Below are 57671 nucleotides of genomic sequence, written 5' to 3'. Positions count from 1 at the left end.
CGTCCTGTTCGGAGTGGAAGGACGTCAGGGCCATCCAGGCGATCGGCAGGAAGAAGATGATGCCGGCCAGCCAGGCGACCAGGCCCAGGCCCCTGCCCTTGGGACGGCGGGGGCCGGGTCGGCCGGACTCGGTGCTGCTGGGGCGTACACGTACGGCGGTGGCACTCATGCGCGGGACGCCTCCTCGCGGAACAGTGACGAGACCACGCGCAGCGCGAAGGTCGCGATGATGATCGAGCCGATGACGACCAGGACACCGGCCGCGGAGGCGAGGCCGTTCTCGTGGGCCTGGTAGAAGCTCTGGTAGACGGTGTAGGGCAGGTTCGCGGTGCCCAGTCCGCCGGACGTGATCGTGAAGACCGCGTCGAAGTTCTGCACGATGTAGATCGAGCCGAGCAGGGCGCCCAGTTCGAGGTAGCGGCGCAGGTGGGGGAGCGTGAGGTAGCGGAAGACCTGCCAGGCGCTCGCGCCGTCGACCTCCGCCGCCTCTATCTGCTGGTGGTCCCGGCTCTGCAGGCCCGCCAGCAGGATCAGCATCATGAACGGCGTCCACTGCCAGACGAGGGACATCTCGACGGCGAGCAGCGGGGTGTTGGAGATCCAGTCCGGCTCCGGTCCGCCGACGTAGTGCAGCAGACCGTTGAGCAGGCCGTACTCGGGGTTGTAGAGCACGTGCTTCCAGAGCAGGGCCGCCGCTACGGGGACCACGAGGAAGGGCGCGATCAGGAGCGTACGGACCAGGCCGCGGCCCCGGAACTTGCGGTCCAGGAGCAGGGCGAGACCGAGGCCCAGGACCAGGCTGGCCACCACCACGGCGACGGTGAGCAGGATGGTCGTCCAGACCGACTTGCGCAGGGCGGCGTCGCTGAGGACCTCGGTGTAGTTGCCGAAGCCCGTGAAGCTGCGGGCGTCCGGATAGAGGGAGTTCCAGTCGAAGAAGGAGATCACCAGCGTGGCCACGAACGGGAGCTGGGTCACGGCGATCATGAAGATCAGGGCGGGCAGCAGCGGGGCCCGGGTCGCCCAGGCGCGCATGCGGCCGGAGGGGCGCTTCACGGTGTGTACGGGTGGTGCGGCCACTGGGGCTGTCGTTGTCGCGGTCATCGTCCCTCGTACTCCTCGGCGATCTCCTCGGCCAGCTTCTGGGACTTCTTCAGGGCCGACTCGACGGACTGGCGTCCGGCGATGGCCGCGCTGATCTCCTGCGAGACCTTCGTGCCGAGATCGGTGAACTCGGGAATGCCGACGAACTGGATGCCGGGCGCGGGCCGCGGCTGCACGCCGGGATCGGTGGGCCGGGCGCCCTCGATGGCCTCCTTGGTCCGCTCCTGGAAGGCGCCGGCCTCCTTGCGGTAGTCGGCGTTCGTGTATGTGGAGGCGCGCTTGCCGGCCGGCACGTTGGACCAGCCGATCTCGTCGCCCACCAGCTGCTCGTACTCCTTGCTCGACGCCCAGGAGACGAACTTCCAGGCCTTGTCGGGGTTGCGGGACGCGTCCTGGATGCCCCACGCCCAGGTGTAGAGCCAGCCGGACGACTTGGTCTCCTCGACCGGCGCCGGCACGTAGCCGATCTTGCCCTTGACCGGGGACTTCGCCGCCTCCAGGGAACCGGCCGCGGAGGTGGCGTCGTACCACATGGCGACCTTGCCCTGAGTGAGGTTGTTCAGGCACTCGGCGAAGCCGGACTGGGCCGCACCCGACTCGCCGTGCTCGCGGACGAGGTCCACGTAGAACTTGGTCGCCTTGGTGAACTCGGGGGAGTCGAGCTGCGCCTTCCAGTTCTTGTCGAACCAGGTGCCGCCGAAGGTGTTCACCACCGTGGTGAGCGGCGCCATGATCTCGCCCCAGCCGGGCAGGCCCCGCAGACAGATGCCCTTCATGCCCGACTCGGCGCCGTCGGCCTTGGCGGCGAGGTCGGCCACCTCGGTCCAGGTCGGGTTGTCGGGCATCGTCAGGCCCTTCTTCGCGAACACGTCCTTGCGGTACATCAGGAAGGACGACTCGCCGTAGAAGGGCTGTCCGTAGAGCTTGCCGTCGTCCGCGGTGAGGGACTGGCGCATGGGCTTGAGGACGTCCTGCTCGTCGTACGCCGGGTCCTTCGCGACGTACGAGTCCATCTCGTGCAGCCAGTCGTTCTTGGCGTAGATCGGTATCTCGTAGTTGCTCAGCGTGGCGACGTCGTACTGGCCCGCCTGGTTCGCGAAGTCCTGGCTGATCTTGTCGCGGACGTCGTTCTCCGGCAGGACGGTGAAGTTGACCTTGATGCCGGTCTCTTTGGTGAAGTGGGCGGCGGTGAGTTTCTGCAGCTCCACCATCTGGGGGTTGTTGACCATGAGGACGTTGATGGAGTTGCCACCGGAGCCCGCCCCACCGGCCCCGGCCCAGCAGCCGGAGAGCAGCGGGGCGAGCAGCGTCCCTGCGGCGGCCGCGGCGAACATCGCGCGCGGCCTCCGTCGGCTCTGGGTTCGCATGGATCACTCCTGGATGTATCAGTGCAAATGGGATGGCTTGAGGGAGTGCGGTGCCTCTGTAGTGGGAGCGGGGTAAGGGGAGTGGGGAAGGGGAGTGGGTCGGCTGCGGTTTCGGACTCTTTCGTCAGACTCGGATGACCTGGGGGCCCTGCATCGAGTAGCGGTGGGCCTCGGAGGCGGGCAGGAACGTGCTGGTGACGATCGCCTCCAGGGCGCTGATCTCCGCGAACCGGCAGAAGCTGACAGCGCCGAACTTGGTGTGCACGCCCGCGAACACGGTGCGCCGCGCGGCCCGGATCGCCTGTGACTTGACCTCACTGACGGCTGGATCGGGCGTGGTGAGGCCGTGTTCGCGGGAGATGCCGTTGGCGCCGATGAACGCCAGGTCGATGACGAAGCCCGCGAGCATCTTCGTCGTCCAGTGGTCGACCGTGGCCAGCGTGCCGGGCCTGACCCGGCCGCCGAGCAGCAGCACCGTCTTGTTGTCGGCCTCGGCGAGCGCGCCCGCGGTGGCCAGGGACGCGGTGACCACGGTCAGCGGCCGGTCCCGGGGCAGTGACTCGGCGATGAGCTGGGGGGTGAAGCCCTCGTCGACGAAGACCGTCTCCGCGTCCCCGAGCAGCTCGGCCGCGGCTGCCGCGATCCGCCGCTTCTCGGGTACGTGGCTGGTGGCGCGGAAGGCGAGCGTCGTCTCGAAGCCGGCGCTCTCCACGGGATAGGCGCCGCCGTGGGTGCGGCGGACGAGGCCGTGGTCCTCCAGGGCGCGCAGATCGCGGCGCACGGTCTCCCTGGCGACGCCCAGTTCGGCCGCGAGTTCGTTCACGTCGACGGCGCCGGTGCGGCGGGCGGTCTTCACGATTTCCCGCTGTCGTTCTTCCGCGCTCATGCCCGACACCCGCTTCCGCTCCCTTGCGTACTGCCCGTTCGGGCCCGTGCGACCCATGGGGGAAGTTCTACAGCCGGCACGCGCCACTGACCAGGTCTGTTGCGGGCCCGATGACGCCCGTATGCGCCCGTTCGACGCCGTGGCTGCCCGCGTCGGACCTGCGGCGAAGCGGAATTCGGGCATCAGGCATGCCCGAATGGTGAGACGGACGGGCCCGTTCGGTGCCCGTCCGTCCTGTGAGACCGTTCGTGTGGCGTGGCCGGAAGCGCCGGCGGGGTCCGGTGCGGTCGGCCGGCAGCGTCAGTGGGGGCGTCGGTGGGGGCGTCAGCGGGGCGTCAGTAGAGCCACATCGGCGGGCTGGTCACGAAGGGGCCGCCCAGGTGGGCGTGGTCCGGGTTCCGCGGGTCCAACTCGCCCTGATCCGCGATCAGTTTCTCCGCGTACTGCTCCGAGTCGTCCTGCGGCTCGTAGCCCAGTGCGCGGGCGGTCGAGAGGTCCCACCACAGGCGGCTGTTGGCCGAGGAGCCGTAGACGACGCTGTGCCCGACGTGCTCGGCGGTCAGGGCCGCGTGGAAGAGGCGGGCGCCGTCACCGGGGCTCATCCAGACCGACAGCATGCGCACGCTGGTCGGCTCCAGGAAGCAGGAGCCGATGCGTACGGAGACGGTCTCCAGGCCGTGCTTGTCCCAGTAGAACTGCGCCAGGTCCTCGCCGAACGCCTTCGAGAGACCGTAGAAGGTGTCCGGGCGGTGCGGGGTGTCGATGGGGATGAGGGCGCCCGGTCCGTGGGGTGCCTCGCCCTCGGGGCGCGGGGTGAAGCCGACCGCGTGGTTGGAGGACGCGAAGACGACACGTCCGATGCCCTCCTCGCGCGCGGCCTCGTACAGGTTGTACGTGCCTTCGATGTTCGCCTTGAGGATCTTCTCGAAGGTGGACTCCAGGGAGATGCCCGCGAGGTGGATGACGGCGTCCACGCCTCGGACGGCCTCGCGCAGGGCGTCCCTGTCGCCGAGGTCCGCGGTGATCGCGTCCGGCTCGCCCTCGATCGGGCGCACGTCGAGCAGGCGCAGCGTGTAGCCGTAGGCGGGGAGCAGCCCCCGCATCAGGGTGCCGAGGCCGCCGGCGGCACCGGTGAGCAGAACGGTGCGGGGAGCGGTGCGGGGAGCGGTGCCGGGAGCGGGCATCCTCTGGTCTCCTAGAATCAGCAGCCGTCTGCGCAGCCGTATCCGAGTACGTCGTTCACACTTGTGGACACGCTAAGGAGCGTCCGCCGGTCGCGTCAAGTGTCGCGCGGAGTGGCGAGAACCGCTGCCCCTTCCGTGCGTTTCCGGCCGTCTGTTGCGCCAGGAATTGCTAGGGGAATGCGGGTTTGCCCGCTTGACCGGCCCAAGAGGGCGCTTTAGCGTGGAAGTGTTCAGAGATATGGACACCAATCAGAAACGTGCACGGGTGGCGTGTGCGTGATGCTCTAGGGAGAGCCCGTGTCGTCAGCCCCCCTCGCCGCTCGACTCAGTGTCCCCAGCGGGCCGCTGTTCTTCCCCGTCACGGCGTACGACCGTGCCGGAGCCGTGAACCTGGACGTCTACCGCGAGCACGTCCGGCGGGGCGTCGAGGCAGGCGCCGCCGCCGTCTTCGCCTGCTGCGGCACCGGGGAGTTCCACGCGCTCACGCCCGAGGAGTTCCAGGACTGTGTGCGGGCGGCCGTCGAGGAGACCGCGGGCCGGGTGCCCGTCGTCGCGGGCGCCGGATACGGGACCGCGCTCGCGGTGCGGTACGCGCGGCTCGCCGAGGAGGCCGGCGCGGACGGGCTGCTCGCCATGCCGCCGTACCTCGTGGTCGCCGGGCAGGAGGGGCTGCTGCGGCACTACACGGAACTGGCCGCCGCCACCTCGCTCGACATCGTCGTGTACCAGCGGGACAACGCCGTGTTCACCCCGGAGACCGTGGTGGCGCTGGCCCGCACCGAGGGGGTCATCGGCTTCAAGGACGGCACCGGCGACCTCGACCTCATGCAGCGCGTCGTCAGCGCCGTACGGTCGGAGGTCCCGGGGGACTTCCTGTACTTCAACGGGCTGCCGACCGCCGAACTCACCGGCCTCGCCTACCGCGGCATCGGCATCACGCTCTACTCCTCCGCCGTCTTCTGCTTCGCCCCCGAGATCGCGCTCGCCTACCACCGGGCGTTCGGCTCCGGCGACGACGCCACCGTGAACCGGCTGCTCGACGGCTTCTACCGGCCCCTCGTCGAACTGCGCGCCAAGGGCCGCGGGTACGCCGTCTCGCTGGTCAAGGCGGGTGTACGGCTGCGGGGGCTCGACGTGGGCGAGGTACGGCCGCCGCTGCACGAGCCGGCCGAGGAGCACATCAAGCAGCTCGGCCGCCTCATCGAGCGGGGCCACGCGCTCGTTGCGGAGGGCCCCGCGCTCGTGGAGGAGGGCAAGTGAGGGCGTCGGCGTTCGTCTATCCGTGGGACGTCAACGGCGATCCCGACGCGGCGGAGCGCATCGCCGGGCTCGGTGTGCGGCAGGCGACGCTCGCGTCCGCATACCACTCCACGCGCGCCCTTACTCCCCGACACCCCCGGCACCGCATCGTCACCGCGCCGCACGCGGCCGTGCTCTACCCGATGGACGCCGGGCGCTGGCAGGGGCGCGGGCTGCGGCCGTACGCCGCCGGGGACTGGGCGCCGGGCGACGCGTACGGGCAGGCCGCCGGGGCGCTCGCGGAGGCGGGGCTCGACGTGCACACCTGGGTGGTCCTCGCGCACAACTCCCGGATGGGCGAGGAGTTCCCGGCCACCTCCGTGGTCAACGCCTACGGGGACCGCTATCCCTGGGCGCCCTGCGTCGCGCAGCCCGGCACGCGCGCGTACCTGACCGACCTGGCCGTGGAGGCGGCGCTGCGGCCCGGGGCGGCGGGCACGGAACTGGAGTCCCTCGGCTGGTACGGGCTCCCGCATCTGCACGCCCACGACAAGACGGCGGGCGTGGCGCTCGGGGACGCCGGGACGTACCTGATGTCGCTGTGCTTCTGCCCCTCGTGCCGCGACGGTTATACGCAACTGGGGCTGGTCCCCGATCAGTTGGCGGGCGCGGTCCGGCGCGCCCTGGAACCCGTGTGGCGCGGCGAGACCCCAGCCGGGGGCTGGGAGGCCGTGGAGGAGCTGCTGGGCGGCGAGCTCGCGACGGCCACGCGCGCGTGGCGGGACTCCGTCGCCCGCTCCCTCCAGACGGACGTCGTCGGCGCCGTACGCGCGGCGGCACCCGAGGGCTTCCGTATCCTGCTGCACGCCGACCCGGACTCCTCCCACGTGGGTGCGAACGCCGGAGTGGATCCCGGGCACATCCTGACGGTCGCCGACGGCGTGGTCGTACCATGCGGCGCGGGGCCCGGCCTGCTGACACCCTTCGCCGGGCATGCCACCGGGAGGACCGTGCTGGCGGCCAACTTCCCGGTGGTGCGCGGCATGGGAGGCAGCCCCGCGACGCTCTTCGAGGACGCGACGCGGGCGGCCGGAGCCGGCGCCACCGAACTACGGCTCTATCACGCGGGGTTGGCGTCGGACGAGGACCTGTCGCTCGTGGCGGACGCGCTGGCGCGGCTGGGCTGACGCCGCAGCAGCGGCAGGACGGTCACCAGCCGGGTGACGCCGAGCGTCACCAACAGCGGCTGGTACGGCAGGAGTTCGACCAGTCCCGCGCCGAGCGCGAGTCCCACCGCGTTCGGCGCGAACAGCAGCGTGCCCGCGGTCGCCGCCGTACGGCCCAGGAGGGCGTCCGGGGTCTCCCGCTGGACCGCGGTGAGGGCCGCGACCAGGACGCAGGGGAGCCCGACGCCGACCGCCGCGGCCGAGGCGAGGGCCACCGCGTCGTACGGCAGCGCGCGAGCCGCCACGGCTACGGCGGTCAGCGCGATGCCGTACCCGGCGAAACGGAGTTCGCCGAGGCGGCGCAGGAGCGGTCCCGCGACCAGGCCGATCGCCACCGAACCGGCGCCCTGCGCGACGTACAGGAGCCCCACGTAGGCGGGGGAGTGCCCGAGGCCCTCCGCGACCGCGTAGATCGTCGCGCCGTTGAGCCCGGCGAAGAGCATCGTCGTGCCACCGGCGAGGACGAGCGGACGCAGGGCGGCGTGGCTCCACAAGTAGCGGGCGCCTTCGGCGGTTCGAGCGCGCCAGTCGGCAGAGGACCCTGCCTGACGTGGCTCCGGCTCGTGCACACGCAGGAGCATGTAGAGGCCTGCGGCAAGGACGAAGGTGAGCGTGTCCAGGAGTGCGACGCGGGCGCCGCCGTACGCCGCGTACAGGCCGGCTCCGGCAAGCGGGGCGACCAGTTTCATGCCCTCGTTGGCGGTCATGCGCAGGCCGTTGAAATCACCGAGCAGCTGCCGGTCGACGGCTGAGGCCACCAGCGCCGACTCAGCCGCGTCATGGACGACGCCCGCCGCCCCGTAGACGAGAAGCACGGCGAACAGGACCCACAGGGTGCCCGGCGAATCGACGGCGAGGAGGGGGAGGAGGAGCAGGCCCAGGCCCAGGTTCGTCCACACCAGCAGAGGTCTGCGGCGGGTGCGGTCCGCGAGGGCGCCGAGGGCGGGGCCGACGAGTGTGGGCGCCCAGAGGGCGAAGACACAGAGAGCGGCCAGGCCGTCCGAGCCGGTCAGGTCCTTCACCCAGATCCCGGCCACCAGCCACATCGCCGACGAACCGAATCCGGAGACGACGACTCCGCCGAGGTAGAGGGCGGCGTTGCGGTCGCGCAGGACGCGGACCACGGCCCAGGCCGGCCATGCGGGCCGTGTCGGCCGGGCCGCCCGTGTTCTTCGTGCTGGTTGTTCTGTCATGCCTGGTCATGGTGGGGCTAAGGCCCCGGGGCGGGGATCGGGCAAGTGCCCTAGAGAGCGTGCCGTCCGTGTCAGTTGTTGCTGAGGGCCCGTACGACGGCGGAGCGGCTGGGGCGCCGCAGCCGGTCGGCCAGCCAGGTGCTCGTGTCGACGAGCTTGTCCAGGTCGACGCCGGTGTGGATGCCCAGTCCGTTGAGCTGCCACACCAGGTCCTCGGTGGCGAGGTTGCCGGTGGCGCTCTTGGCGAAGGGGCACCCGCCGAGACCGCCCGCGGAGGTGTCGACGGTGGTGACCCCGTACCGCAGAGCGGTCAAGGTGTTGGCGAGTCCCTGGCCGTAGGTGTCGTGGAAGTGCACGGCGAGGGCGCCGATCGGGAGGCCGGCAGCCGTCAGTGCGTCGAGGAGGGCGTGGACCTGTCCGGCGGTGGCGACGCCGATCGTGTCGCCGAGGCTGAGTTCCGTGCAGCCGAGTGCGATCAGCCTGGTGGCGACCGCGACGACCTGTGCCGGTGCCACGTAGCCCTCCCAGGGGTCTCCCCAGCACATGGAGAGGTAGCCGCGCACTCCCATCCCCGCCTCGCGGGCCCGGCCGACGACGGGGGCGAACATCTCCAGCGACTCGGCGACGGTGCGGTTGAGGTTGGCCTTGGCGAAGCTCTCGGTCGCCGAGGCGAAGACAGCGATGTCGGTGACCCCGAGGTCCAGGGCTCGCCGAAGCCCTCGCTGGTTGGGCACGAGCACGGGGTGGCGCACCCCGGGCCGGGGCCCGATACGGCGCAACACCTCCTCGGCATCGGCGAGTTGGGGGACCCACTTGGGGTGGACCACGCTGGTTGCTTCGATGAGCGTGAGCCCGGCGTCGGCCAGTCGGTCGATGAATTCGACCTTCACGCCGGTTTCCACCTGGGCGGATTCGTTCTGGAGGCCGTCGCGCGGCCCGACCTCGCAGATGGTGACGGCCCGCGGGAGGCCGGGCAGCGGCTGGGTCCCGTACTCGGTCATCGGCCGGACCGCAGTGCGGCGAGGACCGTCTCCGCATGGTCGGCCCGGACCTTCTTGTCCTCGATCAGCCGGGCCACGACAGCGGGGACTTCCTCGGCTGTGGCACCCACGCCTGACGCGATGGTGCGGGCGTGCAGGGACATGTGTCCGCGCTGGATGCCCTCGGTGGCCAGGGCGCGCAGTGCGGCGAAGTTCTGCGCCAGACCGGCGGCGGTGATGATCTCCGCGAGTTCGGCCGCCGTGCGGACCCCCAGCAGCGAGAGCGCGGCCCGTGCGGCCGGATGGACCTTGGTCGCACCGCCGACGAGACCGACGGGCATGGGCAGTTCGAGGGTGCCGGTGAGGTTGCCCCGCGCATCCTTCTCGAAGCGGGACAGCGAGGTGTAGTGCCCGGCGGGCGAGACGGCGTGGGAGTGGGCGCCCGCCTCGACGGCGCGGGTGTCGTTGCCCGTCGCGAGGACGACGGCGCTGATGCCGTTCATGATGCCCTTGTTGTGCGTGGCGGCCCGGTAGGGATCGGCCTCGGCGAGGGCGGCGGCATGGACGATGTCGTCGACCACGTCCGGGCCTCCGAGCGTGGCCGCGTCGAACACGGCGCGGGCGCGCGAGAGGCGCAGATCGGCCTTGTTCGTGAGGATCCGCAGCAGGCTGCGCCCTCCGGCGATCTCCGCCGCACGGGCGGCCACGGCCTCGGCCATGGTGTTCACGGCGTTGGCGCCCATGGCGTCACGCACGTCGACCTGAAGGTGCGCGACGACGTAGGTGCCGGCGCGAGAGGGGACCAGGCGGATGGTGATGTCACGTACGCCACCGCCGAATTCGAGGAGTACGGGGTCCTGCGCGTCGGCGAGAGCGATCAGTTCGTCGCGTGCCTCCAGCAACCGCACGCGGCCGGCCTCCGGGTCGGCGACGCCGACGATCTGGACCTGGGCCTGCATCACCGGAGTGGTCGAGGAGGTCGTGAACCCGCCGTGGACACGTGCGATCTTCGCCGCGTTGCTCGCGGCGGCCACGACGGACGCTTCTTCGGTGGCCATCGGCACCAGCACGTCGACGTCGTTGACCACGAAGTTCGTCGCGATCCCGAGCGGGACCCCCAGGATCCCCACCACGTTCTCGATCATCTGGTCGGCCACCTTGGTGGTGAGGCCGTGAGCGGGGTCGAACGCGGCGATCGTCCCCGCGTCGATGCCGGCAGCCTCGGCGACCGTTGTGCGTCGGGCTTCGACGGACAGATCCCGCAGGCCCTTGATCCGGCTGTTTCGTGGCATGACGCCTCTTCCACCTCGACGTGGTTGCGGTACGACACAGGACGTTAGTCAGCACCGAACCCGGCGGGAATGGACCGATCATCCACTGCGGGGCACTTCTTTATGGGCCTTTGGTCAGGTTGACGAGGCGGATCGCGACCGTGATCCGGAAAAGGCGGTCCGGCTCCTGCCAGCCGGGACCGAGAAGATCCGCCGCTCGTTCGAGGCGCTGGAGCACGGTGTTCTTGTGCAGGTGCAGCGCGCGGGCGGTGGCGACCGGACTGAGACGGCTGTCCAGGTAGGCGGCCAGCGTCGGCAGGATCTTGCCGGCGTGCTCGGCGTCCCAGGCCAGGACAGGCCCGATGACCCGCTGTACGTAGGCGGCCACCCGTGCCTCGCCGGGGCCGAACAGCGCGGTGTAGGGAAGGTACTCGTCGACGGTGACGGCGGCGTCGTCCATGCCGAGCGCTGGCAGGATCGACACGCAGGCCGCCGCCGCGTCGGCCTGGGCCCGCAGATCGATCGCGGAGTCCGCGAAGGCCGCGCCGACGCTCAGCAGGGGCGCGCGGACCGCGCGGGCGACGGTGGCGTGGACGGACGCGCTCGCGTCACCCGGGTCGGGGTCGGTGGTCAGCGCCATGACATGGCCCGCGTGCTCGCCGACCAGCGCACTGGCCCGGCGCAGTGCGCGCACGGCCTCCCGGCGCAGTTCGGCGGGGAGTGAGACCACCACCACGCAGTTCAGCCCGTCGAGCCGCACTCCCCGGGCCTGGGCCCGCGTCGCGATGTCGGCACGCCGTTCGGGATCATCGGAGAGCAGGTCCGCCAGCAGGTCGCTGCGCACTCGTTGCTCAGCCTCGGCCATGGCGTCCTGCTTGAGGTTGAGCAGAGCGGTGATCTGGGCGCCCCGTTCGGCGGTGCGCAGCTCCACGGGGCCGAACTCGACCTCTCCCGGTCGCAGCAGGAGCGCACCCAGCAGGGCGGGGCCGGCGAGTACGGCGACGGCGTACACACCGTCCCCGACCGGAGCGCACCGGCCACTGCCGCGGCTGCGGTCGACCGCGTCGGCGACCGGCCCGTCGAGGTGGTCGATGTCCAGGAGGACGACCTGGCAGCGCAGGGCGCGGCCGAGAGCCGTGGCGACGTCGTGGGCCTCACCGCCCTGGAGCACCAGGCTGGTGAGCTGACTGTGCACCTCGCTCGCACGGTCTCTGGCTTCGAGATGTCCGACCAGTTCGCTGTAGGCGCGCTGGGTCTCCTCGGCGGCCTGCCGGGACCGGGCGAGCAGCCTGGCGGTCTGCAGTACCACCGCGGCATGGTCGGCGAACGCGGAGAGGAGAGAGATCTCGTCCGGGGAGAACCCGTGCTCGACCCGGTTCGCCGCGAACAGCACGCCGATCACGTCGTCCCCCGCGAGCAGCGGGACGCCGAGCAGCGACACCAGGCCCTCCGCCGCCACGGCGACGTCGATCTCGGAGTCGTGCGGCGCTTGGGTCATCGCGGCGTACTTCGAGGTCCAGCAGGCCCGGCGGCCTTCGACCACCTGGCTTGCCAGCCCCATCCCCGGAGGGACACGCAGGCCGATGAAGGAGGGTTCGACGGTGCCCAGGGTGGTGCGGACGAAGAGCTCACGGCTGTCCTGGTCGTATTCGGACAGGTAGGTGACGTCCGTTCCCATGAGATCGTGAGCGCGTTCGACGAGACGTCCCAGCAGTTCGTCCACGTCACGCAGCTGCGCGAGCTCGCGGGCCGAGGAGAACAGGGCGGCGAGCTCCTGGCCACGCCGGCGCCACCGGTCCGAGCCGGCCCGCAGGGAACGCAGTTCGTGACTGATGCGCATCCTGTCGCCGCGCGACACCGGCACGTTCGCGACCAGGTCCTCCAGGTCGACCTCCTGCTCGGCGGACGCCGCTCGCAGCAGGCTCACCACGACGTCGACGGGGATCTTCTCCGGCATGGTCGCCCCTCACAGCTATGGGCCGATTGCCTATCATCGACCCATCAATAGTGGACCAACCATACATAGCCGCCGTGATCTGGCGCACGTAGCGTCCACCACAGCGCCGAGGAAACGAGAACCGCCCGGAACCGGACAAGGTTCCACGAAGGTTCCACGGACCGCAGCTCCGCAGCCGGCGCGTCCCGCACCGACGCAGTCAAAGGAGACAGCGAGCATGACGCTTCATGTAGGCATCGACGTCGGTGGGACGTTCACCGACGCCGTGGCGACCGTCGGCGGCCGGGCCATCCGCGGCAAGGCCTTCTCGACGAAGGATGTGACCACCGGCATCCTCGGAGCACTGAGCGTGCTCCAGGAACGCGCGGGGATGTCCGAAGCGGAGTTCTTCGCCGCCGTGGACCGCTTCGTGCTCGGCAACACCATCGTCACCAATGCCGTGGACGAGCAGAAGTACGCTCCCGTGGCGCTGCTGACGACCCAGGGCTTTCGCGACACGCTGCGGATCGCCCGCTCGGCGCGTACCGACGAGCGCGATCCGCACCGGATGTCCGCGCCGGTGGACATCGTGGAGCGCCGCCGCATCATCGAGGTCGCGGAGCGCGTGGACGCGCAGGGCACCGTGCTCGCGCCGCTCACGGAACGGGCCATCGGTACCGCCGTGGACACGGCGCTGGCCACCGGCGCGGAGGCCCTGGCCGTCTGCCTGCTGTGGTCGTTCCGCAACCCGGCACACGAGAAGGCCATCGGCGCGTACCTGGACAAGCGTCACCCGGATCTCCCGTACACGCTCTCCAGCAGCCTGACCCCTGTCTACCGCGAGTACGAGCGCATGGTGACCACCGCCCTCGACGCGGCCGTGAAGCCGCTGGTGGCCTCCCACTTCGAGCACCTGGCGAACGAACTGCGCAGCCGCGGGCTCCGGGCGCGGGTGCAGATCATGCAGGTCCACGGCGGATTCCTGTCCGTGGAGGAGACCAGCAAGGCTCCGATCTCCATGTTCAACTCCGGTCCGGTCGGTGGCGTCACCGGCGCCAGACTGCTGGGCAAGCAGCTCGGCCGTCGCCGCGTGCTGACCGCGGACATGGGCGGCACCAGCCTGGACGCGGCAGCCATCCTCGACGACGAGTTCCGTCTCCTTCCCCGCGCCGAGATCGGCGGACTGCCCACCAGCCTGACCGCCGTCGACATCGAGACCATCGGAGCGGGCGGCGGCAGTCTGGCCTGGGTCGACGGACGCAAGCTGCTGCGCGTCGGCCCGCACAGCGCCGGTTCCACCCCCGGCCCGGCCTGCTACGGAAAGGGTGGCACACGCCCGGCCGTCACCGACGCGGCCCTCGTCCTCGGTCTGATCAACGCGGACTACTACCTCGGCGGCGCCGTGCCGCTCTACGAGGACCAGGCCCGCGCCGCCCTGCGCAAGCACGTCGGCGAGCCGCTCGGCCTCACCGAGGACGCGGCGGCGCAGGGCGTGTACCGGCTGGCCAGCTCCCAGATGTCCAACGCGCTGCGCAAGATCACCGTGAACCGGGGCCACGACCCGCGCGAGTTCACCCTCATCGGCTTCGGTGGCGCCTGCGGTCTGTTCGCCGCCAGCATCGCCGCCGAGGCGGGCGTGCACGAGGTCGTGATCCCCCGCAACGCCGCGGTGTTCTCCGCCTACGGCCTCATGCACGCCGACTCCGTGTTCTCAGCGGTGCAGACGAGCCCGTGGACCATGGACAGGCCCGCGGCGGACCTGGACAAGGACTTCGTCGCCCTGGAGCAGCGCGCACAGGCGTGGTTCGAGGCCGAGGACATCCCGCAGGAGCGGCGCGAGCTGTACCGCGAAGCCGACATGAAGTTCGTCGGCCAGATCTTCGAGGTCACCACCCGCCTCCCGGCCGGCACCTTCGGCGAGGAGGACAAGGACACACTGCGCGCCCGGTTCGTCGCCGACTACGAGGAGGAGTTCGGCGCCGGCACCGCCTGGACAGAGGCCGGGATCCTGCTGGTGAACACCCGGATCCGGGCCATCGGCCGCAGTGACGTCCAGGCGGTCGACGCGGTCGCCGCAGCGCAGGAGGACCACCGGCTCTCCCGCCGTGAGGTGCTGGAACCCCTCACCGGCGAGCGGGTGGAGATCGACGTGCACCGCGGCTTCGCGGCCCAGGGACGCACCGCCGGCCCGTGTCTGCTGGAAGAGCCGGACACCACGGTGTACGTCCCCAGCGGCGCCACCGTCGAACTCACCCCCGGCGGTGACTTCCTGCTGCGCCTCGCCGGCCGCTGACCGCCGCCACCTCGTCACTCGCCACTCGTCAAAGGAGACGACCATGACCAGCAGCTCCCACACGTTGCCCGAGGGGTACGATCCGGTCACCCTGGAAGTCATCCGGATGCGCCTGGACTCCATCGTGGAGGAGATGGGCATCGCGATGATCCGCTCTTCCGGCTCCCCGGTCATCACCGAGGCAGGCGACTTCAACACCGCCCTCTTCGACCCGACCGGCCGCATCTACGCCTACTCGGACTACGTCCAGTTCCACATCGGTTCGGGAAGCGTCGCCGTACAGAACCTGGTGAAGGTCATCGAGGGCGAACAGCTCTCCCCCGGGGACGCGTTCATCAGCAACGACCCGCACACGGCCGGCGCCAGCCATCCGCCCGACACCAACATCATCTCTCCGATCTTCCACGGGGACGAGCTGATCGGCTGGGCCCAGTCGCAGGCCCACCTCGTCGACGTCGGCGGGATGACGCCGGGTGGCTTCGCTCCCGGCGCCCACGACTGCTACGCCGAGGCCCTGCGGCTCCCGCCCGGCGTCAAGATCTTCGAAAAGGGCGAGCCGGTGGAGTGGGTGCGCCGCATCCTCCTCAACAATGTCCGGGTGCCCGTGCTCTTCTGGAACGACGTGCGCAGCCTGGTCGCCTCCAACAACACTGGAATCCGCCGTCTTTTGGGCACCGTCGAGGAATTCGGGCTCGAACAGTTCCACGGATACACCCGCTTGTCCTTCCAGCTGGCCGAGCAGGTCGTGCGCGACCGCATCCGGCAGATCCCCGACGGCGTCTACACCGCCGAGGAATGGACCGAGCACAACGGACACGTCGACGAGCTGTACCGCGTGGCGTGCAGCATGACCAAGCGGGACGACCAGATCACCTTCGACTTCACCGGCTCGGCGGAGCAGACCGACGGATTCGTCAACTGCAGTTACGGCGCGCTCGTCGGCAGCGTCGCCACGGCCGTCGTACCCATCCTCGCCTGGGACGTCCCCTTCAACGAAGGCGTCATGACGGCCTTCGACATCATCGCCGAGCCGGGCTCCATCGTGAACCCCCGACCGCCGGCGCCGATCAGCAACGGGCACCTCACCACGGGGGCCCGCGTCAGCCGCGTGGTCACCAAACTGTTCAACGACGCATGCCGGGCGAGCGACGACGCCACCATCCGGGAACGCACGCAGGGCACCTGGGCGGACTCGTGGACGGGCGGAATCTCCGCGGGAAACACCGACGACGGCGACTACTTCGTCCTGTTCAACATGGACGGGGGCGGAATGGGCGCGGGCGCCCAGCCCGACGGCGACGGTCTGGACTGCGGCGGGATGATGACGCAGGTCAACAACATGCTGCCGGACGTCGAGATGAACGAAATGCTCTACCCCGTGCTCTACCTGTGGAAGCAGCTCAACGTCGAGAGCGCCGGGCACGGCGCGAACCGCGGCGGTCTCGGACTGCGTTTCGCCTGGACCCTGCACGGCGCCCAGGAGGTCACCCAGACCGTGTTCGCGCCCAGCGCCCAGGTGGTGGCGGACGGATTCGGCGGCGGTCTGCCCGGCGGCGGCAGTGGCCACGAGGTCTGGCGGCAGACCGATGTGGCACAGGCCTTCGCGGACGGCCGGGTGCCCACCCGTGACTCGCTCGGCGCCGCCGAGCGGGAGCTGCTGGCCAACAACCAGGCGTCGGTGACCATCCGCTCCGGTGACGTGCTGGTGCAGTGGATCGCCGGCGGAGGCGGCTACGGAGATCCGCTGCTGCGTGAGCCGGACCTCGTCGCCGCCGACGTCCGCAACGAGTACGTGACCGACGCCACGGCCCGGTCCGTGTACGGCGTGGTGGTCCTCGACGGCACGGTGGACGAGACCGCCACCCACCGCACCCGCGCCACCCTGCGCGAACAGCGCCTGGGCAGCGCTCCCTCCGTGGAGGTCTCCGCCACAGCCGGCGCCGGCTCCTCCGCACCCCGCCGCGATCCGGGCGGCTGGTACGTCCCGGCCAGCGGCGCCCGCCTCGGCGACGGCGACGACTGGCACGAGCACGCGCACAAGGTCACCCACGTGGCCTCGGACCGCCTCGCCGAGCACGGCGTACGTGTCCGCCCGCGCGCCCACGGCCACCGTGTGCTGATCGACGAGTTCTACAGTCCCTCCTGCGGAACCCTCCTGGAGGCGTGCATCCGGGTGGACACAGACGGGGAATGAGACCGGCCGAGCGACCAGAGGCGGAACATGACGATCAATAACGATGTACTCGCGGGAATGCTGCCCGGCGGACTGTCCGAGGGGGCGTTGCGCGGTGTCGTCGTCCTCGACATCACGCGCGTCGTCGCGGGGCCCTTCTGTTCCATGCTCCTGGCGGACCTCGGTGCCACCGTCATCAAGATCGAGAATCCGAAGGACCCGGACTACGCCAGGGACTTTCCGCCCAAGCTGCGGTCCGAGTCCGGCGAGGAGTTCAGCGGATTCTTCGCCCAGTTCAACCGGAACAAGTTCGGGCTGACCCTCGACCTGGCCACCCCGGAGGGGACAGCCCTGCTCAAGAAGCTGGTCCGCCGCGCCGACGTGCTGGTGGAGAACTTCCGGCCCGGAACCATGGACAAGCTCGGCGTCGGCCACGAGGTGCTGCGCCAGGAGAACCCGAGCCTGGTGTATGCGGCGATCTCCGGCTACGGGCAGACCGGCCCGTACCGGCGACGGCCCGCCTACGACAACAGCGCCCAGGCGACCGGCGGCCTGTGGTCGATGAACGGCTTCGCCGACCGGCCCCCCGTGCGCGTGGGAACCATCATCGGCGACCTGTCCGCGACGCTGTACTCCGTGATCGGCATCCTGGCCGCTCTGCGGCACGCCGAGAAGACCGGCGAAGGACAGCTGGTCGACGTGTCGCAGCAGGACTCGGTACTGAGCCTCACCGAGAACGCCGTGGTCTCCTACACGGTCGACGGCAAGGTACCCGGGCCGCTGGGCAACGAACACCCCTTCGTCAAGCCGTACGAGCTCTATCCGTGCAAGGACGGCTACGTGTTCTTCGGCGGCTACACCGACAAGTTCTGGCGGCTTTCCTGTCAGCTCTTCGGGGAGCCCACGCTCGCCGACGACCCCGAGATCGACACGATGGCCAAACGCTTCACGCCGGAGGTCTACGAGGGGCGGGTCCGGCCGCTCCTGCACGAGTGGTTCAAGGACAAGACGAAGACGGAACTGGAGGAGATCGTCGGAGACGCGGTCCCGCTGTGTGCGATCAAGGACATCGGCGAGGTCGTCGAGGACCCGCAGATCGCGGCACGGGACATGGTGGTCGACGTGGAGTATCCCGAGTTCGGGGAGCTGCGCATGTTCGGTTCGCCCATCAAACTCGGCAGCACGCCCACTCAGCCGCGCGGGCTCGCGCCGAAGGTGGGCGAACACGCCGGCGCCGTCCTGCGGGCGCTCGCCGACCTGGACGAGGACGGCATCACCGAGCTTCGCCGCAAAGGAGTCATCTGATGACCGGCATCACCCTCGACCGCGACGGCGATGTGGCGATCATCCGGTTCGACCGCGCGGACAAGCTCAACGCGCTCACCCTGGCCATGTACGACGAACTCGGCGAAGCCTTCGCCGAGGTCCGTGACGACGACGCGTACGCCGTCGCGGTCCTCACCGGCAGCGGAGAGCGTGCGTTCTGCGTCGGTGCGGACCTCACGGAGTCGATCCCCGCCCTGGCCGAGGGCCGCTTCGACATCTCTCACTGGGACGCCGCTCACCAGAAGCACACCCGGCTGTTCAAACCCGTGATCGCCGCGGTCAACGGCCTCTGTCTCGGCGGCGGCTTCGAGATCATGCTGTCCACCGACATCCGGATCGCCACCGAATCAGCCGAGTTCGCACTGCCTGAGAGCGGTGTCGGCGTGGTGCCGGCCGGGGGCACGCTGACACGCCTGACCCGCCAGATCCCTTACGCGTGGGCCATGGAACTCATGCTCCAAGGGGACCGGATCTCCGCGACACAGGCCTTGCGCTACGGGCTCCTCAACGAAGTGGTCCCCGCCCACGACCTCATGGAGGCCGCGCTCGAACGAGCCCACCGACTCGCCGGACGCAGCGGCTCGGCCCTGGCCACCATCAAGGAAGCCGTTCTGAGGCTCGGAGACCTTCCCCAGGACCAGGCTTTCCACAGCGAAGCGCTCTACGGGCAGAAGGCGTTCACCTCTTCCGACGCCCGCGAGGGCCTGTCCGCGTTCGCCGAACGCCGGCCACCGGACTTCCCCTCCCGGCGCGGCGCGGCCCGCGTCGTCAGACCGTGATGACGAGTTTGCCCCGAGGGTGGCCCCTCTCCAGGTGGCGGACGGCCTCGGCCGTTTCCGCGAGGGGGTATGTCCGGTCGACAGGTGGGACGAGTTTGCCGTTCTCGGTGAGGTCCTTGAGGGCCAGGAGGTCCTCGCGGCGGGCCGTGGAGACGAGGTTGCGGAGGTTCTGGCCGACGAACGGGGAGAGCAGGGCGGCTCTCAGGCCGCGGGTCAGGCCGCCGAAGAACGCGGTGCCGCCCTCGCCGCCGACGATCACCAGGGTGCCGCGCGGGGCCAGGACGCGGCGCAGCACCGGCAGCGGGCGCTGCCCCGCGTTGTCGACGATGACGTCGTAGCGGCGCGGGCTGTCGTGCGGGCCGCCGGTGATGTCCCCGGCCGTGTAGTCGATGACGTGCGCGGCGCCCTGGGAGCGTACGAAGTCCGCGCCACCGGGCCCGCAGACGCCGGTGACCTCGGCGCCGTACATCGTGGCGAGCTGGACGGCGTAGCAGCCGACACCGCCGGAGGCGCCGATGACGAGGACCTGCTGGCCCGGGCGGGGGCGGGCCGTGCCGCTCAGGGCCTGGAGCGCGGTCATGGCCGACACGGGGAGGGCGGCGGCCTGTTCGAAGGTGAGGTTGACCGGTTTGTGGGCGAGCTTCGAGGCCTTGGCGCGCGCGTACTCGGCGAACGAGCCCTCGCAGTTGCCGAAGACCTCGTCGCCCGGCTTGAAGTCGGTCACCTTCGACCCGACGGACTCGACCCGCCCGGCGCCGTCCCAGCCCCGTACCGGGTTCTTGGGCTTACGGAGTCCCAGGGCGACGCGCGCCATCAGGGGTCGGCCCGTCATGAGGTGCCACACCTCGGGGCCGAGACCGGCCGCGCGGATCTCGACCAGCACCTCGTCGTCGCGCGGCACGGGACGGTCGATGTCCCGCAGTTCCAGCCGGTCCGCTGATCCGTAGGCATCCTGAACGATCGCCTTCATGGCGTGGCTCCCCTTCGCGCGCCGCGACACCGGGTATCCCGGTTGCCCCGAGCATTCCGGTGGCTCGAACGTCTGACCAGATTCCTGAGCACGATGCGGAGCGCGGGGGCGATGAGTTTCCGTACGGAGAGTGGTCTACCCGGCGAAGACCCACTGACGAGAGGAGCCGAGCATGAGCGACGGCGGTAGCACCCCGACGACCCTTGACCTGGGGCCGCAGACCCTGATCGTGGCGCGCATCGCGGGGGAGGTGCGAGAGGACCAGCTGGACGCCGCGACACCGTGTCCGGAGTACGCCGTGCGCCATCTGGTCGGGCACCTGGTCGGGCTGTCCGCCGCCTTCCGGGACGCCGGGCGCAAGGATCTCGGGGCCACGACGGACACGGACCCCTCCTCCCGGCTGCCCGAGCTGACGCCCGGATGGCGTGCCCGACTGCCCGAACTACTCGGTGAGTTGGCCGAGGCCTGGCGTGCGCCGACCGCGTGGACGGGGGCGACCCGGGCCGGTGGCGTGGAGCTCCCCGGTGAGGTCGCGGGCCTCGTCGTCGCCGACGAACTCGTCGTGCACGGCTGGGATCTGGCCCGGGCGACGGGGCAGGAGTACGCCCCCGACACGGCGGCCCTCCAGGCGGCGTACCAGATGCTCGCCCCGTCCGCCGACGACCCGGCACGCGGTGCCGTCTTCGGCCCGGTGGTGCCCGTCGCGGCGGACGCGCCGCTGCTGGACCGGGTGATCGGACTGAGCGGGCGGGACCCGAGGTGGGGAGCCGTCGCCGGCTGAGCCCTGCGGTGACCCGGTGACCCGGTGACCCGGTGACCCGGTGGCCCGGTGGCCCGGTGACCGAGCTGCCCACCCGGCCACCGGGGCACCCGGTCGCTCGGCCGGCTCGATCACCGCCCGATCACCGCCTGATCACCGCGCCGATGATCACCGCGCCGATTTGTTTTGTCGGAAGCATTGACGAAACACAGAGGTCCTTCTAGCTTCATCGCGTCGTACTTCGTACGTCATATATGAGACGCGATACGCGAGATCAGATACGCGAGCCCCCGATCCCCTGGGGGCTCCGCGACACCGAGAGGCGCGCATGACCTCTGTGCCCACGCCGATCCCCTCCCGCACGCAGTTCGTGCTGGAAGGGATCAAACACCGCATCCTCACCGGGCAGTTGACTCCCGGACAGGCCCTGGTCGAGACCGAGATCGCCGCACAGTTCGGGGTGTCCAAGACCCCGGTGCGCGAGGCACTCAAGACCCTGGCCGGCACCGGGCTCGTCGTGATGAACCAGTACAAGGGCGTCACGGTGCGCATGGTGGACGCGGACATGGCGCGCGAGGTGTACGACGTACGGCTGCTGCTTGAGCCGGAGGCGCTGCGGCGCTCCGTCCGGCGCGGCTCCTCCCTCGACACGGCGCGTGACGCCCTCGAACGCGCCGACGCCGCCACCGACACCGCCCAACGCTCCCTCGCCAACCGCGAGTTCCACCGCTCCCTGTACGTCCGCTGCGGCAACCCGCTGCTCGGCCGGATGCTCGACGAGGTCCGCGACCAGGCCGCCCTGGTCTCCGCGGTCGCCTGGGCCGCCAACCCGTCCTGGGAGCGCGAGGCCGCCGAGCACCGGGAGATCCTGCGGCTCGCCCTCGGAGGCGACTCGGACGGCGCGGCGCGCGCCCTGCACGCGCACATCGCCTCATTCGTGCAACGGGCCTTCCCCGAGGCCCAGGGAAAGGATGAGCAGGAATGACCGCGGCCACGACCACCACCACCATGACCACCACGACCATGTTCGAGGCCCAACGGGCCGCCCTCGCCGACGTGGTGGCGATCCCCGTGACCCCCTTCGCGGCGGACGGCTCCATCGACCAGGGCGTGCACCGCGCACTGCTGCGCCGGCTGCTCGACGGCGGCGTGCGCATCCTCACGCCGAACGGCAACACCGGCGAGTTCTACGCCCTCAGCCCCGAAGAGCGGCGTCTGGTCACCGAGTTGACCATCGACGAGGCGGGGGACCGGGCCACCATCCTGGTCGGCGTCGGGCACGACGTGCCGACCGCCGTCGCCTCCGCCCGCCATGCCCGTGGGCTCGGGGCACAGATGGTGATGGTCCACCAGCCCGTGCACCCGTACGTCTCCGAGGGCGGCTGGGTCGACTACCACCGGGCGATCGCGGCGTCCGTCCCCGAGCTGGGCGTCGTCCCCTACATCCGCAACCCGGTGCTCGCGGGCGCCCGGCTCGCCGAGCTGGCCGACGCCTGCCCGAACGTCATCGGCGTGAAGTACGCCGTGCCGGACGCGTCCCGCTTCGCCGCGTTCTCCCGGGACGCCGGACTCGAACGCTTCGTGTGGGTGGCCGGCCTCGCGGAGCCGTACGCGCCCTCGTACTTCTCGGCGGGCGCGACGGGCTTCACCTCCGGGCTCGTGAACGTCGCCCCTGCCGTCTCGCTGAACATGATCGAAGCGCTTCGGTCCGGCGACTACGCGGGCGCCATGAAGGTCTGGGAGCAGATCCGCCGCTTCGAGGAACTGCGCGCGGCGGGCGGCTCCGCCAACAACGTGACCGTCGTGAAGGAGGCGCTGGCCTCGCTGGGCCTGTGCCGCCGGGACGTCCGCCCGCCGAGCAGGCAGCTTCCCGAGTCCGAACGCGCCGAGGTCGCCGCCATCGCCGCGGGGTGGTCCATATGACCGACGTCGACCCGATGACCGACACGACCGACACGACCGACACGACCGACACCGACCCGATGGCCGACGGCAGCCCGTTGGCGCCGGGGGAGCAGCAAGCCCCGGACGCGCCCCGTCCGTTGCGCAGTCACCAGTGGTACGGCAGCGGCGTCTCGTCGGGCCTGCGCTCCTTCAGCCACCGCGCCCGCACCCGTCAGCTCGGCTACCTCCCCGAGGAGCACCTCGGCAAGCCGGTCATCGCGATCCTCAACACCTGGTCCGACATCAACCCCTGCCACGTCCACCTGCGGGACCGTGCCCAGGCGGTCAAGCGGGGTGTGTGGCAGGCCGGTGGCTTCCCGCTGGAGTTCCCGGTGTCGACGCTGAGCGAGACCTTCCAGAAACCGACCCCGATGCTCTACCGCAACATGCTCGCGATGGAGACCGAGGAGCTGCTGAGGTCGTACCCCGTGGACGGGGCCGTCCTCATGGGCGGCTGCGACAAGTCCACGCCCGCGCTGCTCATGGGCGCCGCGTCCGTCGACCTGCCCACCGTGTTCGTGCCGGCCGGGCCCATGCTGCCCGGTCACTGGCGGGGCGAGGTGCTCGGTTCCGGCACCGACATGTGGAAGTACTGGGACGACAAGCGCGCCGGCCTCATCGGTGACTGCGAGATGACCGAGCTGGAGAGTGGCCTCGCGCGCTCGCCGGGCCACTGCATGACCATGGGTACGGCGTCCACGCTCACCGCGGCCGCCGAGGTGCTCGGGGTCACCGTGCCCGGCGCCTCCAGCATCCCCGCCGTGGACTCCGGGCACGACCGGATGGCCGCCGCGTCGGGACTGCGGATCGTCGAACTCGTCGCCAGGGACCGGAAGTTGTCCGACATCCTCACCCAGGAGGCCTTCGAGGACGCCGTGACGACCGTCCTCGGGCTCGGCGGCTCCACCAACGCCGTGATCCATCTCATCGCCATGGCCGGACGCGCCGGAGCCCGGCTCACCCTCGACGACTTCGACCGGATCGCCCGTACGGTGCCGGTCCTGGCGAACGTACGGCCCGGCGGCCGGACATACCTCATGGAGGACTTCCACTTCGCCGGCGGACTGCCCGGGTTCCTGTCGCGGATCACCGACCTGCTGCACCTGGACCGGCCGACCGTCTCCCACGACAGCCTGCGCGAACAGCTCGCCCCCGCTCAGGTGCACAACGACGAGGTCATCCGCACCCGGGACAACCCCGTAGCCGCCGAGGGAGGCGTCGCCGTCCTGCGCGGCAACCTCTGCCCCGACGGCGCGGTCATCAAGCACATCTCCGCCGAGCCGCACCTGCTCAAGCACACCGGCCCCGCGGTCGTCTTCGACGACTACCGGACCATGCAACGCACCATCGACGACCCGGAGTTGGGCATCACCGCCGATACGGTGCTGGTGTTGCGCAACGCCGGGCCCAAGGGTGGCCCGGGCATGCCCGAGTACGGCATGCTGCCGATCCCCGACCATCTGCTGAAGCAGGGCGTACGGGACATGGTGCGGATCTCCGACGCCCGGATGAGCGGCACGAGTTACGGCGCCTGCGTGCTGCACGTGGCGCCGGAGTCGTACGTCGGCGGGCCGCTCGCCCTGGTCCGCACCGGCGACACCATCACGCTCGACGTCGAAGCGCGGGCTCTCCAACTCAACGTGGACGACGAGGAGTTGGCGCGGCGCCGGGCGCTGTGGACCGCGCCGCCCGAGCGCTACGAGCGTGGCTACGGCGCGCTCTACAACGACCAGATCACCCAGGCCGACACCGGCTGCGACTTCGAGTTCCTGGCTCGGCCCGGCAAGGTGCCGGACCCGTACGCGGGCTGACCCGAACCGCCCGTACTCCGTACCGCCGTACTTCTGTCCCGCCCGTACTTCCGTACCGCCCCGGAGCCGCGCACCTCGCGGTCCGGCTCCCGCACACCGTACGTGCAAGCGCTTGCTATCAAGATCGCTCGCCGTCAGGATCGCTCGCCCTCAGAACAGCGCGCCCGTCCCACCGGCTCCACCCGCACACCCGAGAACGGAGAAAGTCATGGCCCAAGCCGCAGCCGTGGCGAAGCAGCCCGCGCCACCACCACGGCGCCGCGGCTCGGCGACGCCCCGCAGGCTCCCGTATCTGCTGATCGCCCCGGCGGGACTGCTGATGCTGGGCTTCATCGCCTACCCGGTGCTGAGCGTCTTCTACTACAGCCTCCAGGACTACAACCCCACCAAACCGTGGCGCAACGGCTTCGCGGGCTTCGACAACTTCGTGCACGCCTTCACCGAGGACCCGCAGTTCTGGGACACGCTGGTCTTCAGCGCCAAGTGGGTCGTCGTCGAGGTGGGACTCCAGCTGCTGCTCGGCCTGGCGCTCGCACTGATCGTCAACCAGTCCTTCGTGGGCCGCTCGCTCGGCCGCGCCATGGTCTTCTCGCCCTGGGCCGTCTCCGGTGTGCTCACCTCCGCGATCTGGGTACTGCTCTACAACTCCCAGACCGGCATCACCCGTTACCTCGCCGACATGGGCATCGGGGAGTACGGCACGAGCTGGCTCTCCGACACCTCGACCGTCTTCCCGGCGACGGTGGTCGCGGACCTCTGGCGCGGAGTCCCCTTCTTCGCGATCCTCATCCTCGCCGACCTCCAGTCCGTTTCGAAGGACCTCTACGAGGCCGCCGAGGTCGACGGCGCCAGCCGCTTCCAGCAGTTCCTCAACATCACGCTGCCGCACCTCAAGGACGCGATCATCCTCTCCACGCTGCTGCGCGCGGTGTGGGAGTTCAACAACGTCGACCTGCTCTACACACTCACCGGCGGCGGACCGGCGGGGGAGACGACGACACTCCCGCTCTACATCGCCAACACCAGCGTCGACGCGCACAACTTCGGCTACGCCTCGGCCCTGACCACCGTCGCGTTCATGATCCTGCTCTTCTTCTCGATGGTCTATCTGCGGCTGAGCAAGTTCGGAGGCGGGGACAAGTGATCACCAAGGACATCGACACCGTCGCGCCGGCCGCGCCCGCACCGGTGGCCGACGAGCCGCCGCGGCGCCCGAGGAAGGGCAGGCGCGCCTGGGACGAGGCCCCGCGCTGGCAGATCTACCTGCCCCTGGGCATCTACCTGCTCTTCACCCTCGTCCCCTTCTACTGGATCCTGCTCTTCGCCCTGCGCGAGCCCGGCTCGTCCTCGCTCGTGCCGTGGCCCATCACCTTCGAGCACTTCGACAAGGTGTGGAACGAGCGAAGCTTCGGCACGTACTTCGAGAACAGCGTCTACGTCGGTCTCGCCACGCTCGTGATGACCACGATCGTCGCGCTGGCCGGCGGCTACGCCCTCGCCCGCTTCGACTTCAAGGTCAAGCGCGTCTTCATGCTGGCGCTGCTCTGCTCACAGTTCGTGCCGGGCGCGCTGCTCCTGGTGCCGCTGTTCCAGATCTTCGCCAACCTGCAGCTGATCAACTCGCTGGTCAGCGTCATCATCGCCGAGACCGTCTTCCAGCTGCCGCTGTCGATCATCCTGATCAGCGGCTTCATCCGGAACGTGCCGTACTCCCTCGAAGAGGCCGCCTGGGTCGACGGCTGCAACCGCTTCACCGGGTTCCGGGTCGTCGTACTGCCGTTGCTGCGGCCCGGACTGATCGCGGTGGGCTCCTTCGCCTTCGTGCACTCCTGGAACCACTTCCTGTTCGCCCTGATGTTCCTCAGCAACCAGGAGAAGCAGACGATCCCCGTCGGCCTCAACAGCCTGATGAGCGCCGACAGCGTCGACCTGGGCGCACTCGCCGCCGGCGGCATCATCGCGGCCGTGCCCGTCGTGATCGTCTTCGCCTTCATCCAGAAGTGGCTGATCACGGGCTTCAGCGCCGGGGCGGTGAAGGGGTGAGCGCCACCACCGGGTCCGGAACCGGGACCGAGGCAGGGGCCGAGACAGGGGCCGGGACCGCTTCCGGGTCCGCTTTCATGAAGCCCATGAAGCCCATTCATCACCTGAACTCCTCCATGGCCCCGGCCTCCCCCGAAGCCCTCCTTCCCGTCGTCCTCGCGGGCGCCCGCGGTCACGGCCGCTGGCACCTGGACAACCTCCGCCGTCTCCAGGACAAGGGCCTGGTCCGGCTCGCGGGAATCTGCGAGCTGACCCCGCTGACCGAGGACGAGCTGGGCGGCTTCCGTGCGGCGGCCGACCTGCCGGAGCAGTCCGCCGACTTCGGCGCCCTGCTGGACTCCACCGGCGCCGCGATCGCCGTGATCTGCACGCCGATTCCGACCCACACCGACCTGGCGCTCACGGCCGCCGCCAGGGGCGTACACCTGCTCCTTGAGAAGCCGCCGGCTCCGTCGTACGCCGAGTTCCGCCGCATCGCCGACGGGGTCGCGGCGGCCGGGGTGGTCTGCCAGATCGGCTTCCAGTCGATGGGCTCGCACGCCGTGCCCGCGATCCGCGAGCTGATCGCGCGGGGCACCATCGGCCGGGTGTACGGCGTCGGCGGCGCCGGGGCCTGGAGCCGCGCCGAGTCGTACTACCGCCGCGCGCCCTGGGCCGGACGGCGCCGGCTGCACGGGGCCGACGTCGTCGACGGCGTCCTGACCAACCCCCTCGCCCACGCCGTGGCCACCGCCCTCGTGCTCGACGGCGCCACCCGCGCCGAGGACGTCGCCGGCATCGAGACCGAGTTGCTGCGCGCCAACGACATCGAGTCCGACGACACCTCCTGCGTCCGCGTCACCACCGTGGACGGCGGGCGGATCACCGTCGCCGCGACCCTGTGCGCCGAACACCCCGGCGAGCCGTACGTCCTCGTGCACGGCACGACCGGCCGGATCACCTTCTGGTACAAGCAGGACCGCGTCCTCGTACAGCGCTCGGGACACGGCCCGCAGGAGTTCACGTACGGCAGGACCGACCTGCTGGAGAACCTGGTCGAGCACCTCGAAGGCCGGGCCGAGCTGCTGGTCGCGCCCGACGCGACCGGTGCCTTCATGAAGGTCGTCGAAGCGATCCGTCAGGCACCGGACCCCCTCGCGCTGCCCGACGACGCCTGGTACCTCGAAGCCGACGAGAACCGCCGGGTCGTGCGCGGAGTCGACGGGCTCGTCGCCGCCGCCGCCGACACCCTCGCCCTCTACTCCGAGCTGGGCGTCTCGTGGGCACTCCCGAAAGAGGTGAGCAGCTGATGAACGACGAGTCGCTGGTCCTGCGCGTCGCGGGCCGCCCGGTCGGCCGCTACCTCACCCGGCCCGAACTGGCGCCGAGGCTGTCACCGCGTCCGTACCTCCACCCCGTCACCACCCTGGCCGGCACGGCAGTCACCGAGCTCAGCCCCGCCGACCACCTCCATCACCTCGGCGTCGGTGTCGCCGTTCCCGACGTCGAGGGCCACAACTTCTGGGGCGGCCGCACCTACGTACGCGACCGGGGGCCGACCGAGCTGGACAACCACGGCACCCAGCGGCACGCCGCGTTCCAGCTGCGCGACCCGGACGGCTTCGTGGAGGAGTTGCGCTGGATCGCCGCGGGGGCCGAGCTGCTGCGGGAACGGCGTACCGTCGCCGCGACCGAACTCACCGACACCGCCTGGGCGTTGGACTTCACCTTCTCGCTCACCAACACCACCTCCGGGCCCCTGTCGATCGGCAGCCCGGCGACCAACGGCCGGCCCCGCGCGGCCTACGGCGGCTTCTTCTGGCGGGCCCGCAAGGAGGCCGAGCCGCCCGTCGTGTTCACGGCGGACACCGAGGGCGAGGACGCGGTGCACGGCGCGCGCGCCCGCTGGGTGGCGCTCGCGGGCGCCACCTGGACGCTGGTGTTCGCCGGAGCCACGGACCGGACGCGCCGCGACCCCTGGTTCGTCCGCACCACCGAGTATCCGGGCGTCGGCTCGTCGCTCGCCCACGAGGAGCGGCTGCCGGTCCCGGCCGGGGAGACCGTCGTACGCCGGGTCGTCACCGTGGTGGCCGACGGCAGCCTCGACCGGGGCGAGGCGGCGGCGCTCGTCCGCAAGGCGGTGAGCGCATGAACGGCCAGGGCGCCTCCGCCCCCGCACCCGCATCCGCACCCGCATCCGCATCCGCATCCGCACCCGGCTTCACCTCCGACCTCGGCGACGGCACGTACCGCAACCCGGTCCTCGACGCCGACTGGTCCGACCCCGACCTGCTGCGCGTCGGCGACGACTACTACCTGACCGCCTCCAGCTTCGGCCGGGCTCCGGGCCTGCCGCTGCTGCACTCCCGCGACCTGGTCAACTGGACCCTCGTCGGCCACGCGCTCGAACGCCTCGAACCCGCGGAAGAGTTCGCGACACCGCGGCACGACTGCGGTGTCTGGGCACCCGCGCTGCGGCATCACGACGACCGGTTCTGGATCTTCTGGGGCGACCCCGACCACGGCATCTACCAGGTCAACGCGCCCGAAATACGCGGCCCTTGGACCCGCCCGCACCTCGTCAAGGAGGGCAAGGGGCTCATCGACGCCTGCCCCCTGTGGGACGAGGAGAGCGGCGAGGCGTATCTCGTGCACGGCTGGTCCAAGTCCCGCGCCGGCATCAAGAACCGGCTCACCGGCCACCGGATGCGGCCCGACGCCACCGGCCTGCTCGACGAAGGCGAGCTGATCGTCGACGGCGACCGCATCCCCGGCTGGTTCACGCTGGAGGGGCCGAAGCTGTACCGGCACGACGGCTGGTTCTGGATCTTCGCCCCCGCGGGCAGCGTGGAGACCGGCTGGCAGGGCGCCTTCCGCTCGCGCGGGTTCTTCGGACCGTACGAGGAGAGGGTCGTCCTGGAGCAGGGCGACACCGACGTCAACGGCCCCCACCAGGGCGGCTGGGTGACCACCCCGTCCGGCGAGCACTGGTTCGCGCACTTCCAGCAGAAGGGCGCGTACGGGAGGGTGGTCCACCTCCAGCCGATGCGCTGGGGCAAGGACGGCTGGCCGGTCATCGGCGACGAGGGCACCCCCGTCGCCGTACACCGCAAGCCCGGTCTGCCGCGGCAGCCGCTCTCCGCGCCCGCCACCGACGACGACTTCCCCGGCGGGCGGTTCGGGCGGCAGTGGCAGTGGACCGCCAACCCGCAGGAGGGCTGGGCCACCCAGCACTCCGGCGACGGACTGCGGCTGACCTGCCTGCGGTCGGCGGACGCGCACGATCTGCGCAAGCTGCCGAGCGTGCTCACCCAGCGGCTGCCCGGGACCCCCTGCGTCGTCGAGGCCGAGCTGCGGCTCGACGCCCAGGAGCCGGGCGCACGGGCCGGACTCACCGTGCTGGGCGACGCGTTCAGCTGGATCGGGCTCGAACGGGGGGCCGACGGGACGGTCCACCTCGTGCACCGGTTCGGTGAGTCCGTCGCCGAGCGGGAACGGGACGCCGCACATCCGCGGACGGCACCCGAGGGACGGGTCCGGCTGCGGATCGAGGCCGGCGCGGGGGCGCGCTGCCGCTTCTCCTACGACCTGGGGGCCGGCTGGGAGCCCTCGGGGCAGGTCTTCGCGGCCACTCCCTGGCGCTGGGTCGGCGCCCTGCTCGGCCTGTTCGGGGTCGCACCCGCCGGCGCGGGACACGCCGGGGCGGCCACGTTCACGCGGTTCCGCATCACCGCACAGCCGCACGACTCGACTGCGACACAACCCTCGTTCGATCCAGGAGAAGAGAGCCGATCATGAAGCCGATCATGAAGAGCAGCATGCGCAGGAGCAGCAGCAGAGGAGCGCGCCACTCCGTCGCCGCCGTCGCCGTGGGCGCCGTACTCGCGCTGACCGCCACCGCCTGCGGTGACGACGGCAGCGGTGCGACGGGTGACAAGGGCGCGGACGGCAGCGGCAAGGGCGAGATCACCTTCTGGGACAACAACGGCGGTGTGCGCACCGACGTGTGGAAGGAGATCGTCGCCGACTTCGAGAAGGCGAACCCGGACATCGACGTCAAGTACGTCCCGATCGCCGCCACCGAGTACCAGTCCAAGGTCGACACCTCCATCCAGGCCGAAGGGCTGCCGGACGTCGGCGGTGTCGGCGCGGCGATGCTCGCGGGCTTCGCCGCGCAGAACGCGCTGGAGCCGCTGGACGAGCGCCTCGCCAAGTCCTCCCTGAACGGCAAGCTCAACGAGGACATGGTCAAGTCGCTGAAGGCGGCCGGCGGCGGTGACGGCACGCTGTACTCGGTCCCGACCTCCGCCAACAACGGCGTCCTCTACTACCGCACCGACCTGTTCAAGAAGGCGGGCCTGGACGCGCCGACCACCTGGGACACGTTCTACGAGGCCGCCGACAAGCTCACCGACAAGGACAAGAACGCCTTCGGTTACACCATCCGCGGTGGCGCCGGCTCCATCGCGCAGGCGCTGGACGCGATGTACGGGCAGTCCGGCATCACGTCCTTCTGGGACGCCGGCAACGAGAAGACCACGGTCAATGACCCGAAGAACGTGGCGGCGCTGGAGAAGTACGCGGGCCTCTTCAAGAAGGTCACCCCGGCCGCCGACCTCAACAACGACTTCACCAAGATGGTCGCCCAGTGGGACTCCGGCACGATCGGGATGCTCAACCACAACCTGGGCTCCTACCAGGACCACGTGAAGGCGTTCGGCGCCGACAGGTTCCGCGGCATTCCGCAGCCGGCCGGCACCGGCGGCAAGCGGGTCCAGGTCTCCAACCCCGTCGACGGACTGGGGATCTTCAAGAGCTCCAAGAACAAGGCCGCCGCCTGGAAGTTCATCGAGTTCGTCACCGGGAAGGCGCAGAACTCCAAGTTCAACGAGTCGGCCGGCCAGGTGCCGTCGAACAACGACGCAGGGAAGGACGCGTGGGTCTCCGAGGCCGAGCCGACCAAGCTCGCCGCCGAGGCGCTGACCGACGGTTCCACCACGATCGTCCAGCTGCCGTACTACCTGCCGGACTGGAACACCATCTCGAAGACGGACAACGAGCCGGCCTTCCAGAAGGTCCTGAACGGCTCGCTGAGCGCGAAGGACTTCCTGGACACCCTGGCCGACCAGCTCAACGAGGCGCAGGCGGAGTGGAACGAGCAGAAGGGCTAGTACGGAGCCGAGCCGTCGTACGGCTGGTACGAGCCGCCGTACGGCTGGTCCGTTGTGGCTGGTCGCGCCCCGCGGCGTAGCCGCACATGTCACAGCCCCGCGCCCCTGAAAGATTGCGCCGTTCCCCGCGCCCCTGAAAAGGACCCGGACCGAGCCCTTCGCCTGAAAGGCACACCGACGTGACCCTCACCCGCAGACAGGTCACCACCGTGGCGCTCGCCGCCGTTCCCCTCGCCGTCGCGGCGACGGGGCCCGCCGTCGCCGCCTCGCAGGGGCGGCCCCGTGAACGCACGCTCTACATCGCCGGTGATTCCACCGCCGCCCAGAAGTACGCCGACGCCGCGCCCGAGACCGGCTGGGGCATGGCGCTCCCGTTCTTCCTGCACGACCGGCCGGCCGTGTCCAACCATGCCGTGAACGGGCGCAGTTCGAAGAGCTTCATCGACGAGGGGCGTCTCGACGTCGTTCTCGCCGCTCTCCGGCCCGGCGACCTGCTGCTCGTCCAGTTCGGGCACAACGACTCCAAGATCGCCGATCCCACGCGGTACACCGAGCCGTGGACGACGTACCAGGACTGTCTCCGTCAGTACGTCGACGGGGCGCGGGCGCGCGGGGCGCGGCCCGTGCTCGCCACGTCGGTGGAGCGGCGGAAGTTCGACGCCGACGGGAATGCCGTGGGGACCCACGGCGACTATCCGCCCGCGGTGCGGGCTCTCGCCGAGGAGGAGGGGGTGGCGTTGCTCGACATCCAGGCCCTGTCGATCGCGTTGTGGCAGGAACTCGGTGTCGAGGAGACGAAGAAGTACTTCAACTGGACCGATGCCGAGCAGGACAACACGCATTTCAATCCGCCGGGGGCCATCGCGGTGGCCCGGATGGTGGCGGGGGAGTTGTTGCGGCGTCGGGTGGTCGGGCCGCGGGATGTTCGGCGGCTCGACGAAGTGATTCCTGAGTCGTGGATCAGGTGGCCCGAGTCGTAGTGCCGCCGCGTCGGGAAGGTCGTGCGTCCGTGCGGGTCCGTTGTGGCTGATCGCGCAGTTCCCCGCGCCCCTAGAAGCCAAAAGATTGCGCAGTTCCCCGCGCCCCCAAAAGCAGCAGTTGACCTGCTCACCGCTTGGAAGGAATCGCACCTATGCGTACTCGTATATGGCATGCCCATGTCAGGACATCCGTCGTTGGTTGCACCGTTCTCGTTCTTGGCCTCACCGGGGCCGTTGCCCAGGCTCAGCCCCATGTCCGTGATCTCGGGCGGGAGACCCTTGCCGTCGGTGACGGGTGGGGGTCGGAGGGGGCCGGTACCACGGGTGGTGCCGCCGCCACCGCCGGGCAGGTCCGCACCGTCGCCACCTGGGCCGAGTTCAAGGCCGCGTTGCAGGCCGGCGGCGACGCGCCGAAGATCATCAAGGTCAAGGGCGTCATCGATCCGGTCGCCGAGGGGTGTGCGTCCTTCGCGGCGCCGGGGTACGACTTCGACGCCTACCTGGAGAAGTACTCGCCGGAGAACTGGGGCCTGGACACGGACCTGTCCGGTGAGCCCGCCGACAGTCCCGAGGGGCTGCGTGCCGTCTCCGCCGCCAGTCAGGACAAGGCCATCAAGGTGGAGGTCCCCGCCAACACCACCATCGTCGGCGTCGGCAAGGGCGCCGGGATCAGAGGCGGCAGCCTGCAGATCAAGGGCGTCGACAACGTCATCCTGCGCAACCTCACCATCGAGGCCCCGCTGGACTGCTTCCCGCAGTGGGACCCGACCGACACGGACACCGGCGCCTGGAACTCCGAGTACGACGCGGTCGTGGTGTACGGCTCCACCCATGTGTGGGTCGACCACAACACCCTGACCGACGGCCGCTACCCGGACAGCACCCTGCCCACGTACTTCGGCCGGACCTACCAGCAGCACGACGGCCTGCTCGACATCGTGCGCGGCGCCAACCACGTGACGGTGTCCTGGAACTCGGTCGAGGACCACGACAAGACCATGTTGATCGGCAACAGCGACAGCGCCGGAGCGACCGACACCGGCAAGCTCAAGGTCACGCTCCACCACAACAGGTTCGAGGGCATCGTCGAGCGGGCGCCGCGGGTCCGCTTCGGGCAGGTCGACGCGTACAACAACCACTTCGTGGTGACCGAGGGACAGCCGTACGGCTACACGTTCGGCGTCGGCGCCTCCTCGCAGCTGTACGCGTCGGACAACGCGTTCTCGCTGCCGGCCGGTGTCAGCGCCGCCAAGACCCTGAAGAAGTGGAGCGAGGCACCGCTCACCGCGGAGAACAACTACGTCAACGGCAGGCGGACCGACCTCATCGCCGTCCACAACGCGGAGATCCCCGCGGAGACCCTCCAGTCGGGCGCGGGGTGGACGCCCACCCTGCGGACGAAGGTCGACCCCCCGCGTGCCGTGCCGGGCATCGTCGACGGCCGCGCGGGCGCCGGAAAGGTCCGCTGACCATGACCCTTCCGACAACGACCCTTCCGACAACGACCAGCAGGCGGTCCTTCGTGGTCGCGAGCATCGGGGCCGCGCTCGCACTCGGGGCAGGCGGCACCGCCCACGCGCGCGGGCGCTCCCCCTTCGGACGGTACGGTTCGCCGGCCGCCCGGCTCGACGGGCGGACCCTGTACGTCCACCCCGGCGGCCTCGGCGACCACACCACGATCCAGGCCGCCGTGAACGCCGTGAACGAGGGCGGATACAGCGGGTACACGCTGGTCATCGCCGCCGGCACCTACCGCGAGACGGTCGCCGTCGGCCCCGCCCTCACGGAGATGACCTGGCTCGGCGCCTCCGAGGACGCGCGTGACGTCGTGATCGTGTACGACAACGCCAACGGCACCCCGAAACCCGGTGGCGGCACCTACGGCACGACCGGCTCGGCCACCACGACCGTGCAGGCCGACGGGTTCACCGCCCGCGACCTCACCTTCTCCAACGACTGGCTGCGCGCCGACCACCCCGAGATCACCGGCACCCAGGCCGTCGCCCTCAAGGTGCAGGGCGACCGGTCGGCGTTCCTTCACTGCCGGTTCCTCGGCCACCAGGACACGCTGTACGCCGACTCCATGGCGCTCGGCGTCTTCGCCCGGCAGTACTTCGCGCACTGCTACGCCGAGGGGGACGTGGACTTCGTGTTCGGACGGGCCACCGCCGTGTTCGAGCACTGCCACTTCCGCACCCTGAACCGCACGGACCGCACCGCGGCCCCGTACGGCTTCGTCTTCGCCCCCTCGACCGCGGTCGCCAATCCGCGCGGATACCTGGTCACGGACAGCCGGGTGACGAGCGAGGCCCCGGACGCCTTCTACAAGGTGGCCCGGCCCTGGGTGCCGAGTTCCGACACCACCGCGCGGCCCATGCTGACCGTGCGCGAGACCCGCCTCGGTGCCGGGATCGACGCGGTGGAGCCGTACACCAACATGTCGGACACCTATCCGTGGCAGAGCCAGCGCTTCGCCGAGTACCGCAACAGCGGCCCGGGCGCCGAGATCACCGACCCCGCGAACCGGCCCCAACTGACCCGCGCCGAGGCCGCGGCGCACACCCGCAAGGCGTATCTCGGGGACTGGAGGCCGTATGAGCGGCGGATCTGAGCCGTCGCCCCCGGGACCTCCGAATCCCCCAGGCCTCCTGGACCGAAGGAGGTTCGTGGCGGGTGCGAGCGTGGGCGCGGGGGCGACGGTGGCGGCGCTGTTCGGCGCGGTGGGAGCCGGAGCGTCCACGGCCCATGCCGCCGCGCCCGCGGCGCAGACCACGGGCATCGTGGAGGGCAACCTCCCCGACTTCCACCCGCTCCTCAAGGAGGAGTTGCGCTTCCCGCTCGCCTGGGGCACCTCCCCGGTCCGGGACTTCCGCATGTGGCGGCGGACGGCGCGTTCGAAGGTCGAGGAGCACCTGTTCGTCGAGCGGGACAACACCCCGTACGACCCCTCGTACGACCGGGAGTCCGGTGATCGTCCCGAAGCCGGTGGATACACGCGCGAGTCGGTGACCCTCTCCCTCACCCGGTACGAGCGGGTTCGCGGCGCCCTGCTCACCCCGCACGGCACCGGCCCCTTCCCCGCCGTCCTCCTGCTCCACGACCACGGCGCCAAGTTCGACATAGGGAAGGAGAAACTGGTCCGGCCCCGGGACGACGACACGCGCCTGGCCTCCGCGCAGGCCTGGGCGGACCGCTACTTCAGCGGACGGTTCGTCGGTGACGAACTGGCCCGGCGCGGATACGTGGTCCTCGCCCTGGACGCGCTCGGCTGGGGAGACCGCGGGCCGGTCACCTACGAGCAACAGCAGGCCCTGGCAAGCAACTTCCTCAACCTGGGTTCGTCGCTCGCCGGACTCATGGCCCGCGAGGACGTGCGCGCCGCACGCTTCCTGGCCGGCCTCGACCGCGTGGACCGGCGCCGGGTCGCGGCCGTCGGATTCTCCCTGGGTGCCTTCCGCGCCTGGCAGACGGCCGCCCTCAGCGACGACATCGCGGCCGCGGCGAGTGTGTGCTGGATGGCCGGGCTGAAGGAGGTCATGGTGCCCGGCAACAACATCCTGCGCGGCCAGTCCTCCTACTGCATGCTCCACCCGGGGCTCGCCCGGCACCTCGACTTCCCCGACGTGGCGAGCATCGCCGCACCCAGGCCGATGCTGTTCTTCCACGGCGCCCAGGACTCGCTGTTCCCCGCGGAGGGGGTGCGGGTCGCGTACGACAAGCTGCGCGCCGTCTGGCGCTCACAGCACGCCGGGGACCACCTGCGCACCAAGGTCTGGCCCGAACTGGGCCACGTGTTCACCGCGCCCCAGCAGGACGAGGTCTTCGCCTGGCTCGACTCGGTCCTGTAACCGCCGCTCTCCCCACGCCGTGCCCTCCCCCACGTCCCCGCTCCCCACGTCACCACCCGCACCACGTCACCACCCACACCAATCTCCGCACCGTTCGACGAAAGGGCCCGCACCCATGTCCCGTCGCACCGCTCTGTCCTTGGGCGCAGTTCTCGCTCTCGGCGCCGGACTCGCCGTGATCCCCACCCAGGCACAGGCCGCCACCGTGGTCGTCAGCAACACCACCGACCTGTCCGACGCCATCAAGAACGCCGCCGCCGGCACGGTCATCCAGGTGCGCGCCGGCACCTACTACCCGACGGCGACCCTCCAGTCGACCGCCAACGGCACGTCGTCCAGCCGCGTACACCTCCAGCCCTACGGTTCCGAGACGGTGAAGATCGACGGCTCGAACCTCCCCGACGGCGACTGGATCTTCAAGCTCACCGCCGACTACTGGACTGTCTCGGGCATCACCTTCCAGAACTCGCCGGACAGCGCGGTCGTCTGCCAGTCGTGCGCCTCGACGGTCTGGGAGAACATCAAGACGATCAACGGCGGCGACTCCGGTTTCACGCTCACCGGTGACAGCACCACCAACAACACCGTCCGGAACATCGACTCCTACGGCAACTACGACGCCGCCACCCACGGGGAGAACGCGGACGGCGTCGCCATCAAGTTCGGCTCCGGCAGCGGCAACCTGGTCACCGGGGCCCGCCTCTACAACAACTCCGATGACGGGCTCGACTTCTGGTCGTTCTCGTCCCCGGTCACCATCGAGCACACCTGGGCGATGGGCAACGGCAAGAACCGCTGGTCCGACTCGGCGTTCGCGGGCGACGGCAACGGCTACAAACTCGGCGGCGACGGCGAGGTGGTGGCCCACGTCATCAACAACTCGGCGGCCTGGGACAACGCGGGCAACGGCTTCACCGAGAACAGCAACAAGGGCGCCATCGTCATCAACCGCACCACCGCCTACGCCAACGCCAAGTGGGGCTACTACTTCGCGACCGGCGCGGCCAGGCTCGGCAAGAACCTGGCCGTGAGCAACGGCTCAGGAACGGTCAGCAAGGGCAGTTCGGTCGTCTCGGCCGGCAACAACTGGGACTCCGGAATCTCGACGCCCGCGTTCCTCTCCACGAGCGCCACGACGACGTACAACGCCCGCCAGTCGAACGGCTCACTGCCCGTGACCACGTTCCTGACCACGGGAAGCACCACGATCGGCGCGACGATGGACTGACCGGGGACGCGAACGCGAACGCCCCCTGGAATCCGCCCCGGTCGTCACCGGCGAGGGGGCGTTCGTCCGGAGTCCAGCCGCCGCTGCAACTCCGCCATGCCCTTCGAGGTCTGGCTCTTCACGGTGCCGACCGAGACGCCGAGGGCGAGCGCGGTGTCCTTCTCCGAGAGGTCGAAGGCGTGGCGCAGAACCACGCACGCCCGCTTGCGGAACGGCAGTTCGCGCAGGGCCTCCTGGGCGTCCACCATGCCGGGCACGTCGGGGTTCTCGGTCCTGTCCTCGCCCTGCGACCAGCACAGCGTGATCCGTCTGCGTTCGCGCACCACGCTGCGAATCCGGCTGCGGGCCAGGTTGGCGACCACACCGCGCGCGTACGCCACCGGGTGGTCCGCCGCGCGCACCCGGTCCCAGCGGTGCCACAGTGCGAGCAGGGCGTCCGCCGCGAGGTCGTCGGCCGTGTCCGACTCGCCCGTCAACCGGTGGGCAAGGCGAGCCAGTTCGGCGTAGTGCCGCTCGAAGAAGTCGTGGAACTCCACGGCGGCGGAGGCCTCGTCGACGACCGTGCCCACGGGCGACCTCTCCCTGTCGATTCCTGTGCGGTGGCCGAACCTCATTCCGTAACACGATGAAAACCTGAAACGGGTTCCGCGTGGGCACAATCCAGCCAGCATCCGCACACCCGGCACGCAGGTGACGAGGAGTATCCGCCATGTCCGAAACGCAGAAGGTGGAGGACCGGCCCGGCGCCGGCCCGCCCCCGGCAAACAGCGCCGACCGGTTCTTCAAGATCTCCGCCCGGGGCTCCACCTTCGGCCGGGAAGTACGAGGCGGCTTCGCCACGTTCTTCACGATGGCCTACATCCTTGTCCTGAACCCCATCATCCTCAGCAGCGCCAAGGACAAGTTCGGCGAGCAGCTCGACAGCGTCCAACTGGTCACCGCCACCGCCCTGGTGGCCGCGGTGATGACGATCGTCATGGGTGTCGGCGGCAACCTCCCGCTCGCGCTCGCCGCCGGACTCGGCCTCAACGCGGTCGTCGCCTTCCAGATCGCCCCGCTGATGAGCTGGGACGACGCGATGGGCCTCATCGTCCTCGAAGGCCTGCTGATCTGCGTCCTGGTGGTGACAGGCCTGCGCGAGGCCGTCATGCGTGCGATCCCGCAGCCGCTCAAGCAGGCGATCAGCGTCGGCATCGGTCTGTTCATCGCGTTCATCGGCTTCGTCGACGCCGGCTTCGTCAGCCGCATACCGGACGCCGCCAACACCACCGTGCCGGTGCAGCTCGGCGGTACGGGCGCGCTGACCGGCTGGCCGATCCTGGTGTTCTGCCTCGGTGTGCTGCTGACCATCGGGCTGCTCGCCCGCAAGGTCAAGGGCGCGATCCTGATCAGCATCGTGGCCATGACGATCGTCGCGGTCGTCATCAACGAGATCGCGGACATCAAGAGCTGGGGCCTGACCACCCCGAAGGTGCCCGACGACGTGGTGGCCTCGCCCGACTTCGGACTGCTCGGCGACTTCAGCCTGTTCGGCGCGTTCGGCGAGGTCAGTGTGATCACCGTGGTGCTGCTGGTCTTCACGCTGATCCTGTCGGACTTCTTCGACACCATGGGCACCGTCGTGGGTGTCACCGCCGAGGCCGGGCTGCTGGACGCGGAGGGCAGGGTGCCCGGCCTGGGCCGCGTCCTGCTCATCGACGGCGCCGCGGCGGCCGTGGGCGGCGCCTCGTCCGCCTCCTCGGCCACCACGTACATCGAGTCGGCGGCCGGCGTCGGCGAGGGCGCCCGTACGGGCTTCGCGAACCTGGTCACGGGCGGGCTGTTCGCCTGCGCGCTCTTCCTGACCCCGCTGCTGACCATCGTCCCGATGCAGGCGGCCGCGCCGGCCCTCGTCGCGGTCGGCTTCCTGATGATGACCCAGGTCAAACACATCGACTGGGACAGGTACGAGATCGCCATCCCCGCGTTCCTGACGATCGCCGTGATGCCGTTCACCTACTCGATCACCAACGGCATCGGCGCGGGGTTCGTGTCCTACGTCGTCATCAAGACGGTCCTGGGAAGGGCGAGGCAGGTCCACTGGCTGCTGTGGGCAACGTCGGCGCTGTTCCTGATCTACTTCGCCATAGACCCGATCGAACAGCTCCTGAACGTGAAGTAGCCCCTTCCCCGCGCCGCCAACAGGGGCGCGGGGAACTGCGCGACCAGCCCCCACCGGCCGGCAGCGAGCCGACAACCTCAATCCTCCAGCGCGGCCCGCATCATCGCCGCCGCAACCGGCGCAGCCAACCCGTTCCCGCTCACTTCCGACCGCGCCGCATCCGACTGCTCCACCAGCACGGCCACAGCCACCTCCTTGCCCGAGGAGTCGTCCTTCGCATACGACGTGAACCAGGCGTACGGCGTCTTGCTGTTGTTCTCCCCGTGCTGGGCGGTACCGGTCTTGCCGCCCACGGTCGCCCCGGAGATCCGCGCGTTCGTCCCCGTGCCGTCCTCGACGACCGTCCGCATCGCCGACTGAAGCTGCTCGGCCGTGGACGAACTGACGATCTCCTTGCTCTCCGTCTCGTCGTCGTAGTCCTCCAGCGTGTTGCCGTCCGCGTCGCTGATCTTCGACACCATGTGCGGCGTAACCAGCTTCCCGCCGTTGGCTATGGCCGCCGACACCATGGCCATCTGCAACGGCGTCGCGGTCACGTCGAACTGCCCGATACCCGTCAGCGCCGTGGACGACTTGTCCATGTCCGACGGGTACACGCTGGTGTACGCCCGCACGGGCACGTCCTGCGACGTGTCGTTGAAGCCGAACTTTTCGGCCATCGCCTTCAGCTTGTCCTGGCCCAGGTCGACGGCCATCTTCCCGAAGACGTTGTTGCACGAGTACTGGAGCGCGACACGGATCGTCGCGTTCTCACAGGGCGCCGACTTGCTCTCGTTCGCCAGGGGCGTGGTCGTGCCCGGCAGCGTGTACGGGTTCTCGCTGTCCGTCTTCTCGTCCACCGACGAGTACAGCCCGTCCTCCAGCGCGGCGGCCGCGACGACGAGCTTGAACGTCGAGCCCGGCGGCAGCGGCTGCCGCAGCGCCCGGTTCGTCATCGGCTTGTCGGCGTCCTTGGTCAGCTTCTCCCAGGCTTCGGAGTCGCTCGTACTGATCGCCGAGGGGTCGTACGACGGGGTGGACACGACGCCGAGGATCTTGCCGGTCTCGGGGTCGAGCGCCACGGCCGCGCCCTTCTTGTCACCGAGCGCCTCGTAGGCCGCCTTCTGCACGGCCGGGTCGATGGTGGTGATCACATCGCCCGGGTCGGAGCGCTTGCCGGTGACCGTGTCCAGGGGGTTCTTCAGCCGGGTGTCCGTGCCGTCGAGCAGTTGCTGGTAGACGCCCTCCAGCTGAGTTGCCCCGTACACCTGCGAGCTGAACCCGGTGACGGCCGCGTAGAGGCTGCCGTCGGTGTACGTGCGCTTGTACTTGAGGTCGCCCCCCGTCGTCCGCGCGGAACCGGTGACCGTGTCGCCGCCCACGATGATGTTCCCGAGCGGGAGCGCGTACTGCTCGATCGCGTTCCGCCGGTTGTCCTTGTCCTCTGCGAGCGCCTGTCCCTCGTAGAACTGCACCCAGGTCGCTCGCACCAGCAGAGCGAGCACGAGCAGCAGAGTGAAGACGGAGGCGCGCCTGATCGTTTTGTTCATCCCGCTGGTGAGGACGAGTGGGAGGCGGCCGATCGTTCCCTCCGGCCCGGTTTCTCATGAACCGTTCATGAGGCCGTGCCCCGTAAGGGGCGCGGTGAACCGCGCGACCAGCCACGACGCACCCGTACGTCACTCCCGGAGCACAAGCACGACCTCGTCGATCTCGGCCCCCCGAGCGTTGGCGAACCCTCGCGCCCGCTCGGTCACCACGAACCCGCACTTCTCCAGCACCCGCAAAGAGCCCAGGTTGTCCGCCGCCGCCCGCCCGTACAACGGTCGCTCGGGCACGGCGACAAGCAGCGCCCGCAGCGCGGCCGTGGCGATCCCCCGCCCCCAGTACGTGCGATCGATCCAGTACGTCACCTCGCGCTCGCCAGGTTCCCCGTACACCGCCACGCTACCGACGACATCACCGTCGACGAGGACCGTGCGGTTCACGGCGGACGAGGCCCGGACCCGCTTCCAGTGGGCGTCGAAGGCGTCCCGGTCGGTCGGGTCCTTGTGCGTGAACGCGGCCATCCGCAGGGACTCGGGATCGTTCGTCTGCCGGAAGAACACCGGCAGATCACTGTCGTGGACGGCCCGGAGGGCGACCTCGATCCCGATATCGGGTGTGTCGGACACGTCAGAGCCTCCGCGTCGCGAGTGTCAGCCGGTCCCGCGCGTCGAACAGCGCGTCCTTCACCATCTGCTCGTGCGCGGGCGTCAGCCGGGCCACCGGCACCGAGCAGCTGATCGCGTCCCGCGCGGGCGTCCGGTAGGGGATCGCCACGCCGAAACAGCGCAGCCCCAGCGTGTTCTCCTCGCGGTCCACCGCGAACCCCTGCTCCCGGACCTGGTGCAGGTCCTCGATGAGCTTCTCCCGGTCGGTGATCGTGTGCTCGGTCAGCGCGGGCAGCGTCTCCGGCAGCAGCTTCCGTACCTGCTCGTCCGTGTGGGTCGCGAGGAGCGCCTTGCCGAGGGACGTGGAGTGGGCCGGCAGCCGGCGCCCCACACGCGTGAAGGGGCGCAGATAGTGCTGGGACTGGCGGGTCGCGAGGTAGACGACGTTCGTGCCGTCGAGGCGGGCCAGGTGGATCGTCTCCGTCGTGTCGTCGGAGAGCCGGTCCAGCGTGGGCCGTGCCGCGGCCACGACCTCGTCGCCGTCGATGTACGACGTGCCGACGAGCAGTGCCCGTACGCCGATGCCGTACCGCGTGCCCGTCGCGTCGGTCTCCACCCAGCCGAGTTCGACAAGCGTGCGCAGCAACATGTAAAGACTGGACTTGGGGTACCCGACGGCTTCCTGAACACCGGCCAGGGAGTGCATACCGGGGCGTCCGGCGAAGTACTCAAGCAATTCAACCGTCCGCACCGCGGACTTGACCTGCGCTCCGCCGCCCGTCTCGCCTGCCGACATCGGCCTTGACCCCCTAGTTCGCCGGGAAATAGTCTCGACAGCATATTCACCACCAGAGACAGCGTTCAGCATATCGAACGCCTTCGGTGAGTGGCACATGAACTGCGGCATTACATCTGGAGGGACCCGCGGTGGCAGCAGCACCAGTCTGGAGTGTCGACCCCCGAACCGGGAAGCAGCGCGAGCAGGTTGCGGTGGAAGCCACAGCCCAGGAGGTGGACGAGGCCGTCCGCGCCGCGCACGCCGCCCGGGGGGCTCTCGCCGACCGCACGGTCCGCGCGGCCTTCCTGCGCACCGCGGCCGACCAGCTCGAAGACGCCAAGGAACCCCTCGTGGAGGCGGCCGACGCGGAGACCGCGCTCGGCCCGGTCCGGCTCACCGGCGAACTCGCCCGTACCTGCTACCAGCTGCGGGCCTTCGCGGACATCGTCGACGAGGGCGAGTTCCTCGGCGTCGTGATCAACCACCCCGACGCCACGGCGACCCCGCCGATCCCGGACCTGCGCCGTTACAAGGTGCCGCTGGGCGTCGTCGCCGTCTACTCGGCCTCGAACTTCCCCTTCGCCTTCTCGGTGGCCGGCGGCGACACCGCCAGCGCGCTCGCCGCGGGCTGCCCGGTCGTCGTCAAGGCGCACCCCGACCACCCGGGCCTGTCCGAGCTGGTCGCCTCCGTCCTGCGTCGGGCCGCCGCCCTGCACGGCATCCCGGACGGCGTCCTCGGCCTGGTCCACGGCTTCGAGGCGGGCGTCGAGCTGGTCAAGCACCCGCTGGTCTCGGCCGCCGGTTTCACCGGCTCGGTACGCGGCGGACGCGCCCTCTTCGACGCGGCGGCGGCGCGGCCCGCGCCGATCCCGTTCCACGGCGAGCTGGGCTCGCTCAACCCGGTCGTGATCACCGAGGCCGCGGCGGCCGAGCGCGCAGAGGCGATCGGTACGGGGCTCGCGGGCTCCGTGACGCTGGGCGTCGGCCAGTTCTGTGTGAAGCCGGGCCTGGTGCTGGCGCCGGCCGGCGCGGCGGGGGACCGCCTGCTGAAGTCCCTGACGGACGCGGTGAGCGACACCGACGCGGGCGTCCTGCTCGACCACCGTATGCGCGACAACTTCGTCGCGGGGGTCGCCGAGCGCGCCGGGCTGCCCGACGTGGACGCCCCGGTGACGCCGGGAGCGGGCGGTGAGCACACGGTGAGCCCCGGGTTCCTGACGGTGCCTGCGGGGCGGCTGGCCACCGAGAGCGAGTACGACCTGCTGCTCGAAGAGTGCTTCGGTCCTGTGACCGTGGTCGCGCGCTACGCGGACGAGGCCGAGGCGAACGCGGTGCTCGCGCGGCTGCCGGGCAACCTCACCGCGACGGTCCACCTGTCGGCGGAGGAGGAGGCCGGCGGGGGGCGTGGCGCGGAGATCCTCGCCGAGCTCACGCCGCTCGCGGGGCGCGTGGTCGTGAACGCGTGGCCGACGGGGGTCGCCGTGGCGCCGGCCCAGCAGCACGGCGGGCCGTATCCCGCGACGACGTCCACGTCGACGTCCGTCGGCGGGACGGCCATCGAGCGGTGGCTGCGGCCGGTCGCGTACCAGAACGCGGCGGAGGGGTTGTTGCCGGCCGAGTTGCGGGACGGGAATCCGTTGGGGTTGCCTCGGCGGTATGACGGGCGCCTGGAGCGGTAGCGCTCCGCTTTTTGTGCGGTTGGGTCCGTGGCCGTCGGTTGTCGGCTGCGGGCCCGTTGTGGCTTGTCGCGCAGTTCCCCGCGCCCCTGAAGACAGAAGATCGCGTCGTTCCCCGCGCCCCTGACGGGGCTGGGATGATCCGGGTATGGATCTCGAACTTCCCGAACTTCCGTTTTCTCTTCGTAGTTATGGGCCCGACGGGCACTGGTCGTACGAGGGTGGGGTGCTCACCGGGTGGGCGGGGGCGCGGCAGGACCGGTTCGTGCCGCCCACAGATGAGGGGCTGGACCCCGCGTCCGACGCGCCCCGGCTGCTGGGGGCGCCCGAAGGGGACTTCCAGCTGATCGCTCGCGTCACGGTCGGCTTCTCCGGGGCCTTCGACGCGGGTGTGCTCTACATACACGTGGGCGAACGGGCCTGGGCGAAGCTCTGCCTCGAAAACTCCCCGGACGTGCCCACCGTCTGCACGGTCGTCACCAGAGGGCACTCGGACGACGCCAACTCCTTCACGGTCGACGGCAGCTCCGTCTGGCTCCGGATCAGCCGCACCGGCCGGGCCTTCGCCTTCCACGCCTCCAAGGACGGTGAGCGCTGGACCTTCGTCCGCCTCTTCACCCTGGCGGACGAGAAGGAGACCGGCGCGGCCCTGGTCGGCTTCATGACCCAGTCCCCGATGGGCGAGGGCTGCGTGGTCACGTACGACCACCTCGCGTTCCGCCCGGACTGGCCGGCGGACCTGCGGGACGGCTCCTGAACCTCGCGCACGGCGGCGCTCCAGCGGGGCGCCGCCACGGCCGTGGGCGGCTGTCGGCGTCGGGTCGCGGAGTCGCGGAAATTCTGATCTGATTTAATCAGGCGCTCATACTGTCTTTATTTATTGCAGCTTCCCATAAGCTTCTGCCCGCTTTCTTGGGCCTTAAACGCCACGATTTTTCGAACATCGGCCTCGTGCTACAAGCGGATCTCGTGGCGGTTTCGCCGCTGTGACGCAAACCACAGAGTGTCTGTTCTGTCCGGTATTTCCCGGACAAAGTGGCGGTTTCAACCAGGTCGACGAGGGGCCCGCGCCCGCGATGTAACACACGGTCCCTGTTTGCGTAACCCCATCCAGCGATGCGATTTCGACTTTTGCTGGGTAAATTTAATAGACATGACCGCCGCACAAGCAGACCTGCAAGCGGAATTCCTGGAAATGCCAGAAGGGCTGCGGATCGACCGTCCGCAGGTGGTGGACGGAGCCGCACTCTGGCGCATTGCCAAGGACTCCGGAACCCTCGACCTGAACTCCTCCTACAGCTACCTGCTGTGGTGCCGTGACTTCGCCGGCACCTCAGCGGTGGCGCGTACGGCCGACGGCGAGCCCGTCGGCTTCGTCACCGGTTACCTCCGGCCCGAGCGCCCCCAGGCGCTTCTCGTGTGGCAGGTGGCCGTCGACGCGGCACAGCGTGGACGTGGTCTCGCCGCGGCGCTCCTCGACGGGCTGACCCTCCGGGTCGCCGGCCAGAGCGAGCTGACCTCCGTGGAGACCACCATCACCCCGGGCAACACCGCATCCGAGCGGCTGTTCACTTCGTATGCCGCGCGCCACGGCGCGACCGTCGAGCGGGAGGTCCTGTTCGACACAGGGCACTTCCCCGACGGCCCGCACGACCCCGAAGTGCTGTACCGCATCGGTCCCCTGTCGCTCTGACCCCCCACGCCTGAGGAGTATCGCCGTGACCATCACCCAGCCCGACCTGAGCGTCTTCGAAACCCTGGAGTCGGAGGTGCGCAGCTACTGCCGCAGCTGGCCCACCGTCTTCGACCGCGCGCAGGGCAGCCGCATGTTCGACGAGGACGGCCATGAATACCTCGACTTCTTCGCGGGCGCCGGCTCACTCAACTACGGACACAACAACCCCGTACTGAAACGCGCCCTGATCGACTACCTGGAACGCGACGGCGTCACCCACGGTCTCGACATGTCGACGACCGCCAAGCGCAGCTTCCTGGAGTCGTTCCAGAACCTGGTGCTGCGCCCCCGCGACCTGCCGTACAAGGTCATGTTCCCCGGCCCGACGGGAACCAACGCCGTCGAGTCCGCGCTGAAGCTGGCCCGCAAGGTGAAGGGGAGGGAGTCCATCGTCTCCTTCACCAACGCCTTCCACGGCATGTCGCTCGGCTCGCTCGCCGTGACCGGCAACGCCTTCAAGCGGGCCGGCGCCGGTATCCCGCTCGTGCACGGCACGCCGATGCCCTTCGACAACTACTTCGACGGGCAGGTCCCGGACTTCCTCTGGTTCGAGCGGCTCCTGGAGGACCAGGGCTCAGGCCTCAACAAGCCCGCCGCCGTGATCGTCGAGACGGTGCAGGGCGAGGGCGGCATCAACGTCGCCCGTGCCGAGTGGCTGCGCGCCCTCGCCGGCCTGTGCGAGCGCCAGGACATGCTGCTGATCGTCGACGACATCCAGATGGGCTGCGGCCGCACGGGCGCCTTCTTCTCCTTCGAGGAGGCGGGGATCGTGCCCGACATCGTGACCGTCTCCAAGTCCATCAGCGGCTACGGGCTGCCCATGTCCCTGTGCCTGTTCAAGCCCGAGCTGGACATCTGGGAGCCGGGCGAGCACAACGGCACGTTCCGCGGAAACAACCCCGCCTTCGTGACGGCCGCCGCCGCCCTGGAGACGTACTGGTCCGACGGGCCCGCCATGGAGAAGCAGACCCGCGCCCGCGGCGAGCAGATCGAGCAGTCGCTGATCTCCGTCACCGAGGAGAACCTCGCCGACGTGAAGGAGTACCGCGGCCGCGGCCTGGTCTGGGGCATGGAGTTCCACGACAAGGCGCGCGCGGGCCGCGTGGCCCACCGGGCCTTCGAACTCGGCCTGCTGATCGAGACGTCGGGCCCGGAGGGCGAGGTCGTGAAACTCCTCCCGGCGCTCACCATCACGCCCGACGAGCTGGACGAGGGCCTTCGTACCCTCGCCCGGGCCGTCCGAGAGACGGCCTGAACCGCACCCCCCGCAGAGCAAGAACAGCCTGAAGGAGGCTTCGTAGCACCGTGATAGTCCGTTCGTTCAAGGAGATCGAAGGCACCGACCGACACGTGAAATCGGCGTCGGGCACCTGGGAGAGCAAGCGCATCGTCCTCGCCAAGGAGAAGGTCGGCTTCTCCGTGCACGAGACGATCCTGTACGCGGGCACGGAGACGTCGATGTGGTACGCCAACCACATCGAGGCCGTCGTCTGCGTGGCGGGTGAGGCCGAGCTCACCGACGACGAGACCGGCAAGAAGTACACGATCACGCCGGGAACCATGTACCTCCTCGACGGGCACGAGAGGCACCGGCTGCGGGTCAAGGAGGACTTCCGCTGCATCTGTGTCTTCAATCCGCCGGTGACCGGACGGGAGGACCACGACGAGAACGGCGTCTACCCCCTGCTGACCGAGCCCGAGGAGGTCTGAACCGATGACGACCGTCACCGACCTGTATCCCAGCCGCGGCGCCAGTGAGGTGTCCACGCCCCGACAGGACCCGGTTGTGTGGAGCGAGCCCGGTACGCCGGGCCCCATCCCGGGTGCCGACCTGCAGTCGTACGAGCGGGACGGCTTCCTCTCCGTCGGGCAGCTCATCGACGACGACGAGGTCGCCGTCTACCGGGCCGAGCTGGAGCGCCTGGTCACCGACCCGGCGGTCCGCGCCGACGAGCGCTCGATCGTCGAGCCGCAGTCGCAGGAGATCCGCTCGGTCTTCGAGGTCCACCGCACCAGCGAGGTCTTCGCCCGGCTGGTGCGCGACGAGCGTGTGGTGGGCCGCGCCCGGCAGATCCTCGGCTCCGACGTGTACGTGCACCAGTCACGGATCAACGTCAAGCCCGGTTTCGGCGCCAGCGGCTTCTACTGGCACTCGGACTTCGAGACCTGGCACGCCGAGGACGGCCTGCCGAACATGCGGACGGTGTCCGTCTCGATCGCGCTGACCGAGAACTTCGACACCAACGGCGGCCTCATGATCATGCCGGGGTCGCACCACACGTTCCTCGGCTGCTCGGGGGCCACGCCGAAGGACAACTACAAGAAGTCGCTGCAGATGCAGGACGCGGGCACGCCGTCCGACGAGGCGCTCACCAAGTTCGCGTCCCAGCACGGCATCAAGCTCTTCACCGGCCGGGCCGGCTCGGCGACCTGGTTCGACTGCAACTGCATGCACGGCTCGGGCGACAACATCACGCCGTTCCCGCGCTCGAACGTCTTCATCGTGTTCAACAGCGTGGAGAACGCGGCGGTGGAGCCGTTCGCGGCACCGGTGCGCCGGCCCGAGTTCATCGGGGCGAGAGACTTCACTCCGGTGAAGTGACGTCCGCCCGAAGGCGATCGGCCCGGCGCCCGACTCACGCGAGTCGGGCGCCGGGCCGAGTCCGATCCAACCGCCTTACAGCGCCGGGTAGTCCGTGTAGCCCTTCGCGTCCCCGCCGTAGAGCGTCGCCGCGTCGGCCTCGTTGAACGGACCGCCGGCCCTCAGCCGGGCGGGCAGGTCGGGATTGGCCAGGAACAGCCGGCCGAAGGCGACGAGATCGGCGGCGCCGTCCTCGATGAGCGCCAGGGACTCCGGCCCGGTCGGCCCCTCGGTCGCCGGGTTCAGGATGAAGGTGCCGCTGAACCGCTTGCGCAGCGCGAGCGTCAGCTCGCGGACCTCGCCCACCTCGGTGATGTGCAGATACGCGAGGCCCAGCGGCTCCAGCGCGGCCACGAGGGCGGTGTACGTCGGCTCCGGCTCGGGCTCCTGGATGTCGTTGAACGGGTTGCCGGGTGAGAGCCGGATCCCCGTACGACCGGCGCCGATCTCCGCGACGACGGCCTTGACGGTCTCTACTGCGAACCGGATGCGGTTCTCGACCGAGCCGCCCCACTCGTCGGTGCGGTGGTTGGAGCCCGGGGCGAGGAACTGGTGGATCAGGTAGCCGTTGGCGCCGTGCAGTTCGACCCCGTCGAAGCCCGCCTCGATCGCGCCCTTCGCGGCTGCCGCGAACTCGCCCACGGTGGCGCGGACCTCGTCGCCGGTCAGCTCGCGCGGGGTGATGTAGTCGAGGGGGCCCTCGTGGGTGTAGACCTGCCCCTGGGCCGGCACGGGCGACGCGCCGACGTTGACGAGCCCGTCGGGCAGCAGCGTCGGGTGACCGATCCGGCCCGCGTGCATGAGCTGCGCGAAGATCCGGCCGCCCGCGGCGTGCACGGCGTCGGTCACCTTCCGCCAGGCCGCGATCTGCTCGGCACTGTGCAGGCCCGGCGTGTCCGGATAGCCCTGGCCCACCGCGGACGGCTGGATGCCCTCGGTGACGATCAGGCCGGCGGACGCGCGCTGGGCGTAGTACTCGGCATTGAGATCGGTCGGCGCTCCGCCGTCGCCGGCCCGGCTGCGCGTCATCGGCGCCATCACGATGCGGTTCGTGAGCGGCGTGCCGGACAGGTTGATCGGGTCGTGTGCGGTGGTCACCATGGCTCCTCGGAGGGTATGTGTGGTCGGCCAACTACCCGAACGGGATGCCCCCGCGATTAATTCCTTGGTCGGCCAAAATGATGTGTCGCCTCCCGAGGTAATCTCGGTTGGGTGCTTGGCTGAGACGGACATGCGACGTGCGCGGGAACCGCGGGAGCAAGGAGTCGGGATGAGTGCCACCCACGAGGCCGAGGCCGCACAGGACGACCCCGCCTGTACCGCCCACCTGTCCTCCGCGGCGTGCGGCGGCCCGGTCAGTCATGCCATCTCCAGGGTGGCCCGGCTGCACCGCACCACGGCGGGCAGGCTGCTGCGCGGGGCCGGGCTCTACCCCGGTCAGGAGCTTGTGATGATGTTCCTGTGGGACGCGGGCGCGGTGCGTCAGGCGGAGCTGATCAAGGCGGTCGAGCTTGATCCGTCGACGGTCACGAAGATGCTCCAGCGCCTGGAACAGGCAGGACACGTACGCCGCCGCCCCGACCCGAGGGACGGCCGCGCTGTCCTCGTCGAGGCGACGGAGCAGAGCAGCGGGCTCCTCGACGACGTCACGCGCACCTGGGCCGGACTGGAGGAGCACACCCTCGCCGGGCTGAGCCCCGCCGAGCGCGCCCAGCTCATGCACCTCCTCGCGCGCGTCGAGGCGAACCTGTGCACGGACACGGCCGACTGCCCGGCCCCGCCGAGCACCGAGCCGAGCACCGACAGGGCCTAGAGCCAGGCCGGCGCCGCCGCCCGTTCGTGGGCCGCGCGGCAGTCAGCCGGACAGGACGTCCAGCAGGCGATCGACGTCAGCGGGCGTGTTGTACAGATGGAAGGCGGCCCGCAGATTGCCCGCGCGGTCGGAGACCTCGATGCCCGCCCGGCTCAGCTCCGGCTGCCGGTGACCGAGTCCGGGCACGGAGACGATGGCCGAGCCCGGCGCCGGGACCGGCTCCTGCCCCAGAGCGGCGAGGCCCGCCCGGAACCGGTCGGCGAGGCCCAGGTCGTGGGCGCGTACGGTGTCCACGCCCAGCTCCTCCATCAGTTCGAGGGAGTGGCGGGCACCGGCGTACGAGAAGAGGCTGGGGCTTTCGTCGAACCGCCGTGCGCTGTGGGCGAGTTCCTCGACCGGCCCGTAGCAGCTGTCCCAGGGGTTCTCTCCCGCGACCCAGCCCGCGAAGACCGGGTCGAGCCCTCCGAAGTCCTCCGGAACGACCAGGAAGGCCACGCCCCGCGGGCAGACCAGCCACTTGAAGGCCACGGAGGAGACGTAGTCGTACGCGTCCGCGTCGACCGCCAGCCATCCGGCGGCCTGCGACGCGTCGATGTACGTACGGGCGCCGTGTTCGCGCGCGGCCTCGCGCAGCGCCGGCAGGTCGGCGATCCGGCCGTCCGCGGACTGTGCCGCGCTCACCGCGACGAGCGCGGTGCCGGGGCGCACCGACTCGGCGATCCGCTCCAGCGGCACCGTACGCACCTTGAGGTCGCGGCGCACATGGAAGGGGTTCACCACGGAGGTGAAGTCGCCCTCGGCGGTGAGGACTTCGGCACCCGCGGGCAGCGAGGCGGCGATCAGTCCGGTGTAGACGGCGACCGAGGCCCCGGCCGCCACACGGCTGTCCGGGACCCCGAGGAGCCGGGCGAAGGCGGCGCGGGTGGCCTCCACGTCGGCGAACATGTCCTGCGGTTGTCCGGCAGCCACGGACTCGACGCCGGCCCGCACCGCGGCGACCGCGCGGGCCGGGAGCAGCCCGGTACTGGCGGTGTTCAGGTAGGTGTTCTTCGGGGCGAACTCGGCACGGACGAGGCTCTCGAAGGTCTCCATGGAAACCACTGTGCGGCCCCGGGGACCTGTCGTCCATTGCCGATTTTTACGTGGTTCCACTTAGGAACGCTTATAGGTCCGCCTCGACCTGCGCTTCAGTGCTGCTGGGGCACCGCGCAGCCGTCCGGACCGCACACCTCGCCCGCGACGTCGTCCTGCTGGATCAGCTTCAGCGGGGAGTGGCTCGCCCATGCCTGCTCCAGGGCCTGCGTGAAGACCTCGGCGGGCTGGGCGCCGGAGACGCCGTACTTGCGGTCCAGGACGAAGAACGGCACGCCGTTCGCACCCAGCTCGGCGGCCTCGCGCTCGTCGGCGCGGACGTCGTCGGCGTACGCGGCCGGGTCGGCGAGCACCTTGCGGACCTCGTCCTCGCCGAGCCCGGCGCCGGCCGCCAGTTCCACGAGCCGCTCGTCGTCGCCGAAGACGGAACGCTCCTCGGTGAAGTTCGCCTCGTAGAAGGCCTGCATCAGCTCGTCCTGGCGGCCCCGCTCCTTGGCGAGGTGCAGCAGCCGGTGCATGTCGAAGGTGTTGCCGGTGTCGCGGCCCTGGGCGCGGTAGGCCAGGCCCTCCGCGGCGGCCAGCGTGCCGAGGTTCTCCTCGCCGGCCTGAGCCTGCGCCTCGCTCATGCCGTACTTCTCGGTGAGCATCGGGATGACCGCCTGGATGTCGCCCTTCGCGCGACCGGGGTCGAGCTCGAAGGAACGGTGCACCACCTCGACGCCGTCGCGGTGCGGGAAGGCGTCGAGCGCCTTCTCGAAGCGGGCCTTGCCCACGTAGCACCAGGGGCAGGCGATGTCGCTCCAGATCTCGACGCGCATGTCTCCGACTCTTTCCCGCTCGAACGGACAGCGGGTGCGCCCCGCTGGATGCGTGAACGTTCAATGGCTGACGTTCATTCCCGGCTGCGGGCCCGGTGGGGGTTGCTCGCGCAGTTCCCCGCGCCCCTTAAAAAGCAGGGCTGCGCCCCAGCAAACCAAGGGGCGCGGGGAACTGCGCGCCGAGCCCCCACCGGGCCGCAGGTGGAACTCGGTGCTCAGGCCGGTGCTCAGGCGGCCAGCGCCGCGCCCAGCGCGGTGAGGCACCGCCCGACCACGGCCAAGCTCGCCGCAGACCCGTAGTGGTTGACCCGGATCATCTCCTTCGCCAGAACACCCCCGCCCGCAGCCAGCGGAAGCCCCGGTTCGGCGGCCAACGCCCTGGCCACCAGTTCACTGGCATCCACCCCGGCAGGGGCACGCAGCGTCGTGGCCACCGGCGCCGCCTCCGAGGCCTCGTACACATACGGCTCAAGACCCCCGCCCAGCGCAAGCACCCCCGCCCGGGTGGCGGCAGCGGCCGAGGCGTGGCGGGCCATCACCGTGGCCGGTCCCTCCGTCTCGATGCGGGCCAGACAGGCCTCAAGGGCCAGCATCTCCAGCTGGGCCGGGGCGTGCGGAAGGGCCGTACGGCCGGCGTCCACCCAGCGTTCCTTCCAGTCCAGGAGGGAGAGGTAGGAGCGGCGCGGCGCGTTCGGGTTCGCGGCCATCCGGGCCCAGGCCCGCTCGCTCACCGAGACCGCCGAGACCCCGGCGGGCCCGCCCATCGCCTTCTGCGCCCCGATCACGCACAGGTCCACGCCCCACGCGTCCGGCAGCACCGGCTCGGCGCCGACCGAGGCCACCGCGTCCAGGTAGAAGAGGGCGCCGTGCTCCCGTACGGCCTCACCGATCTCCGCGACCGGGTTGGTGTTCCCGGTGGCCGCCTCCGCGTGCACCAGGGAGACGAAGTCGATCTCCGGGTGCACGGCGAGGGCCGCGCGGATCTGCGCGGCCTTGACCGCCGTGTGGAAGGGCACGGCCAGGTCGTACACGGTCGCGCCGCAGTCCCTGAGCCAGTCGCCGAACGTCTGCCCGTACGGACCGGTGATCACGTTGAGCGCCGTCGTGCCGGGACCTGCGGTGCCACGGATGGCCCCTTCCAGGGGCAGCAGCGCCTCACCCTGCATGATCACGACGTCCTGCTCGGTGGAGAGCAGCCGCGCCACGCGGTCCTCGATCGACGCGAAGTGCGCGGCGCTCAGCGGCGCCAGGTCCAGGAAGGGGTGGGTCACGGCGTTGCTCTCTTCACTCACGGGGTAAACAGCAACGAGCGTAACCGGCGTCCCCGTGCTCGCCCCACCGGCGACATCTGAGGCCGGGCGCCACCACGGCCATGGGATTGTTTGAGAGCCTCAAACAGATCCTTATAATCAGAAGCCACAGTTTCCCCACAGGAGGACATCCCCGTGAAGAAGGTCTTCGGGCGCCGGACCCGCATTCTCGCCGCCACCACCGCGACGGCCGGGCTGCTGCTCGTAGCCGGCTGCTCCTCGGACGACGACGGGGGCAAGAAGACCACCGCGAACGGGGTCGAACTCGTCAAGGGCGGACAGCTCACCACCTGCACGCACCTGCCGTACCCGCCGTTCCAGTCGGAGATCGACGGCAAGGTCCAGGGCTTCGACGTGTCGCTGGTCGACCTGGTCGCCAAGGACCTGGGCGTGAAGCAGGTGGTCCTCGACCAGCCCTTCGAGAACTTCAAGACCGGCGGATCCCTCAACTCCGGCCAGTGCGACCTCGCCGCGGCCGGCATGACGATCACCGACGAACGCAAGAAGAACGTCGACTTCTCCGACCCGTACTTCGAGGCCACCCAGGCCGTCCTGGCCGACAAGAAGAGCGGCATCTCCTCCCTCGCGGGCCTCAAGGGCAAGAAGGTCGGCGCGCAGGCGCAGACCACCGGCGAGGAGTTCGCGCAGAGCAAGGGCCTGAACCCGGTCTCCTTCGAGTCCTCGGACGCGCTCCTCAACGGCCTGCGCACCGGCCAGGTCAAGGCCGTCGTCATCGACTACCCGGTCGTCCAGGGCTGGCTGAAGAACAAGGCCAACGCCGACGCCTTCCAGGTCGCCGACAACATCAACACCGGTGAGGAGTACGGCTTCACGCTGAAGAAGGGCAACACCAAGCTCCTCGAAGCCGTCAACAAGGCGCTGGCGGACGCGAAGGCCGACGGCACGTACAAGAAGCTGTACGAGAAGTGGATCGGCCCGTACGACGAGGACGCCGCCTCCGCTTCGCCGTCCGCCACCTCATGAGTGAGGCCGGCACCCGGGTCCCGCCCCGCAGAAGCGGTCTGACCAGGCGGCAGAAGCGGGCCGTGTCGCGCGGCGTCCAGTACGCGGTGTTCGTCGCCGCGCTGGTCGCCCTCGGTCTCACGGCCGACTGGGACCAGCTGCGGAACCAGTTCGCGCAGGTCGACCTGGCCGAGCGGATGTTCCCGGACATCATCACGCTGGCGCTGAAGAACACCGTCCTCTACACGATGTCCGGCTTCGTCTTCGGCCTCGCCCTCGGCGTGGTCGTCGCCCTGATGCGGCTCTCGTCGGTCGGCCCGTACCGCTGGCTGGCCGGCATCTACATCGAGATCTTCCGCGGGCTGCCCGCCCTGCTGATCTTCATTTTCGTGGGCGTCGCCGTGCCGTTGGCGTTCCCCGGCACGGAGATCCCCGGCGGCACGTACGGAAAGGTCGCGCTCGCGCTCGGCCTGGTGGCCGCCGCGTACATGGCGGAGACGATCCGCGCGGGCATCCAGGCCGTGCCCAAGGGGCAGATGGAGGCGGCCCGTTCGCTGGGCTTCTCGCACGCCCGCGCCATGGTCTCCATCATCATTCCGCAGGCGTTCCGCATCGTGATCCCGCCGCTCACCAACGAGTTGGTGCTCCTCTTCAAGGACTCCTCGCTGGTGCTGTTCCTCGGGGTCACCCTTGAGGAGCGGGAACTGTCCAAGTTCGGCCGCGACCTGGCCAGCGAGACCGCCAACTCGACGCCGATCCTGGTGGCGGGCCTGTGCTATCTGCTGGTCACGATCCCGCTCGGGTTCGTCGTACGCCGCCTTGAGGCGAAGGCCGGGGAGGCCACCAAGTGAGCATCGAGAAGAAGAACGGTACCGGTACCGGCGGAAGCGGCACGCCGGAGATCCAGGTCCGCGGGCTGCACAAGTCGTTCGGCGACAACGAGGTGCTGCGCGGCATCGACCTGGAGGTCGGTTCCGGCGAGGTCGTGTGCGTCATCGGCCCCTCGGGGTCCGGCAAGTCGACGCTGCTGCGCTGCGTGAACCTCCTCGAAGAGCCCACGAAGGGCCAGGTCTTCGTCGACGGCATCGAGATCACCGACCCGGACGTCGACATCGATGCCGTACGCCGCCGGATCGGCATGGTCTTCCAGCAGTTCAACCTCTTCCCGCATCTGACGGTGACCGACAACCTGACGTTGCCGCAGCGCCGGGTGCTGGGCCGCGACAAGGAGGCGGCCGGGAAGGTCGCCGCCGAGAACCTCCGGCGCGTCGGCCTCTCCGAGAAGGCGACGGCCTACCCCGCCTCCCTCTCCGGCGGTCAGCAGCAGCGCGTCGCCATCGCCCGCGCGCTCGCCATGGGCCCCGAGGTGATGCTCTTCGACGAGCCCACCTCGGCGCTCGACCCGGAACTGGTCGGGGACGTCCTCGCCGTGATGCGCATGCTCGCCGACGAGGGCATGACCATGATGGTCGTCACCCACGAGATGTCCTTCGCCAGGGAGGTCGCCGACCGCGTCGTCTTCATGGACGGCGGAGTGATCGTCGAGGAGGGCACACCGGCCCAGGTCATCGGCAACCCGAGCCACGACCGCACCCGCCACTTCCTCTCCCGCCTGCTGGACCCGGCGATGGCGGAGGTGGAGGAGGACCGCACCCCGTAGGGGTACAGCACCCCGTAGGGGTACGGGAGCCGCGCGACTAGGGTGCCGTACATGAGCGATCAGCCGGTGCTGCACGTAAAAGGCCGCGTACTCGTCGCCCCCGACGACGCCCGGGACGAACTCTGGGTCGTCGGCGGCACCATCACCTACGAGCGCCCGCGGGGCCCGGGTGCCCGGGACATCCGCACCGTCGAGGGCTGGGTCCTGCCCGGACTGGTCGACGCCCACTGCCACGTGGGCCTCGGCACCCACGGCCCGGTCCCCGCAGACGTCGCGGAGAAGCAGGCCCTGTCCGAGCGCGAGGCAGGCGCCCTCCTCCTGCGCGACGCCGGCTCCCCCTCCGACACCCGCTGGATCGACGACCGCGACGACCTGCCGAAGATCATCAGGGCGGGCCGCCACATCGCCCGTACCCGCCGCTACATCCGGAACTTCGCCCACGAGATCGAGCCCGCCGACCTCGTCGCTCACGTGGCCGAAGAAGCCCGGCGCGGCGACGGCTGGGTCAAGCTGGTGGGCGACTGGATCGACCGCGGAACGGGCGACCTCGGCGCCTGCTGGCCGCGCGACGCCGTCGAGGCGGCGATCGCCGAGGCACACCGGCTGGGCGCCCGCGTCACCGCGCACTGCTTCGCGGAGGACTCGCTGCGGGATCTCGTCGAGGCGGGCATCGACTGCGTCGAGCACGCCACCGGACTGACCGAGGACACGATCCCGCTCTTCGCGGAGCGCGGTGTCGCGATCGTCCCGACCCTCGTCAACATCGCGACGTTCCCGCAGCTCGCGGCCGGGGGTGACGACAAGTTCCCCCGGTGGTCGGCGCACATGCGGCGGCTGTACGAGCGGCGCTACGACACCGTGCGCGCCGCGTACGACGCCGGAATCCCGGTGTTCGTCGGCACCGACGCGGGCGGCTCGCTTCCGCACGGGCTGGTGGCGGGGGAGGTCGCGGAGCTGGTGACCGCGGGCATTCCGCCCGTCGAGGCGCTGTCGGCCACCACCTGGGGTGCCCGGGCGTGGCTGGGGCGGCCCGGGCTGGAGGAGGGGGCGCCGGCCGATCTCGTCGTGTACGACGGGGACCCGCGGGCGGACGTCCGGGTACTGGCGGCGCCGCGGCGGGTGGTGTTGGACGGGCGGATGGTCGGTTAGTGGGCCGCCGCGGCGCCGCCAGTACCCGGACGTCCGCCCGCGGGTCCCCGTC

General features: G+C 70.2%; 51 protein-coding genes (1 of these 51 running past the window's edge). 33 read left to right on the top strand and 18 right to left on the bottom strand.

The features are described from left to right. From AOK01_RS13345 to AOK01_RS13325, 5 genes are all read right to left on the bottom strand, one after another. Positions 1-169: the 5' end (the start) of a carbohydrate ABC transporter permease gene (locus AOK01_RS13345; RefSeq protein WP_055511205.1), read on the bottom strand. Its footprint begins 713 nt before the window's first position; the window shows 169 of its 882 coding nt (coding positions 1-169); it begins with the start codon at positions 167-169; its stop codon lies beyond the left edge, outside the window. Further along, positions 166-1104, bottom strand: a complete 939-nt coding sequence (locus AOK01_RS13340; RefSeq protein ID WP_055511204.1) for a carbohydrate ABC transporter permease — start codon at positions 1102-1104, stop codon at positions 166-168. The genes AOK01_RS13345 and AOK01_RS13340 overlap by 4 nt, the downstream gene beginning before the upstream one ends. Next, positions 1101-2471, bottom strand: coding sequence for an ABC transporter substrate-binding protein (locus AOK01_RS13335; protein ID WP_055511203.1), 1371 nt, complete (start codon positions 2469-2471; stop codon positions 1101-1103). The genes AOK01_RS13340 and AOK01_RS13335 overlap by 4 nt, the downstream gene beginning before the upstream one ends. 124 nt (positions 2472-2595) lie before the next feature. Then, positions 2596-3366, bottom strand: coding sequence for a DeoR/GlpR family DNA-binding transcription regulator (locus tag AOK01_RS13330; protein WP_055511202.1), 771 nt, complete (start codon positions 3364-3366; stop codon positions 2596-2598). A 326-nt stretch (positions 3367-3692) separates the two neighbouring features. Continuing rightward, positions 3693-4541 carry an NAD-dependent epimerase/dehydratase family protein gene (locus AOK01_RS13325; protein WP_055511201.1) on the bottom strand — a complete coding sequence of 283 codons (849 nt, stop codon included), beginning with the start codon at positions 4539-4541 and terminating at the stop codon, positions 3693-3695. A 297-nt stretch (positions 4542-4838) separates the two neighbouring features. On the opposite strand from AOK01_RS13325, the gene AOK01_RS13320 reads away from it, so the two are divergent. Next, on the top strand, positions 4839-5801 hold the full coding sequence (locus AOK01_RS13320) for a 5-dehydro-4-deoxyglucarate dehydratase (RefSeq protein ID WP_055511200.1): 963 nt from the start codon (positions 4839-4841) through the stop codon (positions 5799-5801). Then, positions 5798-6967 (top strand): hypothetical protein, encoded by a 1170-nt coding sequence (locus AOK01_RS13315; RefSeq protein ID WP_055511199.1) that lies wholly within the window; start codon positions 5798-5800, stop codon positions 6965-6967. The genes AOK01_RS13320 and AOK01_RS13315 overlap by 4 nt, the downstream gene beginning before the upstream one ends. Here AOK01_RS13315 and AOK01_RS13310 read toward each other — a convergent pair. From AOK01_RS13310 to AOK01_RS13295, 4 genes are all read right to left on the bottom strand, one after another. Further along, positions 6901-8199 (bottom strand): MFS transporter, encoded by a 1299-nt coding sequence (locus AOK01_RS13310; RefSeq protein WP_055511198.1) that lies wholly within the window; start codon positions 8197-8199, stop codon positions 6901-6903. The genes AOK01_RS13315 and AOK01_RS13310 overlap by 67 nt on opposite strands. Before the next feature lie 71 nt (positions 8200-8270). After that, on the bottom strand, positions 8271-9200 hold the full coding sequence (locus AOK01_RS13305) for a hydroxymethylglutaryl-CoA lyase (protein WP_055511197.1): 930 nt from the start codon (positions 9198-9200) through the stop codon (positions 8271-8273). After that, positions 9197-10471 (bottom strand): hydroxymethylglutaryl-CoA reductase, degradative, encoded by a 1275-nt coding sequence (locus AOK01_RS13300; RefSeq protein WP_055511196.1) that lies wholly within the window; start codon positions 10469-10471, stop codon positions 9197-9199. The genes AOK01_RS13305 and AOK01_RS13300 overlap by 4 nt, the downstream gene beginning before the upstream one ends. A gap of 100 nt (positions 10472-10571) precedes the next feature. Then, the gene (locus tag AOK01_RS13295) at positions 10572-12407 is read right to left on the bottom strand and encodes a helix-turn-helix domain-containing protein (RefSeq protein ID WP_055511195.1); all 1836 of its coding nucleotides are present in this window, start codon (positions 12405-12407) and stop codon (positions 10572-10574) included. A gap of 217 nt (positions 12408-12624) precedes the next feature. Between AOK01_RS13295 and AOK01_RS13290 the strand changes: the two genes are divergently transcribed. The 4 genes from AOK01_RS13290 to AOK01_RS13275 are packed head-to-tail and all read left to right on the top strand — an operon-like array spanning position 12625 to position 18957. Then, the gene (locus AOK01_RS13290; RefSeq protein WP_055511194.1) at positions 12625-14679 is read left to right on the top strand and encodes a hydantoinase/oxoprolinase family protein; all 2055 of its coding nucleotides are present in this window, start codon (positions 12625-12627) and stop codon (positions 14677-14679) included. A gap of 43 nt (positions 14680-14722) precedes the next feature. Continuing rightward, positions 14723-16873 (top strand): hydantoinase B/oxoprolinase family protein, encoded by a 2151-nt coding sequence (locus tag AOK01_RS13285; RefSeq protein WP_055511193.1) that lies wholly within the window; start codon positions 14723-14725, stop codon positions 16871-16873. 27 nt (positions 16874-16900) lie between these two features. Beyond that, the gene (locus tag AOK01_RS13280; protein WP_055511192.1) at positions 16901-18157 is read left to right on the top strand and encodes a CaiB/BaiF CoA transferase family protein; all 1257 of its coding nucleotides are present in this window, start codon (positions 16901-16903) and stop codon (positions 18155-18157) included. Then, complete coding sequence (locus tag AOK01_RS13275) at positions 18157-18957, top strand: enoyl-CoA hydratase/isomerase family protein (protein WP_055511191.1); 801 nt, start codon at positions 18157-18159, stop codon at positions 18955-18957. Before AOK01_RS13280 ends, AOK01_RS13275 begins: the two co-directional genes overlap by 1 nt. Here AOK01_RS13275 and AOK01_RS13270 read toward each other — a convergent pair. Beyond that, complete coding sequence (locus tag AOK01_RS13270; RefSeq protein ID WP_055511190.1) at positions 18947-19927, bottom strand: NAD(P)-dependent alcohol dehydrogenase; 981 nt, start codon at positions 19925-19927, stop codon at positions 18947-18949. The two genes, AOK01_RS13275 and AOK01_RS13270, sit on opposite strands and share 11 nt — an antisense overlap. Before the next feature lie 172 nt (positions 19928-20099). Between AOK01_RS13270 and AOK01_RS13265 the strand changes: the two genes are divergently transcribed. From AOK01_RS13265 to AOK01_RS13195, 15 genes are all read left to right on the top strand, one after another. Next, positions 20100-20708: a TIGR03086 family metal-binding protein gene (locus AOK01_RS13265; RefSeq protein ID WP_055511189.1), complete on the top strand. Its 609-nt coding sequence runs from the start codon at positions 20100-20102 to the stop codon at positions 20706-20708. Positions 20709-21015: 307 nt separating this feature from the next. Then, positions 21016-21672, top strand: coding sequence for a GntR family transcriptional regulator (locus AOK01_RS13260; protein WP_055511188.1), 657 nt, complete (start codon positions 21016-21018; stop codon positions 21670-21672). Next, complete coding sequence (locus AOK01_RS13255; protein ID WP_425424733.1) at positions 21669-22610, top strand: dihydrodipicolinate synthase family protein; 942 nt, start codon at positions 21669-21671, stop codon at positions 22608-22610. The genes AOK01_RS13260 and AOK01_RS13255 overlap by 4 nt, the downstream gene beginning before the upstream one ends. 59 nt (positions 22611-22669) lie before the next feature. Further along, positions 22670-24442, top strand: coding sequence for an L-arabinonate dehydratase (gene araD, locus AOK01_RS13250; RefSeq protein ID WP_055511213.1), 1773 nt, complete (start codon positions 22670-22672; stop codon positions 24440-24442). A gap of 208 nt (positions 24443-24650) precedes the next feature. Further along, on the top strand, positions 24651-25586 hold the full coding sequence (locus tag AOK01_RS13245; protein ID WP_055511187.1) for a carbohydrate ABC transporter permease: 936 nt from the start codon (positions 24651-24653) through the stop codon (positions 25584-25586). Next, on the top strand, positions 25583-26485 hold the full coding sequence (locus tag AOK01_RS13240; protein WP_055511186.1) for a carbohydrate ABC transporter permease: 903 nt from the start codon (positions 25583-25585) through the stop codon (positions 26483-26485). Before AOK01_RS13245 ends, AOK01_RS13240 begins: the two co-directional genes overlap by 4 nt. A gap of 86 nt (positions 26486-26571) precedes the next feature. Next, the gene (locus tag AOK01_RS13235; RefSeq protein ID WP_245702226.1) at positions 26572-27774 is read left to right on the top strand and encodes a Gfo/Idh/MocA family protein; all 1203 of its coding nucleotides are present in this window, start codon (positions 26572-26574) and stop codon (positions 27772-27774) included. Beyond that, positions 27774-28616: a DUF6807 domain-containing protein gene (locus AOK01_RS13230; protein WP_055511185.1), complete on the top strand. Its 843-nt coding sequence runs from the start codon at positions 27774-27776 to the stop codon at positions 28614-28616. The genes AOK01_RS13235 and AOK01_RS13230 overlap by 1 nt, the downstream gene beginning before the upstream one ends. After that, positions 28613-30262, top strand: a complete 1650-nt coding sequence (locus tag AOK01_RS13225) for a glycoside hydrolase family 43 protein (RefSeq protein WP_055511184.1) — start codon at positions 28613-28615, stop codon at positions 30260-30262. Before AOK01_RS13230 ends, AOK01_RS13225 begins: the two co-directional genes overlap by 4 nt. Before the next feature lie 8 nt (positions 30263-30270). Next, positions 30271-31635: an ABC transporter substrate-binding protein gene (locus tag AOK01_RS13220; protein ID WP_055511211.1), complete on the top strand. Its 1365-nt coding sequence runs from the start codon at positions 30271-30273 to the stop codon at positions 31633-31635. Between the two features lie 179 nt (positions 31636-31814). Beyond that, complete coding sequence (locus AOK01_RS13215; protein WP_055511183.1) at positions 31815-32615, top strand: rhamnogalacturonan acetylesterase; 801 nt, start codon at positions 31815-31817, stop codon at positions 32613-32615. Between the two features lie 152 nt (positions 32616-32767). Beyond that, on the top strand, positions 32768-34084 hold the full coding sequence (locus tag AOK01_RS13210; RefSeq protein WP_055511182.1) for a pectate lyase family protein: 1317 nt from the start codon (positions 32768-32770) through the stop codon (positions 34082-34084). Between the two features lie 2 nt (positions 34085-34086). Beyond that, positions 34087-35226 carry a pectinesterase family protein gene (locus AOK01_RS13205; RefSeq protein WP_055511181.1) on the top strand — a complete coding sequence of 380 codons (1140 nt, stop codon included), beginning with the start codon at positions 34087-34089 and terminating at the stop codon, positions 35224-35226. Next, complete coding sequence (locus AOK01_RS13200; RefSeq protein WP_079103386.1) at positions 35210-36463, top strand: dienelactone hydrolase family protein; 1254 nt, start codon at positions 35210-35212, stop codon at positions 36461-36463. Before AOK01_RS13205 ends, AOK01_RS13200 begins: the two co-directional genes overlap by 17 nt. A 115-nt stretch (positions 36464-36578) precedes the next feature. Beyond that, the gene (locus AOK01_RS13195) at positions 36579-37691 is read left to right on the top strand and encodes a right-handed parallel beta-helix repeat-containing protein (RefSeq protein WP_055511179.1); all 1113 of its coding nucleotides are present in this window, start codon (positions 36579-36581) and stop codon (positions 37689-37691) included. Positions 37692-37735: 44 nt separating this feature from the next. Here AOK01_RS13195 and AOK01_RS13190 read toward each other — a convergent pair whose 3' ends face one another. After that, positions 37736-38260 (bottom strand): SigE family RNA polymerase sigma factor, encoded by a 525-nt coding sequence (locus tag AOK01_RS13190; RefSeq protein ID WP_055511178.1) that lies wholly within the window; start codon positions 38258-38260, stop codon positions 37736-37738. A gap of 140 nt (positions 38261-38400) precedes the next feature. On the opposite strand from AOK01_RS13190, the gene AOK01_RS13185 reads away from it, so the two are divergent. Then, entirely contained in the window at positions 38401-39852 is a 1452-nt protein-coding gene (locus AOK01_RS13185) for an NCS2 family permease (RefSeq protein ID WP_055511177.1), read from the top strand. Between the two features lie 77 nt (positions 39853-39929). Here the strand turns inward: AOK01_RS13185 and AOK01_RS13180 are convergent, their stop codons facing one another. From AOK01_RS13180 to AOK01_RS13170, 3 genes are all read right to left on the bottom strand, one after another. Continuing rightward, positions 39930-41381 (bottom strand): peptidoglycan D,D-transpeptidase FtsI family protein, encoded by a 1452-nt coding sequence (locus tag AOK01_RS13180; protein WP_055511176.1) that lies wholly within the window; start codon positions 41379-41381, stop codon positions 39930-39932. Between the two features lie 129 nt (positions 41382-41510). Further along, a complete protein-coding gene (locus AOK01_RS13175) occupies positions 41511-41981 on the bottom strand; it encodes a GNAT family N-acetyltransferase (RefSeq protein WP_055511210.1) in 471 nt (156 codons plus the stop codon). Positions 41982-42006: 25 nt separating this feature from the next. Continuing rightward, complete coding sequence (locus tag AOK01_RS13170) at positions 42007-42780, bottom strand: IclR family transcriptional regulator (RefSeq protein ID WP_055511175.1); 774 nt, start codon at positions 42778-42780, stop codon at positions 42007-42009. A gap of 131 nt (positions 42781-42911) precedes the next feature. Here AOK01_RS13170 and AOK01_RS13165 point away from each other — a divergent pair, with 131 nt between their 5' ends. From AOK01_RS13165 to thpD, 6 genes are all read left to right on the top strand, one after another. After that, on the top strand, positions 42912-44441 hold the full coding sequence (locus AOK01_RS13165; RefSeq protein ID WP_079103385.1) for an aldehyde dehydrogenase (NADP(+)): 1530 nt from the start codon (positions 42912-42914) through the stop codon (positions 44439-44441). 145 nt (positions 44442-44586) lie between these two features. Further along, on the top strand, positions 44587-45195 hold the full coding sequence (locus AOK01_RS13160; RefSeq protein ID WP_055511173.1) for a DUF1349 domain-containing protein: 609 nt from the start codon (positions 44587-44589) through the stop codon (positions 45193-45195). Positions 45196-45591: 396 nt separating this feature from the next. After that, a complete protein-coding gene (ectA, locus tag AOK01_RS13155; RefSeq protein WP_055511172.1) occupies positions 45592-46131 on the top strand; it encodes a diaminobutyrate acetyltransferase in 540 nt (179 codons plus the stop codon). A 25-nt stretch (positions 46132-46156) separates the two neighbouring features. After that, positions 46157-47428: a diaminobutyrate--2-oxoglutarate transaminase gene (gene ectB, locus AOK01_RS13150; RefSeq protein WP_055511171.1), complete on the top strand. Its 1272-nt coding sequence runs from the start codon at positions 46157-46159 to the stop codon at positions 47426-47428. Between the two features lie 50 nt (positions 47429-47478). Next, positions 47479-47883, top strand: coding sequence for an ectoine synthase (locus tag AOK01_RS13145; RefSeq protein ID WP_055511170.1), 405 nt, complete (start codon positions 47479-47481; stop codon positions 47881-47883). 4 nt (positions 47884-47887) lie between these two features. Continuing rightward, complete coding sequence (thpD, locus tag AOK01_RS13140; protein WP_055511169.1) at positions 47888-48775, top strand: ectoine hydroxylase; 888 nt, start codon at positions 47888-47890, stop codon at positions 48773-48775. A 75-nt stretch (positions 48776-48850) separates the two neighbouring features. On the opposite strand, the gene AOK01_RS13135 is transcribed toward thpD, so the two are convergent. Beyond that, entirely contained in the window at positions 48851-49912 is a 1062-nt protein-coding gene (locus AOK01_RS13135; RefSeq protein WP_055511209.1) for an alkene reductase, read from the bottom strand. Positions 49913-50084: 172 nt separating this feature from the next. Here AOK01_RS13135 and AOK01_RS13130 point away from each other — a divergent pair, with 172 nt between their 5' ends. Then, the gene (locus AOK01_RS13130) at positions 50085-50627 is read left to right on the top strand and encodes a MarR family winged helix-turn-helix transcriptional regulator (protein WP_055511168.1); all 543 of its coding nucleotides are present in this window, start codon (positions 50085-50087) and stop codon (positions 50625-50627) included. A gap of 42 nt (positions 50628-50669) precedes the next feature. On the opposite strand, the gene AOK01_RS13125 is transcribed toward AOK01_RS13130, so the two are convergent. The 3 genes from AOK01_RS13125 to AOK01_RS13115 form a co-directional block, all read right to left on the bottom strand. After that, positions 50670-51719, bottom strand: coding sequence for an aminotransferase class V-fold PLP-dependent enzyme (locus AOK01_RS13125; protein WP_055511167.1), 1050 nt, complete (start codon positions 51717-51719; stop codon positions 50670-50672). A 95-nt stretch (positions 51720-51814) separates the two neighbouring features. Continuing rightward, positions 51815-52537, bottom strand: a complete 723-nt coding sequence (locus AOK01_RS13120; protein WP_055511166.1) for a DsbA family oxidoreductase — start codon at positions 52535-52537, stop codon at positions 51815-51817. A gap of 227 nt (positions 52538-52764) precedes the next feature. After that, positions 52765-53808 (bottom strand): pyridoxal-phosphate-dependent aminotransferase family protein, encoded by a 1044-nt coding sequence (locus AOK01_RS13115; RefSeq protein WP_055511165.1) that lies wholly within the window; start codon positions 53806-53808, stop codon positions 52765-52767. 174 nt (positions 53809-53982) lie between these two features. Between AOK01_RS13115 and AOK01_RS13110 the strand changes: the two genes are divergently transcribed. The 4 genes from AOK01_RS13110 to AOK01_RS13095 are packed head-to-tail and all read left to right on the top strand — an operon-like array spanning position 53983 to position 57619. Next, positions 53983-54831 carry a transporter substrate-binding domain-containing protein gene (locus tag AOK01_RS13110; protein ID WP_055511164.1) on the top strand — a complete coding sequence of 283 codons (849 nt, stop codon included), beginning with the start codon at positions 53983-53985 and terminating at the stop codon, positions 54829-54831. After that, complete coding sequence (locus AOK01_RS13105) at positions 54828-55661, top strand: amino acid ABC transporter permease (protein WP_055511163.1); 834 nt, start codon at positions 54828-54830, stop codon at positions 55659-55661. The genes AOK01_RS13110 and AOK01_RS13105 overlap by 4 nt, the downstream gene beginning before the upstream one ends. After that, positions 55658-56470 (top strand): amino acid ABC transporter ATP-binding protein, encoded by an 813-nt coding sequence (locus AOK01_RS13100; RefSeq protein ID WP_281181347.1) that lies wholly within the window; start codon positions 55658-55660, stop codon positions 56468-56470. Before AOK01_RS13105 ends, AOK01_RS13100 begins: the two co-directional genes overlap by 4 nt. Before the next feature lie 51 nt (positions 56471-56521). Next, entirely contained in the window at positions 56522-57619 is a 1098-nt protein-coding gene (locus AOK01_RS13095) for an amidohydrolase family protein (RefSeq protein WP_055511207.1), read from the top strand. The last annotated feature ends 52 nt before the right edge of the window (positions 57620-57671 follow it).

This window comes from Streptomyces aurantiacus, assembly GCF_001418335.1.
Taxonomy (GTDB): Bacteria; Actinomycetota; Actinomycetes; order Streptomycetales; family Streptomycetaceae; genus Streptomyces; species Streptomyces aurantiacus.
This window is presented reverse-complemented; position numbering and strand designations above follow the sequence as displayed.

Bases quoted from the DNA above. Each gene is read 5' to 3' on its own strand.
- AOK01_RS13340 (WP_055511204.1), bottom strand. From the start codon at position 1,104: ATGACCGCGACAACGACAGCCCCAGTGGCCGCACCACCCGTACACACC.
- AOK01_RS13335 (WP_055511203.1), bottom strand. From the start codon at position 2,471: ATGCGAACCCAGAGCCGACGGAGGCCGCGCGCGATGTTCGCCGCGGCC.
- AOK01_RS13325 (WP_055511201.1), bottom strand. From the start codon at position 4,541: ATGCCCGCTCCCGGCACCGCTCCCCGCACCGCTCCCCGCACCGTTCTG.
- AOK01_RS13310 (WP_055511198.1), bottom strand. From the start codon at position 8,199: ATGACAGAACAACCAGCACGAAGAACACGGGCGGCCCGGCCGACACGG.
- AOK01_RS13305 (WP_055511197.1), bottom strand. From the start codon at position 9,200: ATGACCGAGTACGGGACCCAGCCGCTGCCCGGCCTCCCGCGGGCCGTC.
- AOK01_RS13300 (WP_055511196.1), bottom strand. From the start codon at position 10,471: ATGCCACGAAACAGCCGGATCAAGGGCCTGCGGGATCTGTCCGTCGAA.
- AOK01_RS13295 (WP_055511195.1), bottom strand. From the start codon at position 12,407: ATGCCGGAGAAGATCCCCGTCGACGTCGTGGTGAGCCTGCTGCGAGCG.
- AOK01_RS13290 (WP_055511194.1), top strand. From the start codon at position 12,625: ATGACGCTTCATGTAGGCATCGACGTCGGTGGGACGTTCACCGACGCC.
- AOK01_RS13285 (WP_055511193.1), top strand. From the start codon at position 14,723: ATGACCAGCAGCTCCCACACGTTGCCCGAGGGGTACGATCCGGTCACC.
- AOK01_RS13280 (WP_055511192.1), top strand. From the start codon at position 16,901: ATGACGATCAATAACGATGTACTCGCGGGAATGCTGCCCGGCGGACTG.
- AOK01_RS13275 (WP_055511191.1), top strand. From the start codon at position 18,157: ATGACCGGCATCACCCTCGACCGCGACGGCGATGTGGCGATCATCCGG.
- AOK01_RS13270 (WP_055511190.1), bottom strand. From the start codon at position 19,927: ATGAAGGCGATCGTTCAGGATGCCTACGGATCAGCGGACCGGCTGGAA.
- AOK01_RS13265 (WP_055511189.1), top strand. From the start codon at position 20,100: ATGAGCGACGGCGGTAGCACCCCGACGACCCTTGACCTGGGGCCGCAG.
- AOK01_RS13260 (WP_055511188.1), top strand. From the start codon at position 21,016: ATGACCTCTGTGCCCACGCCGATCCCCTCCCGCACGCAGTTCGTGCTG.
- AOK01_RS13255 (WP_425424733.1), top strand. From the start codon at position 21,669: ATGACCGCGGCCACGACCACCACCACCATGACCACCACGACCATGTTC.
- araD (WP_055511213.1), top strand. From the start codon at position 22,670: ATGGCCGACGGCAGCCCGTTGGCGCCGGGGGAGCAGCAAGCCCCGGAC.
- AOK01_RS13245 (WP_055511187.1), top strand. From the start codon at position 24,651: ATGGCCCAAGCCGCAGCCGTGGCGAAGCAGCCCGCGCCACCACCACGG.
- AOK01_RS13235 (WP_245702226.1), top strand. From the start codon at position 26,572: ATGAAGCCCATTCATCACCTGAACTCCTCCATGGCCCCGGCCTCCCCC.
- AOK01_RS13230 (WP_055511185.1), top strand. From the start codon at position 27,774: ATGAACGACGAGTCGCTGGTCCTGCGCGTCGCGGGCCGCCCGGTCGGC.
- AOK01_RS13225 (WP_055511184.1), top strand. From the start codon at position 28,613: ATGAACGGCCAGGGCGCCTCCGCCCCCGCACCCGCATCCGCACCCGCA.
- AOK01_RS13220 (WP_055511211.1), top strand. From the start codon at position 30,271: ATGAAGAGCAGCATGCGCAGGAGCAGCAGCAGAGGAGCGCGCCACTCC.
- AOK01_RS13210 (WP_055511182.1), top strand. From the start codon at position 32,768: ATGCGTACTCGTATATGGCATGCCCATGTCAGGACATCCGTCGTTGGT.
- AOK01_RS13205 (WP_055511181.1), top strand. From the start codon at position 34,087: ATGACCCTTCCGACAACGACCCTTCCGACAACGACCAGCAGGCGGTCC.
- AOK01_RS13200 (WP_079103386.1), top strand. From the start codon at position 35,210: ATGAGCGGCGGATCTGAGCCGTCGCCCCCGGGACCTCCGAATCCCCCA.
- AOK01_RS13195 (WP_055511179.1), top strand. From the start codon at position 36,579: ATGTCCCGTCGCACCGCTCTGTCCTTGGGCGCAGTTCTCGCTCTCGGC.
- AOK01_RS13185 (WP_055511177.1), top strand. From the start codon at position 38,401: ATGTCCGAAACGCAGAAGGTGGAGGACCGGCCCGGCGCCGGCCCGCCC.
- AOK01_RS13180 (WP_055511176.1), bottom strand. From the start codon at position 41,381: ATGAACAAAACGATCAGGCGCGCCTCCGTCTTCACTCTGCTGCTCGTG.
- AOK01_RS13170 (WP_055511175.1), bottom strand. From the start codon at position 42,780: ATGTCGGCAGGCGAGACGGGCGGCGGAGCGCAGGTCAAGTCCGCGGTG.
- AOK01_RS13160 (WP_055511173.1), top strand. From the start codon at position 44,587: ATGGATCTCGAACTTCCCGAACTTCCGTTTTCTCTTCGTAGTTATGGG.
- ectA (WP_055511172.1), top strand. From the start codon at position 45,592: ATGACCGCCGCACAAGCAGACCTGCAAGCGGAATTCCTGGAAATGCCA.
- thpD (WP_055511169.1), top strand. From the start codon at position 47,888: ATGACGACCGTCACCGACCTGTATCCCAGCCGCGGCGCCAGTGAGGTG.
- AOK01_RS13130 (WP_055511168.1), top strand. From the start codon at position 50,085: ATGAGTGCCACCCACGAGGCCGAGGCCGCACAGGACGACCCCGCCTGT.
- AOK01_RS13125 (WP_055511167.1), bottom strand. From the start codon at position 51,719: ATGGAGACCTTCGAGAGCCTCGTCCGTGCCGAGTTCGCCCCGAAGAAC.
- AOK01_RS13120 (WP_055511166.1), bottom strand. From the start codon at position 52,537: ATGCGCGTCGAGATCTGGAGCGACATCGCCTGCCCCTGGTGCTACGTG.
- AOK01_RS13105 (WP_055511163.1), top strand. From the start codon at position 54,828: ATGAGTGAGGCCGGCACCCGGGTCCCGCCCCGCAGAAGCGGTCTGACC.
- AOK01_RS13095 (WP_055511207.1), top strand. From the start codon at position 56,522: ATGAGCGATCAGCCGGTGCTGCACGTAAAAGGCCGCGTACTCGTCGCC.